We start from the raw sequence: 57,671 nt of genomic DNA, 5'->3' as shown, positions 1-57,671 counted from the left end.
ACAAATAATATTGATAAGCATTATTATTTGCAATAACATAGTGCGCGTTCTTTCTTGAGCGTCACCTTATTCCCGAATATGTATCAGGATACAGCCGCAACTGATTGAATGGGCAGAAATCTTTTTTATATCCATACCGGATAATAAATAAATCTGGGTGGATCCAGCACTTTTATTATTGTCTTTCCAGGTAGGGATAAATCATGTTTGATATTTCTGGCAAAAAAATGCCAAGGAAATTGCCATTTCGGGCAAGCAACACCTCAAAAACCTTATTATTGACCTCCGCACTGATATTCATACCCTCTCTACACGTTTTGGCGGCAACTACTGCGCAAGAAACGGCAGCAACAAAAGAAGATAAATTAGTGGTAGTTGCCAAAGCGGGTAGCGGGCAACAAGATGCGGGTTTTGTCGCCAAAAACAGTTCAACCGGCACAAAAACTGATACTCCGCTGATTCGCACTCCGCAATCTATTTCCGTTATTACCCGCCAGCAAATGCAGGATCAAGGCGCAACTTCTGTTGCTCAAGCATTGCGTTATACCGCTGGTGTGGTACCGGAATATCGCGGTGGCTCTAACATGAATGACGAAGTGATCATCCGTGGTTTCGGCTATGCACCGCGTTTTCTTGATGGCTTGAGCTACAACTCCTTGGGTGGAGCACGGCGTGGTGGTCAGATTGATCCGTGGTTATTGGAGCGGGTGGAAGTGGTTCGTGGCCCGGCATCAGTGCTGTATGGCCAGGTCAATCCGGGGGGTCTGATCAACATGGTCAGCAAGCGCCCAACGGCTGAAAGTATTCACAAAGTACAGGTAGGAGCGGGTAATAATAGCCTGGCGGAAGCCGCTTTTGATTTTGGCGGTGTCTTAGATGATGAAGGGAAAGTTCTCTATCGCCTGAATGGGATTGGCAGAACGCAGGATGATGCGGTGAATACCTACAAGCAGGAACGTTTTGCTATCGCCCCGGCAATAACCTTTATTCCGAATGAAGATACCACCTTTACCTTATTAACCAGCTATCAGAAAGAACCCAAAGCCGGTTCACGTAACTTCTTACCGGCGACCGGCACGGTATTTGGTACCGCTTACGGCAAAATACCTTACGATTTTAACGTCAGTGACCCGTCATTCGATCAATCTGAACGCGAGCAAACCTCAGTGGGTTATGCCCTTGAGCATTACATCAATGACACCTTTAAATTCCGTCAGAACCTGCGTTACAGCTATAACAAGCAAGACTATAAGTATCTGGTCTTTATGGATTTACTGGCTGATAGCCGCACCATGACCCGCCGCCCACAAATTGAGCGCCAGACAACCGCTGAGTTTGCAGTCGATAACCAACTGCAAGCTGATTTCTGGACCGGTCAACTCAACCACACGGTGCTCACCGGATTGGATTACAAACGCACCCGTATTGATAGCCGATTCTATATGGGCACGGTACAGACAAAATATAATCTGGATTGGGTATCACCGGTTTATGGTCTGAATATCAAAGACAGTGACCTGTCACTGAATAGCAGTGATTTGACCAAACTTGATCAGGTTGGGGTGTATTTACAAGATCAAATCGAACTGGATAAGTGGAACTTCCTGCTGTCCGGGCGCTACGACTGGTCACAGTTAAAAACCATGAACCGTAAAACCGTCACGCAAGATCAACAAGACGATCATGCATTTACCGGCCGTGGCGGTGTGTTGTATGCCTTTGATTCTGGTATCTCACCCTATGTTAGCTACAGCACCTCATTTGAGCCAAGTACCGCCAAAGGTGCACCTGGCACCGGTGCATTAGACCCGGTCACGGCACGTCAGGTCGAACTCGGCGTTAAATACCAGCCGCCGGGCAGCAGCACTTTGCTGACCACCGCACTGTATGATTTACGTCAGAAAAACATTAGCCAATACGATCAGGCACTGGCCTATAACGTACCCATTGGCGAAGTTCAGTCTCAGGGGATCGAAACGCAGTTAAACAGTGAGATTAACGATAATATCAACCTTATTGCCGCCTATACCTACACCAAAGGGAAAGTACGTGAAACCAAGACCGCCGCTGAATTAGGCAAAATGCCCGCTCGCACACCTAGCCATTCCGCCTCACTGTGGGGTATGTACAGCTTTGATAAGGGTGTGGTAGATGGATTATCCACCGGTGTTGGCGTGCGCTACATCGGTACCAGTTGGGGTGATGCGAAAAATAGCTTTAAAGTCCCAGCGGTTACGTTATATGACTGGATGATGCGTTATGAACTGGGGCAAGCTTTACCATCAATGAAAGGCACCAGTTTCCAGATCAACGTTAATAACGTATTTAACAAAGAATATGTGGCCAGTTGCGCACAAATGGCGGCTTGTTTCTATGGCAGCGGCCGTGTTGCAACCGCAACCGTCAGTTATTCCTGGTAAATTTTCACTTTCAGTCGCGCCGGTTATATATGCTGGCGCGGTTTTTATCCTAATGCGTTTTTATCCTAACGAATAAGAATTGCTTAAAGAAAAGTAAATATTTGCTCCAACTAATGCCATTCTGGCGGTTATATTAAAAATAAATCTAATAAATTCAGCCTAATAACCTTTCAGTAACCTTTCATTCTATTTAGCGTAACCGGACAAAACCATTCTAAAAACAGTGGGATAATCCTATACTCGCTAACAGCATTATTTAATCGCGCCATATATTCAGGGTAAACATGCCAGCATTTAAAGGAATATCACAGCTTATGCACCGAACGCGCGCCTGTAAAAAGCGCCTGTGCGGCATGCTGCTGATTACCTGCTGGTTTTTTCTGAATACACAACTGGCGATAGCCGGCCATCAGTGTGATATTGCCCCTGCCGACTCGCCGGTCTTTAGCCAGCATCAAGGGCATTTACAATCAGACCCGATGCAACACATGTTGTCGGCGATGGAAATGTCTCATGGTCAGGCGCAAAACTCCCTGTGTGAAAAGCATTGTATTCCTGACTCAGTTCAATCTGACAGCGGGATGCTGGTACTGGCAGCTTTGCCGACCCACACTGAATTAGTGTTGGCGGATGTACAGCAAGCCCCACGCATTCACCGCCTCGACTGGCATATGCCGCCTATTGTCGGGCCACCCACCGAAATCGCGCTCTGCCGATTTAGAGAATAGATCCAGACAGATTTAACCACATTATTCACGCGTCTTGCGTGCTGTGCTTATTTTATGTTTTGGAGCTATTCCTATGAGTACTTTATTTAATGCCGTATCCACCACTGCTACCACTTTAGTTTGCGCTGTTGTTCTTTTCTCTGCCCCGCTGTTGGCCGCCACCCCATCAATGACAGAAAGTATGCCGATGTCCCATCACCACGGGGCAATGATGGCTGATACCACCACGACCAATACCAATGACTATCACTCTGGTGGGCAAATAAAAGCCTGGAATGCCAACAGCGTATCCATCGCCCACAGTGCCATTCCGGCCCTAAACTGGCCACCAATGACGATGTCTTTTGACCTGCCGAATAACCTTGCTGCAACCTCAATCCCGGTAGGTACTCAGGTCATATTTAGCTTCCGCCAGACTGAACAGGGCTATCAGCTCACCGCCATTTCAGCACAACAACCATAAGGCGGGAGCCATCATGAACCACTTATTGAATCACCCACTGCCGGTGCGGCCTCCGGCTGCATTGCGCTTAGGAATAGCCCGCCTGCTGATGGCTGCGGCATTCAGTTTACCCGCCCTGAGCCACGCGGCGGATATCACTCTGGATCAGGCGCTGGTTTCCGCAGAGCGCTACTCTGCCGAGTTATCTGCCAATCAGCATCAGGTTAATGCGCTGGAAAATATGGCCAGTTCTGCCACCCAACTGCCTGATCCCAAATTGAAATTTGGTATAGAAAACCTGCCAGTTGGGGGCAGCAATGCTCGCCGTTTTACCCGCGAGGGCATGACGATGCAGCGGATTGGCATCATGCAGGATTATGTCAGCAGTGATAAACGGCAAAGAAAAGCCGATACCCTCAGTGCCGAAGCGCGTAAAACTGCAGCGGGCAGCGAAACCATCCGTACCCGATTACAAAAGGAAACCGCGCAAGCCTGGCTGGATCTGGCGCTCACCGAGCAAGCCGCGAGTGATGCCAAGGTTTTAGTGCAGGAGAGCGAAAAACAGGTAGCACTACAACGGGCCGGAGTTGCCAGCGGTGGTGCGTTACCTAGCAGTGTGCTGGATGCACGTCTGACCCTGGCGGCGATGCAAGATAGATTAACCACCGCACAACGCGACGTGACTTTGGCGCAGACCCAACTGACCCAGTTAACCGGTATTGAAGTTCAGCACGTCGATGGCCCATTACCCAAGTTCTCCCGCCTGCCAGCGGATATCACCGTATTGCGAGACACCATCAATCAACATCCGGAAATCTTGCTCGCCAGCCGCGAAGCGGAGGTTGCTAAAGCACGTTCGGCGCAATCAGCCATTGCGGCGATACCGGATGTCGGTATTGAAGTTTATTACGCTAAACGCGCAGAAGAGTATGAGGATATGGCTGGAGTGATGGTAACCGTCGATCTGCCGCTATTTCGCTCGCAACGTCAGGATAAAGACTATGCCGCTGATGTCTCGCGCACCATGGAAGCCAACGACCAGCTTACCCTACTGACCCGTGACCATCGGGCGCAGCTCGACACGCTGCTGGCGCAATATCAGGCTACACAGCAGTTATGGCAGCGACAGATTAATGATGTTTTACCACTGCAAAAACAACGTGTTGATTTGATGATGGCACAGTATCAAGCCAATAAAAGCGATTTGAGCAGTGTACTGGAAGCCCGGCGCGCCCTGCTCGATAGCCAACTCAACACCAGCAATGCCGCCAGAGAATTAGCTCGTACCTGGGCTGCTATCCGTTATCTGACCCCGCAGGAGAGCGTGCGATGAAAAAGTATTTTAGCCTGACTTTAGTGGCCGTCGCCGTCATCAGTGGCATCGCGGGTTATCTGCTCGGAAAACCGGCATTACATGCCACATCAACCGTTGCTGCAAGCCCTGAAGTCGCAGCAGAAAACAGCCGCAAAGTGCTGTATTGGTACGATCCAATGTCCCCCGGTCAACGCTTTGATAAACCGGGAAAATCACCGTTTATGGATATGGAACTTGTGCCGCGCTATGCCGGTGAAACCGTGGAAGATGGTGGCGTCACGATCAGCGCCCGCCAACAGCAAAATTTGGGGCTGCGCACCGCGACAGTAGAAATGCGCACACTCAACTATCGCCTTACTGGCTACGGCACCGTGGCAACAGATGAGCGCAGTGTACAAGTCATCGCTGCCCGCGCTAACGGCATTATCGAGCAATTATATGTACGCGCCAATCAGCAGCCAGTGACAAAAAATCAATCCTTGGCGCAGTTATGGGTTCCCGACTGGAGTGCTGCTCAGCAAGAGTATCTGGCTATCCGCAAATTGGGGGACCGTGCATTGACTGCGGCGGCACGCCAGCGGCTACAGCTGCAATTTATGCCAGAAGAGGTGATTCGCAGTGTCGAAAAAAGTGGTCAGCCACAAACTCGGGTGACACTGCGCTCCCCTGCCAATGGCTATGTCAATAAACTGGATATCCGTGCCGGTTCGCAAGTCACAGCAACGCAATCACTGTTTGAGTTAGCCAGCCTCGATCCGGTGTGGATCGTGATGGATTATTCGCAATCGCAAGCCAGTTTAGTCCGGATCGGCAGTGAAGTTACTGCTACTACGGCCAGTTGGCCGGGTGAGTCCTTCCACGGCAAAGTCAGTGAATTATTGCCCAATATGGATCTCGCAACCCGCACTCTGAGAGCGCGTATCACCTTGGAAAACCCACAACAAAAGCTCAAACCGGGTATGTACCTGAATGTGCAATCGACACAAACAGATACGCTTGAACCGGTGCTGGTCATTCCACAGGAAGCCTTATTGATGACGGGCAGCCGCAACACCGTATTACTGGCGGAAGGAAATGGTCACTTTAAGCCGGTTGAAGTCAGTGCCGGGCAAACTCAGGACGGTTGGGTAGAAATCAAATCGGGGCTGAGTCATGGTCAGTTGGTGGTGACCTCTGGGCAGTTCCTGATTGATTCAGAAGCCAGCTTGCAAAGTGCCCTGCCGCAAATGGCTGACACCCCAGAAACCGTGGCGCCAGCCGTTGATAACACCGCACCAGCACCGGTCGATATTTACTCGGTACAAGGGGAGGTCAATGCGATTAATGGCTCAACAATCACGCTTTCGCATGGCCCGATAGCCGCCTTGAAATGGGGCGCGATGACGATGGATTTCCTGCTGCCACCGGGCAAGCTATCAGCGGATATCCACGTTGGTAGTGAAGTCAATTTCACCTTTACCTTGACTGAGCAAGGCGCGCAGATCCGTCAGATCCAACCGGTAAAAACCAATAAGAACATGGATATTCATGGGAGTCACTTATGATTGCCGCCATTATTCGCTGGTCGTTGCGCAACCGGCTGCTGGTGCTGCTGGGCGCAGTAATGATGGCTGCCTGGGGGATTTGGTCACTGCAACAAACCCCACTGGATGCGTTACCAGACTTGTCGGACACGCAAGTGATCATTCGTGTCAGTTACCCTGGTAAAGCCCCACAAGTGGTGGAGGATCAGGTCACTTATCCGCTGACTACCACCATGTTGTCGGTACCCGGAGCTAAAACTGTGCGCGGTTTTTCCATGTTTGGCGATGCCTATATCTATGTTTTATTTGATGATGGTACCGATCCTTACTGGGCGCGTTCAAGGGTACTGGAGTATCTCAGCCAAGTGCAATCCACCCTGCCCGCCGAGGCCAAAGCGGCACTGGGGCCAGACGCCACTGGCGTCGGCTGGATTTATGAATATGCGTTAATTGATAGAACCGGCAAACACAGCCTGGCCGATTTACGCGCATTGCAGGATTGGACACTGAAGTTTGAGTTGAAAACGGTGCCCAATGTGTCGGAAGTTGCCAGTGTCGGCGGCATGGTACGCCAATATCAGGTGATTCTTGATCCGGAAAGGATGCGTGCACTGAATCTATCTCATCAGCAAATCGCCAGTGCCATTGCCGACAGTAATCAGGAAGGCGGCGGCTCAGTGCTGGAAATGGGGGCTGCCGAATATATGGTACGCGCCAGCGGCTACCTGAAAACGCCGGATGATTTTAGAAATATTGTGATTACCGCCCGTGATGGCATTCCTATTTTACTGTCTGATGTTGCCAGCGTGCGCATGGGGCCAGAAATGCGGCGCGGCGTGGCAGAATTGAACGGTGAAGGAGAAGTCGCTGGCGGCATCATTGTGATGCGCTACGGCAAAAATGCCTTAGAAACCATCAACGGCGTGAAAGAGAAGCTACAACAGATTCAGCACAGCTTGCCCGCCGGAGTGGAAATTGTGCCGGTTTATGACCGATCACACCTGATTACTCAGGCCATCGACAGCTTGTCATTTAAGTTGTTGGAAGAGTTTTTAGTGGTCGCGGTTATCTGCTCGCTGTTTTTGTTCCACTTCCGTTCGGCGCTGGTAGCCATCATCACCCTGCCCCTTGGGATCCTTGGTGCCTTTATTGTTATGCACTATCAAGGGGTTAATGCCAATATTATGTCGCTGGGCGGCATCGCCATAGCCATTGGTGCCATGGTGGATGCGGCGATCGTCATGATCGAAAACATGCACAAAGTATTAGAACAATGGCGGCGGGATCACCCCGGTCAAACACCCGTCAGCCAAGATTATTGGCGCATTTCAGAGCAGGCGGCGATTGAAGTCGGCCCGGCTCTGTTTTGCAGTTTATTGATTATCACTTTGTCATTCATTCCGGTCTTTACCCTACAGGCGCAGGAGGGGCGGATGTTTTCCCCACTGGCCTTTACGAAAACCTATGCCATGGCGGTTTCTGCCGGTTTAGCGATAACGTTGGTGCCGGTATTAATGGGGTATTTTATTCGCGGGAAAATTCCTGACGAAAATGTGAATCCGATTAACCGCTGGCTCATCGCCCTTTATCATCCGGTATTGACCGCGGTGCTGACTCGACCCAAAACTACCCTGGCCGTTGCAGGGATGTTATTGCTGGCAACCTTATACCCACTAAGCCGCTTGGGCAGCGAATTTATGCCCGCTTTGGATGAAGGCGATTTGCTGTATATGCCCTCAACCTTACCGGGAATTTCAGTGCGAGAAGCCAGCTATTTGCTGCAACAAACGGATCGTTTAATCAAAACAGTACCCGAAGTGGATACCGTGTTTGGTAAAGCCGGACGTGCAGAAACAGCCACCGATCCCGCGCCACTCACTATGATCGAAACCACCATTCGGTTTAAACCCAAAAATCAATGGCGGCCGGGCATGACCATGGATAAGTTGATCGAGGAACTGGACGCTACGGTCAATGTGCCCGGTATTGCCAATTTGTGGGTGCCACCGATCCGTAATCGGCTGGACATGCTATCTACCGGGATCAAAAGCCCAGTGGGGATCAAAGTGAACGGCAAAAATGTGCAGCAAATTGAGCAGGTGGCACAGCAAATTGAGCAGGTGGTACGTAAAGTGCCGGGCGTAACCTCAGCGCTGTCTGAACGACTGGCCGGTGGCCGCTATGTGGATATCGACATCGATCGCAAACGAGCCGCCCGCTATGGTGTTTCGGTTAAAGAGCTGCAATCGTTGGTGGAAACCGTGATTGGCGGGCAAAACATCGGTGAAACCATTGAAGGCCGCGAGCGCTATCCCATCAATCTGCGTTATCCACGGGAAATTCGTGATTCACTACAGAAATTACGCGACTTACCGGTTGTCACCGCCAGTGGCGGGCAAGTGGCATTATCTGAACTGGCGGATATTAAAGTCACAGAAGGCCCGCCGATGCTGAAAAGTGAAAATGCGCGCTTATCCGATTGGGTTTACGTCGATCTGCGAGGTCGGGATTTAAAATCAGCTGTCACAGATATGCAGCAGGCCGTCGCTCAGCAAGTCAAACTGCCGGAGGGCGTCTCGCTCAGTTGGTCTGGGCAATTTGAATATCTGGAGCGGGCAACAGCGAAACTGAAAATTGTCCTACCGGTTACCTTGACTATCATTTTCGTGCTGCTGTATGTGACTTTCAACAGTGTCCGTGATGCCGCTTTGATTATGGCAACCCTGCCGTTTGCCTTAATTGGTGGGGTCTGGTTGCTCTATGGGCTGGGCTATAACTTTTCAGTTGCTGCCGCAGTCGGCTTTATTGCATTGGCGGGGGTAGCGGCAGAGTTCGGCGTGATCATGGTGCTGTATCTCAATCAGGCAGTGAAAAAACATCAACGGCCCGGCATACTGATGACGGCCAATGAAATGAGTGCAGCCATTCACGAAGGTGCGGTATTACGAGTTCGACCAAAAGCCATGACAGTTGCCACGATTATGGCCGGCTTGTTGCCCATTATGTGGGGAGGTGGCACCGGTTCGGAAGTTATGCAGCGCATCGCCGCCCCGATGATTGGTGGGATGGTAAGCGCGCCATTACTTTCTATGCTGGTTATTCCGGCGGTGTATATGTTGCTACATAAAAAAGACAGTAAACAACACTAAATCTCAAAAATATTACCATAGCCCTGCGTTCTGGTTTGCCGGACTCAGGGCTTTCTTATTGATTCCTCATAACTTCTCAGCCCGTCCAGTACGACGAAAGGTTAAGTTAATCCGGTATGCTCCCGCAGCGGGAGAAACCCCTGCTTTAATCGGCAATACACCGTGATAATTCAAACGAGACGGCCCGCCCCACACCACCACATCGCCTTCGCTCAATAAAACTCTCTGGCATTTAGCCTCACGAGATGCACCACCAAATTGAAATACCGCTGGCAGGCCCAACGAAATGGAGACAATGGGTTGGCGTAAATCCAACTCATCTTTATCTTGATGCAAGGATAACTTAGCCCCCACCTCATAACGATTTATCAAACAGGCATCGGGCTGAAAATCCACAAAACCAACTTGTTGCGCCGCAGCAACCGCCAACGACATAAAACTTTGCGGCATGGCAGGCCAGCGCAATTCTGTTAACGGATCAATCGAGCTGTAGCGGTAACCCCGAACATCGCTGACCCATCCCAACGAACCACAATTACTCATGGCAACCGACATCCGGTAGCCACCTGGGGTAATTAAATGCCGAAAGGGAGCTACAGTGGTAATAGTTATGATCTCAGCCAACAGCGAGGATGCCTGCTCTTGGGCAAAATGATGTAAAACAAAAGCTCCAGGGGCTAACTCTTCGACCCAAGGTTCATTGGGTAACTGAGAAAACAGATCCATGGTCATTATGGCCTCACTATATCTCAAGCAGTTGCATCACTAAGACTGATACAGTCTACTCCAACCCTCGGCTTAACTTAGTGCTATTTCATTCTTCATCTACTTACTATGTCATTATAGGAAAGAGAAATATTATATTTAATATATTGAGATTGAAAAATTGAAGAATTCATTAATAATACAGAAGAGTTGTGTGAAAATCACAATCAAGTGACAAATAGAAAATAATAAACAAATAATAAACCGTGATAATTAATGATAATAAATAGCATATCCATGCTCAATATCTTCTTGTTAATCACAATTACATCATGCAAGAATACGTCGGGTCGTTATTTAAAGACATTTAAGAATTAAAATAAAAATAGACATAAGCAAATTAACAACCATTTAAATCGTAATGACATGGTACAACGACTATTTTCAACGCACACAATATTAAAGAGAAATACTCACTTAGCATAAATCTTATTTACGCAAGGTGAGATGAGATCTTAAAGCGATCAAGATAAATATACACCTTATACAGAATAGGTAGCTGCCAAAATGGAGACAAATGAGATTGTGTTTAAACTAGAAGGAACGGTGCTATTTTCTCCCGCACAACGCTGTTTAAATGGCCCTAATGGTTTAGTCGTCATGTTAACTGAAAATAATCTTAGGTTTTTACAGCTGTTGCTTAACGGAGTCACTGAAAAAGAACAGATTATCAATCAAGTATGGAAAGAACAGCGTGGGGCTGTCAGTGAAAGTAGCTATTATGGGCAACTTTATATGTTGCGTAAGGCATTTATTCAGGTTGGGCTGAAAGAATCCCTTATTCATACTATTCCGCGCAAAGGAGTTCGCTATACCGGTTCAGTAAGCCAGATAACGGTTTACAAAGAGCCGGAAAAACAGCAAGACAATAATGATATACAGCAGATGGCTATTCTCCCTGCCCCCCCTCAGATAGACATCCCTTCTTTACCACCGGAGAGTGTCATTCCACAGACTCTTCAGCCAGCCAGCAAACAGAATTTCTTGCAAAGTTACCGTTGGAAAAAATTGATTTCATTACTCGCTTTTTTTTCTTTTTGCTGGCTCTCATTTCTCTCAGCATTAGTCATTATTATCTTACTCGGTGGTGACAAACCCAATCCTTAATACTTCAGCTAAAATAAATATAATTTATGAAGATCAAATGATGGTAAAAAAAGGATTTTCCACCAGATAAAATATTTAATAGCTACCACTACGAACGAGATGATTATGAAAATATCAATTCGGGTAGTAGCGATACACCTACTCAATTCTTATTTTAAATAACCGGGAAGAATCCCAATACATTTAACAAGGAAAATATATTATGATGAACTTAATCACTAAAGGCTATGTAACCGCGCAAGTTAATGCACAAGAATTTATGCAAGATAAACGTGGCACAGTCATTGAATACGTTATGATCATTGCAGTTGCAGCTTTATTACTGTCCTTAGTGAAAACTGATTTGAAGACTATAGTAGAAACAGCGATGACAGATATAAAAGCACTCGTTAAATAAATATAAATTTACCTCATAAGCACGGTAGCCTGATACTATCGTGCTTACTCATATATCAGGGTAGTATATTGGATATCCTTAACGTATTATTAAATACATTTTTAATATTGCAACTACTGTTCGTCTGCTATAGCGATATCCGTCATCGAACTATTAGCAATAATTTTATTATCACTATCGCTATCAATACAGTGGCCTTAGGTTTGGCTACTCATCAAGCGGTTAATATTATTATTCCCCTCAGTGCATTACTAATTGGCTATATCATATTTTATTTCGATCTTATTGGTGGAGGTGATGTCAAGCTAATCACTGTGTTGTTATTTGCACTAACCACAACGCAGTCGCTGGACTTCATTCTCTACACTGCAATTATGGGCGGCGTAGTAATGATAATAGGTATGCTCGTCAATAGGGAGGATATTAAACAGCACGGAGTTCCTTATGCTGTGGCTATTTCTGCTGGATTTTTATTGTCGTTTATCATCTAAAATAACAAACAGACATTTAAACAAAAAAAGGATATTATAATGAATCGTAAGTTTATTTTATTACTTTCGCTTTTAATTGTCGTAGTTGGCATTATAGGCATTCTGATTAATATCGATAATGATGAAAAAAAACTTTATAACTCATCCGAATTGGATAGTGAAAAAGAAGTCAATATAGCATTGGCACAATCAACCCATGACCTCCCCTCAGGAACAATATTAAGAAGACAAGATTACGCCATAAAAAAACTCTCGGTTAAGGAATCAAGTGAATTAGTTGAAAGTAATATATCGAACAGTACCGACATTAACAGCTACTTATTGAAAGAAAATGTTCTCTCTGGATCTTACCTCACTAAAAACATGCTAATTTCACCTGATAGTGATGAGTTTAATCATCTTATTTTAAAAAAAGGTAATGTTATCTATAAATTTAATTTAAAAAAACAAGATGAGTATTTGCTAGATTCATTAAATATTGGGGATTGGCTTTCATTTCAATTGAGAACCCTTGAGACAGATAAGAGAAAGGGCATGGATAATGGAACCACTATTAATAAAAAAGGTATGAACGATAGACAAAGACAAAGTTACTCACTCAGTAAACTCATCCAAAAAATGGAAATAGTAAGAATAAAAAAGTACTCAGAAAGCGAATTATCAGAAATAAACGGTAAGAATCAAAAGACTGAAGAGACGTTATCTGGTTATATAGAGGTCATTATCAACATGCAGGATCTTGATTTAATCTATCTGGCAGAAGCATCCGGTGACATTATTTTGACACCAAGCATTGACGATGAGAAACATAAATCAAAATACTTACATGATATATTGCCAGAGTTGCGCACAATAAGAGAGTTAAGAGGATGAAAGTAGCCAGAACAAAGTATTTAAACCAGAATATACTGTTTTTTCTATTCATTATTATTTCATGCCAAATAGCAGTAAATAGAGCGAATGCCAAACCAGTTTATTTATCTGTTGGGGAATCCTACATTATTAATACACAAGAGGAAATAGATACTGTTTTTGTTTCTGCTGCGGCTATCGCTGACTATGAGTTAGTGGGTAAAAATAGTATTATTGTTTATGCCAAACAGGAAGGGACGGCAGAGTTTATTCTATTCAATCAGAATAATCAGCCTATTAAAAAATCAGCCGTGTTAGTGAATAATACCATTACCGCCGCGAATAAAAGAATACAAATTGAATATTCTGAAAGTGACATTGAAATTAATAAGATAGGCACCAGCTATATCCTGACAGGAATGGCGGAGTCAGAAGAGGCAAAAGATACTATTGTCAGTATCATTGGCGAAGCCATCGGCAGTAAAAAAACAATAGATACTGATAGCCAATATCTTAATACCCCAGAGTATTATGGGATCATCAATAAAATAAAGCTTATGGGTACTAACCAAGTTAATGTGAAATTGACTATTGCAGAAGTCACCAAAGACTTTAGTGAAAACATTGGAGTAGATTGGAGTACTATAGGGAATTTTTCAGGTTCATTTCAATTGAATAGTTTAAATAATTTCAGCGCAAGGGGTATTAGCGCATTAGTCCATGCCATTAATGATGACTCCATAGCCCGTGTTTTAGCCGAACCTAATCTATCAGTATTATCAGGAGAAAGTGCCTCATTTTTAGTAGGCGGTGAGCTCCCTATGGTTAATACCACGCAAAATAGCACTGTGATTACTTATAAAGAATTTGGCATAAAACTCAATATCGGAGCCAAAGTTAATGAGAAAAAACGCATCCGCATCATGCTGGATGAAGAAGTAAGTAGTATAGATAAAGTGTTTAATATCGATGGAGGAAATGCTTACCCTTCATTCAGGACTCGTAAGGCTGCAACCACCCTGGAACTAGGTGATGGCGAAAGTTTTATTCTAGGGGGTCTGATCAGCAGCTCAGAGCGGGAATCGCTGAAAAAAATCCCATTTATAGGTGATATCCCTATTTTAGGCGCATTCTTCCGCAATGCTGAGACTCGGAAAAACCAAACTGAATTGGTCGTTGTGGCTACCGTGAATTTGGTGCGACCCGTGTCAGAGAAAGAAGTAGAGCTCCCCAATTTCATGCATACCTCAACACTTGAGCGTTTTTTTAACTTTACTCATATCATGGAAGTAAAAAGAGAAAAAATGGCTAAAGAGTTTATACGCAAAGGAGGATTTATAAAATGAAGTTATTAATAATAATCGGTCTTTTATTATTTTCAAATTATATTTATGCAGGAAGAACAATTACCCCCATGGATAATGATCGTACATCAGTATTAGTAGTAAAAAATAAACCAATTATAGAAAATGCTAACAAATGCAAAGATAATAGATTTAAAATTCAATATAAATCTTGCAACTATAATATTAATGATTACCGCACGGATAAAAATAAAAAAATGGGCTGCGCATCAGATATCAATAGAAAAAACTCCAGAGATAATGGTGACATATGCAATTAATCCTCAACAAAGAATTAATCAATAGAAAAGATAATAAAATAAAAAGTAATATTGTGATTGTATCCACTAGAAAATGGGTTATAGAGAAAATATCTGAAAAAATACGACTGGCAGACATTAACGACATTAAAGAAATTGATAAAGATATTTTTAATTTATCGACTATTAATACCCCTGAGAAAACTGTCGGTTTTATTATTGATATCGGTAACAATCAGGACGTTGAAAAAACGTTAAGCTTAATAAAAAGTAATACACCACGAGACTGTTGGTGTGTATTAGTCGGTGATATTGATTCGATTAGTATCGCACAGAAATTTACTGAACGAGGGATTTTATACTTAAACGTGCAATCACAGTCAATTGAGCTGACACAACACTTGCTCAAAGGGATTCCAATTGAATCAGAAAGAAAAGCTTTTTTCATCAGTATATTAGGATGTAAAGGAGGCATTGGTACCACACTCCTTAGTTATCATTTTTCTTGTGAAATAACTCAAATAAAAAAATCCCCCACTTTGTTATTACAGGGTAACCAAGGGTCTCAAGATCTTGATCTTGTTACAGAGAAAAAGATGACATCAGAGATAAATGAATATCATAAAAACATTGATATTATGCTATGCAAAGGAAACGAGTTAAGTGATATTGATATTAAAATTGGTAGAAAGCATAATTATATTGTGTTTGACCAATCTATCCATAATTCACCAAAGGAAAAACTAGCGGGTTACATAGAACACTCTGATTGTATTATTATATTACTCGACAATAGTATGACGTCTGTTCGTGTGGCTAAAGATTTCATTGATATTTATGATCGTTTCAAACGAGATAATAGACAAACCACTCGATTAATAGTTTGTTTAAATGAAAGCAGACCTATAGCAAAAAATATGTTAAATACATCTGACATACAATCTTTATTAGGTCGTAAGATTGACACACAAATACCATATATATCGAAAACAAAAGAGTCATTAGTTGACAAAAATTATTTTGGCAGAAGCAAAGTAAAGATAATTGATTTAGCTAAGAATACATTAGGTATAAATATTCATTTATCAAAAAATGGTAAATCATGGATAAATAAGATAGCAGCATCACTAAAATAAAAAGGGAAAATAAACAGTGAAAGTATCATTGAATACGCAAGAATTAATTAGAGAGAAACTACTAGCCAATATTGATATAGATAAGGTTGAATATCTTGTTGACGATTATAGCAAACTTAGTGAATTACTTTCACAAACACTTGATGATTTATTTAATGATAATGACTATAAGTTAACAACTCAAGATCAGAAAAAAATAATTTCTATGATTGCGGATGAAATTACTGGATTTGGCCCATTAAGAGAACTTATGGAGGATGACTCTATTAGTGATATTATGGTTAATGGCCCCGAAAAAATATTTATTGAACGCTATGGGCTGATCACCTTAACCTCTCGCCGTTTTATTAATAATGCTCAACTGACGGATATTGCCAAACGTTTAATGCAGAGGGCCAATCGGCGTATTGATGAAAGCCGCCCCCTGGCCGATGCACGTTTAATTGATGGTAGTCGCATCAATGTAGCAATAAGCCCTATTACATTGGACGGGACAGTACTTTCGATCCGAAAATTCAGTAGTAACAAACGAAAATTAGAAGACTTGGTCGATATGGGCGCTATGAGCAGTGATATGGCTAATTTTCTGATTATTGCTGCCAGTTGTCGGGTTAATATTATTATCTCTGGAGGAACTGGTTCAGGTAAAACAACATTACTCAATGCACTATCAAAGTATATATCTGAAAATGAAAGGGTGATTACTTTAGAAGATGCAGCAGAACTGAATCTTGAACAACCGCATGTGGTACGGATGGAGACACGACTGGCAGGGTTGGAAAATACCGGACAGATCACAATGCGAGACTTAGTGATTAACTCACTGCGTATGCGCCCTGATCGGATTATTATCGGGGAGTGTCGAGGTGAAGAAACTTTTGAAATGCTTCAGGCAATGAACACCGGCCATAATGGTTCCATGTCAACGCTGCATGCTAATTCCCCCCGAGATGCTGTTGCACGGCTCGAAAGTATGATTATGATGGGCCCGGTTAATATGCCTATATTTACCATTCGTCGTAATATCGCTTCAGCGATCAACCTTATTGTTCAAGTTTCGCGGATGAATGATGGCTCACGAAAATTATGTCACATCAGTGAGATCATGGGAATGGAGGGCGATAATGTTGTATTACAAGATATTTTTTCATTTAAACCCGCTAAAGAACGTGGACAAGAAGGCAAAATTCAAGGGGATTTCGTTAATCATGGCTTACTGAGTCGCTCTTCTGTAAGAATAAATGCCGATATCTATAACTTATCAAATGAATTAAATGGTATTTTTTCTTTGGTGGATAAATGATTTACTACATAATAATATTATCATCAGGTCTACTATTGTTAATATTAAATAACATAAAATGGTTAAAAATAAAAAGATCTGTTATAAAAGAGAAAAGAATAAAGAAAATAAAATCCAACAATGGATACTTTTTTATTGCATTTTCCAAGAGAATACTTAAAGAATGGCTTACTTATTTATCTACAATTCTTAAAGAGAGAAATACATTACACATATTAACCCCGGTAATATACTCAATATGCATTTATGCAGTTAATTACTTTTGGTTTAATTTCAACACTCTTATTATTTTATTTTTTATAATGATAAGTGTTATATACTTTCAATTGAGGTTGTCAAGAAAAAGACATCACACTCTTTTTAAAAAAGATTTTCCTGAAGCTCTGTTGATGATTAACATGGCAGCGAGTAGCGGTGCCAGTATTAATCAAGTATTAGAACGCTGTGGCCAAGAAATTAGTGGTCCATTAGGGAATGAGTTTAGCCTTATTTGCCGTCGACTGAATGTTGGGGAGTCTCCTGAGGCTGTTTTTTATGATTCTTATCAAAGATTTAAACATCCAGAATTCTATTTTCTTATTACTATAACTTTACTTAATCTACAGCAAGGTGGGCAGTTAAGAGAGCTAACCAGCCGTTTATCTGAAGTAATTAATAAAAATAAAACTACCGAGCAAAAAAAAGCGGTAATGACTGCACAAGTACGGATGTCAGTAAATATTATATCCATAATGCCTATTGCATTTTCTTTTTTACTTTATTTTATTGATCCTACTACTATAGAATCCATGTGGAATCACCCTATCGGAAGAATGATATATTACTATATTATCACCAGTGAGATTATTGGAATTATTTCAATAAGGAAAATGCTAGGTAAATCGACATGAAAATATTATTATTTATTATTATATTAGTATTTGGCTGCATCGTTTTCTTTAAAAATAAAAATAAAAACAACAGATTATCGACTTACAATGCAATAAATAACCAGGAAAGGATAAATAGCAAAACAAAAAACACCGAAAAAGAAAACTCAAAAGAAAGTTATATTTACAATACTATAAGACTACCTTTTTTTTTATATAACATTGCCTATTTTAAGTTGATAATCATAATTATATCTCTGGTAGTAACCGTAGTTTTAACAGCACTAAACTTATTCTCAATCAATCCGAAAAATATTCTTATAGTGGGGGTTATTATTCTTATCATGATGTTATACATCCCTAAATATATAGTGAAAAATATTATAACTAGCAGAAATAAATCTTTACTAAAGTCGCTTCCATTCTTTATTGATATAACTGCTGCCTGTGTTCAATCCGGGATGACAATTGACAGTTCTCTGAGTTATACAGCAAAAAAATTTGAACTAATTAATGCAGACTTAAGTTTAATTATGCTAAAAGTAACCCGGAGGGCAGAAATTAATGGTTTAGAAAGTGCTATTAAAGAATTCCATCAGTCTTCTACTGAGCTAGAAATAAGAATGTTTTGTCGTGCACTACAATATAGTATCAGTTTTGGGGCCACTGTTTACGAACAACTGATTAAGTTATCTCAAGATATTAGGGAAATGCAGTTATTGGTCACTGAAGAAAAAATAAGTAAATTAACAGCGAAACTGACCATTCCATTATTCTTATTTATTCTTATTCCATTTATTATATTAGTTATATCACCAAGCGTTTTGGAGCTACTTGCATATGAATAAAAAACTTAACAGCATAATTATTTTTTTAATTTTTACTTTTATTTTAAGTGGTTGTTCCAATAATAATGTTAGTAATAAAGAATTTTATTATCGTGAAAGTATTTTACTTAAAGCCAATAACCATGCTGGTTTAATTACTTTATATCGCAATAAATTAAAAGTAAAAGAAGATGAATCAATTCGACTAAAACTGGCAAATGCTTACTATCTTACTGGTGATAGTAAGTCCTCTTTATATTACTTGCAGCCAATATCCCATAAGGAAAACGCATCAATTTACATGCTACAAGCCAAGAACCTGATCAATAACAATAATAATGACGAGGCTAAAATTGTGGTGAGTAAGTTATTAGCGATTTCACCTAATAATGCAGAAGCCCATAATCTAAATGGCATTATTTTAGCTAATGAGGGTGAAATACATAAATCTGAAATTGCCATTGAAAAATCACGCGCTTTGTTTATTTCTGATGAAATCGCAATGAATAATCTCGCTGTAGTCGCAATGCTTGATGACCGTTACACCGATGCCGTTAGAATATTACTACCAGACTATTTGGCCGGAAAAAGAGGCCGTTTAATGTTACATAATCTGGTGTTCTCACTAGTTCAGTTAGGTGATATCCAATATGCTAAAAAAATAATCGTAGCCGAAAAGATGTCTGACAATCCAGACCAGTTAGTATTAGCCCTGAGCCAAGTTGCCAGCCTGCGTCCAGAGAGTTTGACTCGAGAAATAAAATAATGAGTAAAAATATTATGACTTTTTTTCGCTCAAATAGAGGCTCCATTACGATTGAATTTTCTATATTATTTGTGTTGTTTTTATTTATATTGCTATCAAGTGCTGAGATGGCACGTCTGTTTTATATTTCCTCTAACCTAGATTTGGCTGTCTCAGAAGCAACAAAGGCCGCTAAAAACAAAAGCAAGGATGATAGAACAACTTACAATACAATTGTACGACAAAAACTCATCACTCAAACAGGTGTTTTTGGGGCATTTATAACAAATGAAAATATAATTACTCAAGTTGTCTTCAGTAATAGCATTGATGACATAATAAATGATAGCCTTTTCGATAGTATTGGTAATGATATAGGAAATAATCTTAATGAGATTATTTCCGGCGGGAGACATAATGATGATTCACTGCCACTGGCTAAATACACTGTCATCTATTCATATCAACCTATTTTTTTCCCTATCTCCTCTGTTTTTGCCAATACTCTATTACGACGTGAGGTGATTTTTGTTCAAGAAAATTAATCAAAATGAATTTATTATCAACAATAAAGGGGCTGTAATTCTTGAGCTGGTTTTTATTGTTTCAATTATTGCACTATTTATAAAGTTATTATTATCTATGGCTGCATATCAATCGACCGTGGGTAAATTAGATCGTATTTCATATTCTATTGCTGGAATCGTCCGGGAGCGGGCAAGATTATACGACAATGATAATGTATTGACACAGGCACAGGTTGAAAAATTAAAACAGCTAACGGAAAAAATGCTATTAAATTCAGGTGCGCATTATAATAATATTGCGATAAAAATAGAAACCTTACATTTTAATGATACTGACTCCCCGGACCTAATAGATAAAATTATAGACGAGAGAAATAGTTTGTCACTTAGCGCTGGAACGGTTGCTTGTAACCCCACCCAACCATTGCATGAAATGGATAGCTTATCACCCTATGGGAATACTGGCCGATGGATACCGCTTTATCAGGTGACCTTATGTCTACCGACTATACCTTGGTATAGCACTCTATTTAGCCCCGAAACACCGGCTCCTGCGATCAAATCATCGGCGATTACTATCGGGCGATAACGCATAATTTATATGATAAAGGCTATTTATTTTGACTAATACAGATATCATTCGTAAGTTTAATCGCCTCACCCAGTTTAAGAAAAATGAACATGGCGCTATCCTAGTGTCTTTCATTATTATATTCCCTTTTTTTATTGCACTTACTTTTATAATTTTTGAAGTTTCAATTTTTTTACAAAAAAAAGCCAAACTATCAGATGCTATTGAGCAAGCCACATTAGCGCTAACCGTAGAAAATGATGGAATACCCAATGCGGCTCAACAAACAAAAAACAGGGAATTGGTTTTATCTTATGCTAATGCCTATTTACCCTCTGAGGGGTTTTCAGACCCGATAATTAATATAGATGATAATACCAACTATCTTGGATACAATGCCGCTGTTACTATGACTTATCCTGTCAAATTTTTAGGCCGGAGTCCTCTTACCAACGCCATTAGTAATATACAAACCACAGATAATGGTGAGGCCATAAAAAATAAAACCATAAAAGTCAGTAAGCCGACTGATGTAGTTTTTGTCGCTGACTATTCAGGTTCAATGTTGCAAAGTTTTTCTGATGACGTGAGCATAAAAAATGGCGAACGAATAAATGCCTTAAGATCGGCATTTATAATATTGCATGATGCTATTAAAAATAATAGTAATGTTAATACTATAGGTTTTATCCCTTTCGGATCGGGAACAAAAAGAAAAGTTTCAGAAAATGGAGAAAACAAAGAATATTGCCATCTACCTTTTTCACCAAAGATATATAAGCCTAACGGTGATTATCTGTCAGAAAATGCAGAGGCCACAGAGGACGCTTGGACTTTTTTGGATGTAATCGGCGATCATATTGACTATAAAAAGACAATTATGTCAATTACTGAAAATGTACGAACCATTGATATCCCTATGCATGATATCAAACACAAAGAGATTTGCCTAAGTGGTACAAACTCATACTCACTAGAGAGAGAACAATTTGATTATAGTATAGAAAAGATAATAGAAATGGTTCCATTAGGGGGGACGCTAATAAGCTCAGGGATACTCTCGGCTAATAACATATTTAAGGAGACAGCTGATAATGGCCATAAAAAACTAATGATCATTCTTTCAGATGGTATGGATACCTATAACTCGACAAAGTTACCAAATAAAGGATTTTTTATCAGCAAAACACTTATAGATGAAGGAATGTGTGAGATGATTATAAAGAATGATATTCAAATGGTATTTATTGCCATTGCATATTCACCGGAAAAGAATGTAAATGCACCTGAATATATTAACTGGAAACAATGCGTTGGTGAAGATAATTACTACGAAGCTCATAATGCTCATGAACTGGAGCTTGAACTACAACAAGCCGTTAACGTGTCAGAAACAAGTGAGGTCGGACGTAATACTCCCAAACAATAATCTCCAATCACCAATATCAGGCGCGGTAATAACTACCGCGCCTATTATTGATTATTTCGCGCCACCCGCTTCCATGCCAACTAACCCAACCTTGAGATAACCTGATTTACGCAGTGCATCCATCACACTCATCAGAGTTTCATAATCCACCACTTTATCCGCCTGGAAGAAGATAGTGGTTTCTTTATTAGATTGGGTCACTTTATCCAGCGCTGCCGCCAGCGTCTCACGGTCAACCTGCTGATCGCCGACATAAAGCTGATTATCGGCTTTTACTGTCAGAAAGACCGGTTTCTCTGGCCGCGGCTGAGGTACCGCTGAAGATGCCGGTAAATCCACTTTGATATCAACTGTGGCCAATGGCGCTGCCACCATAAAGATAATCAGCAATACCAGCATGACATCGATGAAAGGTGTCACGTTAATTTCGTGCAGTTCACCGCTTTCATCAAGGTTATCGTTCATCCGCATGGCCATAAATCACCCCGCACGCAATTGATGAGGTTGCTTAGGAGACTTTGCTTCAGCGCTGCTGCTCAAATCAAGATCACGGCTCAGTAGCAATAATACCTGTGCGGCGACATCCCCTACCTGAGCACGGTAAGACCCAATCAAGCGAGCGAAGATATTATAGATAACTACCGCAGGGATTGCGGCCACCAAGCCGAGTGCTGTCGCCAACAATGCTTCTGCAATACCTGGAGCAACAACCGCCAGATTGGTTGTTTGTGAGTGGGCAATACCGATAAAGCTGTTCATGATGCCCCAAACCGTACCAAACAAGCCAACAAACGGAGAAATAGCACCGATGGTTGCCAGGAAACCGTTGCCTTTGCCCATTTGGCGGCTAATGGCAGCCACTCGGCGCTCCAGACGGAAAGCAGTACGTTCTTTAATCCCGTTGTTATCATTCGATTCTGCCGATAGCAGACGCTCATTTTGCGCCTCACGCAGTAACAGGCCGCTGATACTCTCAGAAGAAAAAGCCGCTGCCCGCTCGGATGCAGTATCAAGGTCAGTGACCGCGCCGATAACCTCATGCTCTTGCTGTAAGCGGCGACGTGCACGGAATAACTCGGTACCTTTGGAGAACAAAATAGTCCAGGTCACGATGGATGCCAGTACCAGACCAATCATTACGCCTTTAACCACCACGTCGGCATGTTGATACATGCCCCAAACAGAGAGGTCCATTGCCAGCCCTTGTGGTGCTGGAGCCGTTAGTGGCTGAACCGCTGGCGCGGATGTGGCAGGAGCAACAGTGTCTGCATTAGCAGGAGTTGCCGCGACTGGGGTGATTTCCGGCGCAGGTAGCGGCGTTGATGTTGCCGTTGTTGGTGTTGCAACAGATGCAGCAACTGCACCGCTGTTGCCTGGCGCGGCGAATGCATGACCGGTTAAACCTGCCACCAGCAATAATGCCATCGCGCCTTTCATCATTCGGCCTTGCACGAATGATTTATCTTTAATCTTTTTGCCAGCTGTTTTCACGCTGTGCCTCCACCCAATATACAGATCAATTTAAGGACGAAATCAGCTGCCGATCATATCAAACAAATGGGGGATTGATAGTAATTATCATTAGTATTTGCGCCTATTTTTTGAGAAAAAATAAGAATTGCCCTGATATCAGGGACTACGCAGCATGATAAACGGAGAGGTGATCCTAACTGTAAAGACTGAATGACACGCTATGTAAAAATGAAAAAGGATTAACTGCATAAGGTACGCTCATATTTATTCAGGAATCACCTCACAACAACACCTTAATAAATTTCCTATTTCGCCACTTACACAACATTTTTCCATCGCAAATCTCCAGAAAACAGCGAGTCGCCCTATTGATTTTTTTTCATGGTAAAAGCTGCTCTCACACCACAATCATCATGCTAACGTAAGGGATAAATACATTCCTATAATGAATGCTGACCATAGAATAATGGACACGCTGATAAAAAGGTGGCAACGCGACATGTCTGCAAATAAACCTACGACAGAAAAACTGGAAACAACCTTAGTTAGCGCGGGCAGGAGTAAGAGATATACCCAAGGCTCGGTCAATACCGTTATTCAGCGCGCATCTTCTCTGGTATTCGACTCGGTGAAAGCGAAAAAGCATGCCACGATTAATCGCGGTAATGGTGAGTTATTCTATGGCCGCAGAGGCACGCTAACCCACTTCTCCTTGCAAGAAGCGATGACTGAACTCGAAGGTGGCGCAGGTTGTGTGCTTTATCCTTGTGGTGCCGCGGCTATCAGCAATGCCATTTTATCCTTTGTTTCCACAGGCGATCATATCTTGATGACCGGCTCGGCCTATGAACCGGCGCAAAGTTTTTGCGATAAAATCTTATCGCGCATGAATATTACCACCACTTATTTTGATCCTATGATGGGCTCGGAGATAGCCTCATTAATCACACCGGAAACCAAAGTGGTTTTCCTTGAATCACCCGGTTCCATCACCATGGAAGTGCAAGATATCCCCGCCATAGTGAAAGCTATCCGTGCGGTTGCTCCTGAAATGATTATCATGATGGACAACACATGGGCGGCTGGGGTGCTGTTTAAAGCCTTGGATTTTGATATTGATATCTCCATCCAATCAGGCACTAAATATATTATTGGTCATTCTGATGCCATGCTGGGGATTGCGGTTGCCAATGTGCGTTGTTGGGAGCAACTGCGGGAAGACTCATACCTGATGGGGCAAATGGTGGATGCCGATACCGCTTATCTTGCCAGCCGAGGGTTACGTACCTTAGGTGTGCGCTTAAAGCAGCACGAAAAAAACAGTATTGAAATCGCCAACTGGCTAGCAAAACGCCCGGAAGTTGCTGCGGTTTATCACCCCGCACTACCCGGCTGTAAAGGGCATGAATTCTACCAACGAGATTTTACCGGCTGCAATGGCCTGTTTTCTTTTGAATTAAAAGAAGAGCTAACTCAGCAACAGCTAGAGGCCTATCTCGACCACTTTACCCATTTCAGTATGGCTTTCTCATGGGGTGGATTTGAGTCCTTGATTCTGGGTTATCAGCCCAAGGATATCCGGGCAATCCGCAAATATGAGGGAGAGGGAATCAAAGGCACACTGTTCCGCCTGCACATTGGACTGGAAAATGTACAAGATTTGCAGGACGATTTAACCGCTGGGTTTGAGCGCATCAAAGCTACGCAGTAAAATTTCTGAGTGATAGGGATTAATGCGCGGTGACAATACCTGCGCATTAATCCTCTCTTACACAAATAGTATCAACAGCACGTATATATACCCTCAAAAATTTGGTTATTGAGGATAAGATCAATGTGGACCAGCGCCATTACGGATACACTAGGTAAGACCTCACAACAATATCCTCACACGATAGGCAAACAGGAACAGAAATGGATGTATTACGCGAAATCCTTCATGCCTTATGGCAGCAGGATTTTAGTAAACTTGCCGACCCGAATGTGATTTGGGTTATTTACGGCATACTCTTTACCACCCTCTTTTTAGAAAATGGTTTGCTACCGGCTTCTTTCCTCCCCGGTGATAGCTTGTTGCTATTGGCGGGTGCATTAATTGCCAAGGGTGTCATGGGGTTCTTACCCACCATGATAATTCTGACCGCCGCGGCCAGCCTGGGTTGTTGGCTGAGTTACTTGCAAGGGTTGTGGTTGGGAGATACCAAAGTGGTAAAACGGTGGCTGTTGCAGCTGCCGGTTCATTATCGCCAACGCGCCCATAACCTGTTTGTGCGCCACGGTTTGGCAGCGCTGATTATTGGCCGATTCCTGGCTTTTGTGCGGACTTTATTGCCGACTCTGGCAGGCATTTCCGGCTTAAACAGCACACGTTTTCAGTTCTTTAACTGGCTCAGTGGGCTGCTATGGGTGGGGAGTGTCGTGGGATTGGGCTTTGCACTTAGCCATATTCCGCTGGTTAAGCACTATGAAAATCAAGTCATGACTGCATTGATGATTTTGCCGATTGTCTTGTTACTGGTGGGGTTGGTTGGCACGCTGGTGTTGGTCTGGTGTAAACGTAAAAGTGTGACTGAGTAATCTTTTCCGCTCGAACAGCTAAACGGCGCTCAGTGCGCCGTTTTGTGTAGATATCACCTCAGTTAGTACGCAGTTTGGCAACTTCCTCACTCGGCGTGAGGCCAAAATAGCGTTTAAACTCACGACTAAACTGTGAAGCGCTCTCATATCCCACCTTATTTGCAGCGGTGCTAGCCTTCAGTCCATCGTGCAATATCATCATTCGCGCGCGGTGCAAACGGTAAGATTTCAAGTACTGCAATGGAGAGGTATTAGTCACTGCTTTGAAATTATGATGAAACGCCGAGACGCTCATATTCACATCTGCGGCTAATTGTTCGACATTCAAGTTATCTGCGAACTGATTTTCGATCCGCCGCAATGTCTTGGTGATCTGATTGAAATGACCATGGCGATTAACTAATGCCTGCAATGCCCCGCCACACTGACCACATAACACGTAGTAGATAATTTCTCGCACGATTTGTGGGCCAAGCACTCTGGCATCACGGGGATTAGACATCACATCCAGTAGCCGCTCGGTGGCGCATAGCATCTCTTCAGTCAGTGCCGATGAATTCACGCCAGAGGTATTGCCGAAAGGCTTGTCTAACTCGTCATCACCGATATCTATAATCAAGTCTTGTAACATCTGGCTGTCTATATGAATGGAAATACCAGCCAACGGCACTTCCGGGCTGGCGAAGGTTTCACATTCAAACGGCAACGGTACTGTCAGAATCAGGTAATTCTTCGGATCGTACTGAAACACCTTGCTACCCAGATAGCCCACTTTATGACCCTGAAAAATAATAACCACACTCGGGGTATACATCACTGGCGTGCGCGGTTGATGCACGGTGGAGTACAGAATTTTTACTTTTGGCACCGCGCTGGGGGTTAAACCATTGCCTTGAGCCAAACCTGCAATCATCCCGGCCATCTGTGCCTGGATATCAGTAACCTCAACCATTGCGACCTCGCCTGTTTCTGCTATCTGAAACGATCTGACATAAATTGTGCAATATTTTGCGTGTTTTCTACAGTCTTTTGTAGAAATAGGCAAGAGCAAGGCAGGAATGTGCATTGAGGTATGGCATCAAGTTACCGACAATGGCTATCACTGATACGGCGGCGAATAACTCTTGCGCCATAAGCTAATCTTTTAGTTCTTATTGTTCATTACCCAACTTGTTTATTACCCAACGCTGGAAGACAAATCATGCAAAATTTCACCCTTCATACCCCAACTAAAGTGCTGTTCGGTACTGGCCAAATCGCGCAACTGACTAAAGAAATTCCTGCTGATGCACGTATTTTGATTACCTATGGCGGCGGCAGCATTAAACAAAATGGTGTACTTGACCAGGTTCACCAAGCGCTGAAAGGCTTTGATTTCCTCGAGTTTGGTGGCATTGAGCCGAATCCTACCTATGAAACCCTGATGAAAGCGGTTGAGGTTTGCCGGAAAGAGAAAATTACTTTCCTGCTGGCAGTTGGCGGTGGCTCTGTATTGGATGGCACTAAATTTATCGCCGCAGCCGTCAATTATCCACAAGACCCGTGGCATATTCTGGAAACTACTGGCAGCGATATCAAAGAAGCTCTGCCGATGGGTTCAGTATTGACCTTACCCGCCACAGGCTCCGAAGCTAACAACGGCGCAGTTATCAGCCGCCGTAGCACCGGTGATAAACAGCATTTCTTCTCCGCTCATGTACAGCCGCTATTTGCCGTGCTGGACCCAGAAGTAACTTATACGTTGCCACCGCGTCAGGTCGCCAATGGCGTGGTCGATGCTTTTGTTCACACTATCGAGCAATATCTGACTTACCCGGTCGATGCAAAGGTACAAGATCGCTTTGCTGAAGGCTTGTTGCTAACACTGATTGAAGACGGCCCTAAAGCTTTAAGCGACCCTAAAAATTACAATGTACGTGCCAACATTATGTGGAGCGCGACCATGGCATTAAATGGCCTGATTGGTGCGGGTGTCCCGCAGGACTGGGCGACACACATGCTGGGCCATGAACTGACCGCACGTCACGGGCTGGATCATGCACAAACTTTAGCGGTGGTATTACCGGCTTTGTTGGTGGCGAAGAAACAACAAAAACGCGCCAAACTACTGCAATACGCAGAACGTGTTTGGGGGCTACAGGGTGGTAGTGAAGAACAACGTATTAATGCTGCCATTCAAGCGACCCGTGATTTCTTTGAAAGCATGGGGGTCGCCACTCGTTTGTCCGCTTACAAACTGGATGGCAGTACCATTCCTGATCTCATTAAAAAACTAGAAGAGCATGGTATGACTGCGCTTGGTGAGCACGGTGATATCACTTTAGCCGATAGCAAACGTATCTACGAAGCTGCGGTCTAACAGTCATAGCTTGGCGGAATGTTAAGAGGTTAATAATATGGTTCTTTACAGTCCGCCTTTGAGCTATTTCCAGACAAACTAATAAGTCGAGTCATCACGACTAAACTTAGGTAATCGGCAACAGGCTGATACAGCCCAATCACTACCCCAAGACATCACAGTGGTAGGCTTCCCTGCAACTGTGAATACGAAGGGTACGTATGCTAAGGAGATAAATATGGCGACGCAACCCATTATCAAATTGCACGATGGAAATCTGATGCCACAACTCGGCCTTGGCGTTTGGCAAGCAAGTATTGAAGAAACACAACTTGCTGTCAGCAAGGCGCTGGAGGTCGGCTATCGATCAATCGATACTGCGGCTATTTATAAAAATGAAGAGGGTGTTGGTCAGGCGCTGCAATCAGCACATGTCGCCCGTGATGAGCTATTTATCACCACTAAGCTGTGGAATAGCGACCAGGATAATCCGCAACAAGCTCTGGAAGAGAGCCTGAAAAAACTTCAGCTCGATTATGTGGATCTCTATCTGATCCACTGGCCAGATCCAACACAAGATCGCTATGTCAGTGCCTGGCGCGAGCTGATCGCATTGAAAGAGCAAGGGTTGATCCGCAGTATCGGTGTTTGTAACTTTAATATCCCCCATCTACAGCGGTTAATTGATGAAACTGGCGTTGCGCCTGCCGTCAATCAGATTGAGCTTCACCCCTTACTACAGCAACGGCAAATTCATGCCTGGAATGCCACGCATCATATTGCGACAGAATCCTGGAGCCCGTTGGCCCAAGGCGGCGATGGTGTTTTTGATCAGACAGTTATCCGTCAATTAGCGCAGAAATACAGCAAAACGCCAGCACAGATAGTGATCCGTTGGCATCTGGACAGTGGGTTGATTGTGATTCCGAAATCGGTGACACCTGCGCGTATCAGAGAAAACTTTGAAGTGTTTGATTTTAAATTGCACAAAGATGAACTGACGGCAATTTCGAAGTTGGATAGCGGCAAACGGCTGGGGCCAGACCCGGATGTCTTCGGATCTGACCGCTAGTTTACATGCTTAGTGATGCCTGGCTTTCCCTCTACCTGCACCACCGGCAGGTTTATTCACCGGCGCTCTGTTTGCGCCGGTTTTGTTGCCTGTCGTCTTCGGCGCTGAACTGCCCGTCGTTGTCTGCACCGCTTTGCCCGAAGGCGCTTTACTCGCAGGAATCTTACCTGCTGGAGCCACATTTGTTCGGTTACCCGGCTGACGCTGACGCGTGATCGAGGTGTGCTTGGTCAGCGCTGGCGTATGCTGACGATACGCCCGACGTGCTTCACGTTGTTCTTCCAGCGTAGGTGCAGGAACCAAACATTCACGGCGGCTACCAATCAAATGTTGTAACCCCATATCTTCTAATGCTGTGCGAATCATCGGCCAGTTAGCGGGATCATGATAACGCAGCAATGCCTTGTGCAACCGACGCTGACGATCGCCTTTCGGCACCACAACATCCTCACTCTTGTAGTCCACTTTACTCAGCGGGTTCTTGCCGGTGTAATACATGGTGGTGGAGTTAGCCAACGGTGATGGATAGAAGTTCTGCACTTGATCCAAACGGAAGCGGTTTTTCTTCAACCAAAGCGCCAAATTGACCATATCTTTATCTTCGGTTCCCGGATGAGCCGAGATGAAATACGGAATCAAATATTGCTCTTTACCCGCCTGCTTGGAATAGGTATCAAACAGCTCTTTAAAGCGCTGATAGCTGCCCATTCCCGGTTTCATCATTTTTGAAAGAGGCCCATCTTCAGTGTGCTCCGGGGCTATTTTCAAGTAACCGCCCACATGGTGGCTGGCTAATTCTTTGATATAACGAGGATCTTCTACTGCCAAGTCATAACGAACACCGGAGGCAATCAGGATTTTTTTAATCCCTTTCAAATCGCGCGCTCGCCGATACAGAGAAATGGTCGGCTCATGGTTAGTGTCCATGTGCTGGCATATTTCAGGATAAACGCAGGATGCGCGGCGGCATGTTTGCTCGGCTCGCGGCGACTGGCAACGCAGCATATACATGTTGGCTGTCGGGCCACCCAAATCAGAGATAATGCCGGTAAAACCAGGAACTTTATCGCGAATTTCTTCTATTTCACGAATGATGGAATCTTCAGAGCGGCTCTGGATAATGCGCCCTTCATGTTCGGTAATTGAACAGAACGAGCAACCGCCATAGCAGCCACGCATGATATTAATCGAGAAACGAATCATATCGTAAGCCGGGATCGGCGATTTCCCATAAGAGGGATGCGGCACACGTTGATAAGGCAGGGCAAAAACGCTATCCATTTCTTCGGTGCTAAGCGGGATTGCTGGCGGATTAATCCAGATATAGCGGTCGCCATGTTTTTGCATCAAAGCCCGGGCACAACCGGGGTTGGTTTCATGATGTAAAATCCGCGAGGTGTGGGCATACAGCACTTTGTCTGCTTTCACTTTTTCATAAGAGGGCAGCAAGACATAGGTCTTTTCCCAGGGCTTAGGTTTGGCAGCCCGCACAGTAATAGGCTTGGCTTCTGGCTCGGGAACGCTGTCTGTTGCACAGGGTAAATCATCGCCATAAGGGTTAGGAATCGCTTCGATACGGCCCGGTTTATCCAGCCGGGTAGAATCCACACCACTCCAGCCCGGCAATGCCGTTTTGCGCATCACAACGGTGTTACGGACATCCTGAATATCAGCAATTTTCTCACCTGCCGCCAAGCGGTGTGCGACTTCAACCAGAGGCCGTTCACCATTGCCGTACACCAGCATATCGGCTTTGGCATCGACAATAACCGAGCGGCGCACAGTATCCGACCAATAATCATAATGAGCGATGCGGCGCAAGCTGGCTTCAATACCACCAAGCAAAACCGGCACATGGCTATAAGCTTCTTTACAGCGCTGGCTATACACCAATGTGGCGCGGTCTGGCCGCTTACCACTTTGATTATCCGGCGTATAAGCATCATCATGGCGTAACTTGCGATCAGCGGTATAGCGGTTGATCATCGAATCCATATTGCCCGCCGTGACCCCGAAGAACAGATTTGGCTCCCCCAATCGCATGAAATCGTTTTTATTGGTCCAATCAGGCTGAGCAATGATTCCCACGCGGAAACCCTGAGCTTCCAGCATGCGGCCAATGATAGCCATACCAAAACTGGGGTGGTCAACGTAAGCATCGCCGGTGATAACAATAATGTCGCAGCTATCCCAGCCTAATATGTCCATTTCTGCGCGAGACATCGGTAAAAATGGCGCAGTGCCATAGCATTCAGCCCAATATGGCTGATAAGAAAACAGGTCACGCTCTGGCTGGATCAGGCTGGTACTCATGGCAATACTCTTTGAATTGGGGAAAGTTGAGGTGGTTCGGGTTAAGAAATCATCACCGGGCGGCGATTATACGCATTTATCCATGAAAAGAGGAAGGATATATCTTTTGATAACGTGATTAACGCTATCAGTTAAAACAGGATCACCGGACGATTATTCATCGAAACAATGATCCCATTCTTCTTAACCGAGCGTCGGTGCCGCTTGTGTCACCAACTGACCTGCGGAGCCACGATCGGCCATCTCAAGGCTCTGGCTGTAGAATAGGAATGGAAAATGCTCGGAAGAAACCTGATTGAAGTACACCAGTAACTCCACACTCCCATCAACCCAGACGGTATCTTTCCAGCCACGATCCTCGGCCATCGCCGGTGCACCATTCACATTTTTCACCAGGAACGAGACGCCCTGTATATGGAATGCTTGCGGCATATCTGCGTGTATGGTCCAGCGCTCCCAAGTCCCTTGCTGTGCTTGAGCATCGACCCGGCTCATATCCCAGATAACGCCATTGATTCCCGGCAGATCATCCCCCAGGCGGAACTCTCGGGTACGCACCACACTGCCATCCAGAATCTGATCAGAGAGCAAACGCATTGGCAGGTTATCAGTGACCAACGGCAGCAAGCCGGTCGGTTTTAATGTCAGTACCAAAGTGGAAATTAAAATACTCGATGGCTCAAATAGCCCACGCAATCTGTCCATAATCCCGGCAGACTCCCCCGCCGTGATGGACACTTCACTACCCTGCGACATATCGATAACTACTTCACGCCGCTCACCGGGAGCCAGTGAGAGCTGTTGTACCGCAACTGGCGCAGGCAGGAAACCTTGATCACTGGCTACCACATGCAGTGGGCGGCCGTCACTCAACTGCAAGGTATAGCGGCGGGCATTGGACGCATTGAGTAAACGTAAGCGCACCCAACCACGGGAAACTTCAACAAACGGGCTTTGCACCCCGTTAACCAGCAATGTATCGCCGATAAAGCCGCCTTTGGCTGGCGGGTCGTATTCCGGCACACCAAAGTTATCAAGCCGCTTGTCCTGAATAATAATCGGAAAATCATCAACGCCGTAATGGCTTGGCAATGGCAGCGCTTTGCTGACTTCATCTTCCACCAGCCACATCCCCGCCAGCCCATTATAAACATGGGGTGCCATGCGGTTAGGCGTATTGGCATGATACCAACAAGTTGCAGCGGGTTGGCGTACAGGCAAAACCGGTGACCAGTCGACGCCAGGGGAAATCATGCGTGCCGCCCCCCCCATTAACGTGCCCGGCACCTGTAACCCACTGATCGTCATGGATACCGGCTCAGTCAGACGGTTGCTGTAAATGAGCTTAACATCATCACCGCTGTACACCCGAACGGTCGGCCCCAGATACATCCCGTTGATACCCCATACCGCAGCTTTCTGCCTGCCACTGAATGCCCAATGCGCCCGCTGTAAAGTCAAAAACAGCGGTTGGCCACGACGGGATTCCAGTAAAGGTGGAACAGGTAACGAGGGTTGCTGGGTACTATTAGCCTGTGCCCTCAATGGCAACGAACCCGCGCCAAGCGCTAAGCCCGTAGCCTGAATGAACTGGCGACGACTGAGTGACATATCTTCTCCGTGAAAACCACAATCAAACCTACTGCAAAATTTTGCCTGACTGCGAATAACGCTGAAGGACGGCAAAACGCTCACGACCAGAGTCGTTTAAATAAAAATGGATTCAGGCAAAATAATCAATGCAAAATCAACCTACGGCAAATAACGAATAGATTATTTTTCAGTTGCTGCCTGTTGAGCTATTTCTGCATCAAGTTGCTCAATTTTAGCCAGCATTAAATTGCGGCAATGCTCTGACAACTCGCGCACACGTTCTTTACCATAACCAGTGGTATCAACGGGTGGCATTATTTCTACAATAACTTTGCCATTTGACCAACGGTTTAAGTTGATATTATTGGTGCTGGATACGCAAATTGGCACAATGGGCACCCCAGCGGCGATAGCGGCATGGAAGGCTCCGGTCTTAAACGGCAGCAAACCGCGGCCACGGCTACGCGTCCCTTCAGGGAACATCCAGATAGAAACGTTCTTTTTTTTCACTTGCTCAACGACTTGAGCAATAGTGCCATGCGCTTTGGCGCGATTATCGCGGTCAATTAGCAGGTTGCCAGTCAGCCAATACAATGGGCCAAATAAAGGTATCCACAACAAGCTCTTTTTGCCCACGGTGACAGTACCGGATTGAACCACATTAGACATCGTGACCATATCGTAGTTATTTTGATGATTAGCGATGTAAATGCAGGTACCGTAGTTCGCTGCTTCCGCCGGAATCCGCTGTTCAACGGTAATCCCAAATAACACTGACATCCGGCCAAATAGATGGGCGAACGTGGCGAGGTTACGCGGATTTCGTGGGCGAAACAGGCAATAAATCGAACCAAATACACACACCAGAACACAATATAAAACTGCCAGTACCGTGCGCAAAATTAATAGCATAACAACCTCTTAAACACTTATTTTTATGAAACACTCACTTCTATTAAACACCGGCTCTTAGATTTGTAATCGGCGCTAGTATAGCGGCTTCCTGATAAAACACCGCGCAGATTCCTTACCTAATGATGTTACGCGAAAGCGCGCGAATGATGCGCGCTCCCTGTTACATTAACTGGCTACCTCATGACTCTTCATTATCTGTTGGTGTCGCCCGCTCAGGCGCATCAACATCAACACGGTCAATACGCTGTAGCCCACGAGGCAGTGGTGAACCTTTGCGGCCACGTTCGGCACGGAATTTCTGCAAATCTTCCGGCCGTAAGGTTAGCTTACGTTTACCGAAGTGAAGTGTAATTGACGTTTGCGGAGGTAAGACAAATAGCCATACCAAGCGATCTTTACCCGCCGCCGCATCTGCCGCCGGGATAGAGACGATTTTATTACCTTTACCTTTTGATAATTCAGGTAAATCTGCTACTGGGAACATCAACATACGGCCAGCCGCAGTTATGGATAACAACATGTCATCCGGCCCATAAATCTCTAATGGTGGCAGCGCTTTGGCATTTTCCGGCAAGGTAATCATGGTCTTGCCTGCACGGTTTTTGGCGACCAAATCATTGAAAGTACAGACAAAGCCATAACCGGCATCTGAAGCCATCAATAATTTCTGGTCATCTGCGGCCATGAGTACGTGTTCAATATTGGCTCCTGGCGGCAGAGTCAGCTTGCCGGTCAACGGCTCCCCTTGCCCACGCGCAGATGGCAGGGTCAGTGGATCTAATGCGTAACTGCGACCGGTGGAGTCCATAAACACCACCGGCTGGTTACTCTTACCGCGAGCCGCTGCACGGAAACTGTCCCCAGCTTTATAACTTAATCCACTCGGGTCAATATCATGACCTTTGGCACTGCGCACCCACCCCATTTCTGACAGCACGATGGTCACCGGCTCAGACGGCACAATGTCATGCTCACTCATGGCTTTGGCTTCTTCACGTTCCGTCAGCGGCGAACGGCGATCATCGCCATAGGCGGCTGCATCAGCCTGAATTTCTTTCTTAATCAGGGTATTAAGTTTGCGTTCTGACGCCAACAAAGCTTGTAACTGGTCACGTTCTTTGGCGAGTTCATCTTGCTCACCACGAATCTTCATCTCTTCCAATTTAGCTAAATGGCGGAGTTTCAGTTCGAGGATCGCTTCAGCCTGAGTTTCAGAAATCGCGAAACGCTGCATCAGCAGCGGTTTTGGCTCATCTTCAGTACGGATGATATGAATAACTTCGTCGATATTCAGGAAGGCAATCAATAAGCCTTCTAAAATATGCAGCCGCTTCAGTACTTTTTCCAGGCGATAATTCAACCGGTTACGTACGGTTTGGCGACGGAATACCAACCACTCGGTCAGGATCTCCACCAGCCCTTTCACCGTTGGGCGATGATCCAGGCCGATCATATTCATGTTGATACGATAACTTCTTTCCAGATCCGTGGTGGCGAACAGATGGTTCATCACTTGATCCAGATCGACACGATTGGTACGTGGAACTATTACCAGACGAGTAGGGTTTTCATGGTCAGATTCATCACGTAAATCTTCAACCATTGGCAATTTCTTGGCGCGCATCTGGCTGGCAATCTGTTCCAACACCTTAGCGCCAGAAACCTGGTGCGGTAGTGCAGTGATGACCGCACTGCCGTCTTCTTTTTTCCACAAGGCGCGCATCCGCACCGAGCCACGGCCACTCTGGTAAATCTTACGAATCTCATTACGTGGCGTGATAATTTCCGCTTCAGTCGGGAAATCAGGCCCTTGCACAAACTCCAGCAACTCTTCCAGTGAAGACGTTGGCTTATCAATCAGCGCAAGTACCGCCTGCGCAATTTCTCGCACGTTATGTGGCGGAATATCGGTCGCCATGCCCACAGCAATACCGGTAGTACCATTGAGCAGAATATTGGGCAGGCGTGCAGGTAGCATTTTCGGCTCCTGCATGGTGCCATCAAAGTTCGGCACCCAATCGACAGTTCCCTGCCCCAACTCACCCAACAATACTTCTGCATATTTGGATAAGCGAGATTCGGTGTAACGCATTGCCGCAAAGGATTTAGGGTCATCCGGTGCCCCCCAGTTCCCTTGCCCATCAACCAATGGATAACGGTAAGAGAATGGCTGTGCCATCAGTACCATGGCTTCATAACACGCGCTGTCACCATGTGGGTGATATTTACCCAGCACGTCACCCACGGTACGGGCTGATTTTTTGAATTTAGCGCTATTGTTCAGCCCCAGTTCGGACATTGCGTAGATAATGCGCCGTTGCACCGGCTTCAAACCATCGCCAATAAACGGCAACGCCCGATCCATGATGACGTACATGGAATAGTTCAGATAGGCGTTTTCAGTAAAGGTGTGCAGCGGTAAGCGTTCTGCACCGTCATGAGTCAAATCACTCATTACTCAATTATCCTCAGACTCTGGAGGCGATCACTGTCAGTCAGCAGATCGGCACCGCAAGTTCATTGTCAATTTCTGCCCGCGATAGTACCTCATCTGCGGGGTTACTGTCACAACCCACAGAATCAATGTCGTGTCGGCTGATGCGCAATTTTGCAGCTAAAACGCTGCAATCCAGGTGCTTTATTGCTTATTAAGCAACAGTGTTATGCATTGTTGTCTATTTTTCTCTGGTAAAGAAACCATTAGCATACTCAGTATTCCGGGTTAGGCAGTTTCAAGCCCCTATTATTTAAATGAGTTATAGCTTTAAAAAGGTATATCAATGAGTAACGTACTAATTATTAACGCAATGAAAGAATTTGCGCACTCCAAAGGGGCGCTCAATCTGACTCTCACTAATGTCGCTGCCGAGTTTCTTCAGGAAAATGGCCATCAGGTTAAAATCACCACGGTTGACCAAAGCTATGATATTGAAAGTGAAATTGAAAACTATCTGTGGGCCGATACAGTCATTTATCAAATGCCGGGTTGGTGGATGGGCGAGCCTTGGATATTGAAAAAATACATTGATGAAGTCTTTACCTATGGTCATGGCAAACTGTACCAAAGTGATGGACGTACTCGCTCCGATGCCACTAAGGGCTATGGTTCTGGTGGCTTAATTCAGGGTAAAACCTATATGCTTTCAGTGACCTGGAATGCACCACTTGAAGCGTTTACTGATCCGAATCAGTTCTTCGAAGGGGTCGGTGTTGATGGTGTTTACTTGCATTTCCATAAAGCAAACCAGTTCCTTGGCATGAAGCCATTACCAACATTTATGTGTAACGATGTGATTAAACAACCCGATATTGAAGGTGACATTAGCCGTTATCGTCAGCATTTGGCCGAAAACTTTAAGCGTCAGGCTATTTGATATCACAGCATCACACCTAAGTTGGAGTCGCTATGATTACCGTTTTTGCAGAAATAAAGGTCAAACCGGGCCGTCGCCGGGCGGTATTGAACGCCATTGAAAAACTGATACCTGCCGTGCTGGCAGAGGAAGGTTGTGGCGGCTACGTGCCGATGATTGACGTACCCACCCAGCTTGACTGGCAAAAGAATTCGCCAGACTCAATTTTCATGCTGGAGAAGTGGCAAAGTGTTCACCATCTGGAATTACATTTACAGATGGAACACATGCATCAACATCGTGAAGTGATTAAAGACGATGTACTGGATGTGAATATTCACATCCTTGATAACGCTTAATCAACCGATCCCCAAAGTAATTGAAGTTGCAGGTAGGCGGCAAGCAAACGCATCCCGATGAGCTTACTCAAGTAAGTGATTCGGGTAAGTGAGAGTGGCCAACACCCCTGCGCTTTAAGAACGAAGGGGATCTTTTAACCAATGACTGCCCTGCAACTTGATCTGCTCACTCACATAATCCAGAAAACAGGTAATCCGCGCTGCAAGCTGTGTATTGCGATAATAAACCGCGTTAATCGGCTGCCAGGTTTCCAGAATTTGATCTGCCATGACCTCAACTAAACGCCCCGTCAGCTGATCTTCTCGGGTCATAAAATCAGAGAGTTCGACGATCCCTTCGCCCTGTAAAGCCAACAAGCGCAGTGTTTCACCACTGGAAGCGGCCAAATTAGGGGTGATTGATGTGCGCCCACCGGGCAAATGAGGTAGCGACCACTGATTAAGGAATTCAGGCTGAGTGAAGCCGAGCAGACTGTGATTTGCCAAGTCATCAATGGTGTGAGGGGTGCCGTGGCGTTGCAGATAATCAGGGCTGGCGAGGATACGCACCCGACTCGCTCCCAGCAGACGTGCATGGATGGTCGAATCGCGCAACGCACCAATACGAATCGCAATATCAGTGCGTTGTTCTAGTAAATCGATATTCAGGTCATCGGTATTCAGTTCAAGAATGATTTGTGGATATAACGCGCGAAAACCGCTGATCATCGGCACAATCACATGCTGCATAAAAGGAGCTGCCGCATTCACCCGCAACCGCCCGGCAGGTTTTAGCCGCCGTAGCGCAATCTGCTCTTCAGCATCATCAACCGCACCGAGGATCTGCCGTGCATGAGTGAGAAACAACTCCCCCTCTTCCGTCAATTCCAAGCGCCGAGTGGTGCGGCGCAGCAAGGTGGTCGCCAGCTTCTGTTCCAGCCGACTTAATGCCCGGCTGATGCCTGATGTGGTTTGGCTGCGCTGTTCCGCAGCCGCCGTAATAGAGCCGCAGTCGACGACCGAGGTAAACGCCTGCAACTCTTCTAAGGTGACCTTCATCGATCAGACCTCAATCTCGGCGGTATCCCCTTTCTCTTGTAGCCAATTGCGGCGATCTTCTGAGCGTTTCTTCGCCAATAGCATATCCATCATCGCCATTGTTTTATCAATATCGTCATCACCAATGGTCAATTGCACCAAGCGACGAGTATTGGGATCAAGCGTTGTTTCGCGTAACTGCAACGGGTTCATTTCACCCAACCCTTTAAAGCGCTGCACATTCGGCTTGCCACGTTTGCGTTTTAGTTGCTCCAATACACCAGCTTTCTCTTCTTCATCCAGCGCATAAAACACTTCTTTGCCTAAATCGATGCGGTATAACGGCGGCATGGCCACATACACATGCCCATTGCGAACCAGGGCACGGAAGTGGCGTACAAACAGCGCGCACAACAAGGTGGCGATATGCAAACCATCGGAATCCGCATCCGCGAGGATACAAATTTTGCCGTAGCGCAGTTGGCTCAAATCTTCGCTGTCGGGATCAATACCGATCGCAACTGAGATATCATGGACTTCCTGCGAGGCCAGAACTTCATCGGAAGACACTTCCCAGGTATTCAGGATCTTCCCTTTCAGCGGCATGATCGCCTGATATTCGCGGTCACGTGCTTGCTTGGCAGAACCACCCGCGGAATCCCCTTCCACCAGAAACAGTTCGGTCATGCTTAAATCTTGCGAAGTACAGTCGGCCAGTTTGCCGGGCAGTGCCGGGCCGCTGGTCAGTTTCTTACGCACCACTTTCTTGGCCGCACGCATGCGGCGCTGGGCACTGGAAATAGCCAACTCAGCTAACTGTTCAGCCGCTTGTACGTTCTGATTCAGCCATAAGCTGAATGCATCTTTTACTACGCCGGACACAAAGGCCGCGCACTGACGTGAGGAAAGTCGCTCTTTCGTCTGGCCGGCAAACTGTGGATCTTGCATTTTAACTGACAACACATAGGCGCAGCGTTCCCAGATATCATCTGCCGATAGTTTGACGCCACGTGGCAGAATATTGCGGTATTCACAAAATTCGCGCATCGCATCAAGCAAACCCTGACGTAAGCCATTAACGTGAGTACCGCCCTGCATGGTTGGGATCAAGTTGACGTAACTTTCAGTCAGCAACTCGCCGCCTTCCGGTAACCATAACAGCGCCCAATCAATCGCTTCGGTATCCCCGGCAAAAGAGCCGACAAACGGCACTTCTGGCAAGGTAATCAAGCCGTTAACCGCTTCCATTAGATAATCGGTTAAACCATCAGCATAACACCAGCGCTGCTCGGTATTATTGACCTGATCTTTAAAGACGATTTCTACGCCAGGACACAGTACCGCTTTCGCTTTAAGCAAATGAGATAAGCGAGATACAGAGAAACGCGGGCTATCGAAGAAAGAAACATCGGGCCAGAAATGTACGCTGGTACCGGTATTGCGCTTGCCGCATGTACCAATAACCTGTAGTTCCTGCACTTTGTCGCCATTTTCAAAGGCAATGCTGTAGATTTGGCTATCGCGGCGTACTGTCACTTCTACACGCTTGGATAAGGCATTCACAACTGAAATACCTACACCATGCAAACCACCAGAGAACTGATAGTTTTTATTCGAGAATTTGCCGCCTGCATGTAGACGACACAAAATCAGTTCAACCGCAGGAACACCTTCTTCAGGATGGATATCAACCGGCATCCCACGGCCATCATCAATTACTTCCAGTGATTGATCGGCGTGCAGGATGACATCAATGCGACGGGCATGGCCTGCCAGCGCCTCATCGACGCTGTTATCAATCACCTCTTGACCAAGGTGGTTTGGTCGCGTGGTGTCCGTATACATTCCCGGACGACGACGCACTGGTTCTAAACCGCTGAGTACTTCAATGGCATCAGCGTTATAGCTGGATTCAGTCATGGTTTGATTAATATTCGGCTAATGGTTGGAAGGCTAGCGGTGATATGCCCGACAGGCCATAACGGCCTGCGGTACTCTACCCGCTGTATTGGGTGATGCTTAAACCGCCAGATATCAAGCGGTCGCTAGCCCTAAAAAAGTCACAATCGGGGAGAAATAATGATCAAAACCGACAAAGGCATGATTCCCACCTGATTCTACTGTTTGCCGACAAGAGGTGTAATAGGCAACCGCTTGACGGTAATCGAGGACTTCATCCCCGGTTTGCTGCAATAACCAGAGTAAATCCGGTGATTCCAACTTTTCAATCTGCATGGCTTTCAGATCGTAAATATGCCGAGACTCTAACACATATTTTTGCCCGGTGTAGGGGTTCTGATTTTCGCCCAGGTAATCACCGAGCAGCTCAAATGGCCGGACTGCCGGGTTAACCACTACTGCGGGAATACTGAAGCGCTGGGAAAGCCAGGTCGCAAAATAGCCACCAAGAGAAGAGCCAACAATACCCATGGATTGCCCAGCTTTATCCATTACGATGCTTTCCAGCATTTCTGCTGCCTCCGCCGGATAAGGCGGTAATTGCGGTATCAGCATCTCAATATGAGGGTGGTGTTGCTGCAACCAACTTTTGAATGTCGTTGCTTTGACCGAGTCGGGCGAGCCATTAAAGCCGTGAATATATAGAAGAGTACTCATCAATAACCATCCGAGTCCATGTCCGGGCAGAACTCATCACTGGCTAATCGACGAACTTCAGTTTCAAGTCTTCCATCAGGCAGTAAGTCGAGGTAGCGCCATCCCGGTGCCACGGTATCAAGTGTAAAATTAGTACAGTGCGGTTTGAACTGCACGCAAGTAGAAGGGCTAGCCAACAAGCGCTTACCATACCAATCGAGATCCAAATCCTGATGGATATGGCCACACAATAAGGTGGTCACACGCGGATAGCGGGTCAATACTGCCGCTAGCATATGCGCATTACGCAAGCTGTGCTGATCAAGCCAGGTGCAGCCTGAAGGCATGGGATGATGGTGCAATAATATCAGTGTATAGCGTTCTGGATGTGCCATCAGGCAGCGCTCCATCCACTCCAACTGATACTCACTCAATTCACCATAAGGAACACCAAATACCTGACTGTCCAATAATAGAATTTGCCAGTTATCCCCCACCAGAACATGCTTTGAAGGGGCGATACCAGCACTGGCTAAGGCGTCCACCATAGCCGGTTGGAAATCATGATTACCAGGAAGCCAGACACAGGGCGCTGGCAAACGGGAGATACCCTTAGCAAAATTTTGATAAGCGGCAACGGAATGATCCTGAGCCAAATCACCTGTTGCAACAATAAGATCAAAGGGGTGCTGCTCAGCAATAATCGCATCCAGCACAGCGCGATAACTGCGAGAAGTATTTACACCCAGCAAGGTCTCATGTTCCCCCGCAAAGAGGTGGGTATCTGTTATTTGTAAAATTCTAACCCTGGCCCCACTCGCCATAGGCAGTTTAAACAGGCTTTCCAAATGGTGTCCTTGTTTTTGCACCCTTCCCAACCAGATTCATTACATACCTTCATATCTGTAGGTCAGGTTATAAGTCTGTCTAACAAACCGGAACTGCCACCGCTCCATGCGCCAAGCAATAGCGCAACCAGTCAGCAAGAAACTGGTTAATTTGATGCTTTTCGTCCCGCTGATGCAACTTTTTATTCGGATAATCATAACTTGCTTTGAAGCGGAAGATCTGCTGACTGGCACACACTTCCGCGACCATAGCATCATGATAAAGCCGTACCACCATAGAGGGTAGACTCCAGTATCTGACTGCGGGCTCGATTTGGACAATCTCAACAACAGAAGTGTAGCGGGTCGATTCAATAATTGTCAGTTGATAACTGGCGCCATTAACCTGATAAGCCACACTTTCGCCCACTTCGTCGACTCGCGGTATCAAACGACGTAATTGGGCGAAGTTAGTTTCGCATACCCGCATCATCTCAGGGAAATCAGGTGTGTAGCGCTTGCTCATTATTATCTCTCTTTTTATCTACTTATCTATACTCTAAATAATTCGAGTTGCAGGAAGGCGGCAAGCGAGATAATCCCGATGAGCTTACTGTAGTAAGTGATTCGGGTTATTGAGTAAAGCCAACGCACATGCAGCTTGAAGTATGACGAGTATATTTATGACTGCCATTCTGCTCTTAGCGATTGATGGTGCAACGCCAGCCATTGTAATGCAATGATTGAGGCTGCGTTATCAATTACACCTTCTTCAACCCAACGATAAGCTTGCTCGCGGCTGACAACATGCACCCTGATATCTTCATTTTCATCGGCCAGCCCATGAATCCCACTCGCGGTTGTCGCATCAACTTCCCCGACCATAATGGACAAACGTTCACTGGTACCACCCGGGCTGGCTAAGTAACTCAGTACAGGTTTACAGCGGCCAATGTGAATTCCCGCTTCTTCCTCAGCCTCGCGCCGCGCGACTTCCTCAACGGTTTCGCCCTCTTCAATCATCCCTGCAACCATTTCTAATAACCAAGGTGATGGGCTGCTGTCAATGGCGGCAATGCGTAACTGTTCAACCAGTACCACTTCATCACGCAGCGGATCGTAAGGTAATAGTACAGCGGCGTGACCGCGCTCAAAAATCTCGCGTTTAACTTCTCCACTCATTTCGCCATTAAACAAACGATGACGAAATCGGTATAAATTCAGTGAAAAAAAGCCCTTATACAGTGACTCTCGTGCAATAATTTCCACATCGTTTTTATCGAAAGTCACCGGTGAGGGTTGTTGTGATGACATATACTTCTCTCCTGATGTCAGTATCAAACCTAAATTGTACTTTTTGATGACAGCCAAACGACACAGGCTACACCCTAAATAATTCGAGTTGCCAGAAGGCGGCAATTGAGCGAACCCCCATGAGCTTACATAAGTAAGTGACTGGGGTGAACGAAAGCAGCCAACGCACACGCAGCTCGAAGTATGACGGGTATACAGGATTTTAAAATAGCAGGCATAGAGTTAGCTGATAGAAATGATTTTGATAAAGATTATTTGACAAAGATGGCCGATACAGATTAGTTGTCTGAATACTCATTTAGCTTTGTGTTAGATTTAAGTAAATTAAGGCAGGATGGCACAATCAGCCACCTTATCCCATTGGCAGACTCTGATAGAATCGGCAACAATTCGTCTATCGACAGCTACCATAGTAATATTGCCGCACAACTGCTGCACAACAAGGACTGCAAATGAAGAAACTGCTCCCCCTTCTTATCGGGCTGAGTCTGGCTGGTTTCAGTAGCATGAGCCAGGCAGAGAACTTGCTGCAAGTTTATAAGCAAGCCAGGGATAGTAACCCGGATTTACGCAAATCAGCGGCTGACCGCGATGCTGCATATGAAAAAATTAATGAAGCTCGCAGCCCGCTGTTACCACAGTTAGGTTTAGGTGCGGGTTACACCCATACCAATGGCTTCCGTGATGCTTCTGATAACCCGGATAGCAATGCCACGTCAGGCTCACTGCAACTAACGCAAACTATTTTCGACATGTCCAAATGGCGCGTTCTGACGTTACAAGAGAAAGCCGCCGGTATTCAGGATGTGACGTTCCAAACCAATGAACAAGCGCTGATTCTGAACACGGCAACCGCCTACTTCAATGTCCTTAGAGCCATTGATAGTCTGTCTTATACCGAAGCGCAGAAACAATCCGTTTATCGCCAGTTAGACCAAACAACCCAGCGCTTTAATGTCGGTTTAGTGGCTATTACCGATGTGCAAAATGCCCGCGCTAGCTACGATACCGTGTTAGCAGACGAAGTTACGGCGCGTAATAACCTCGATAATGCGCTGGAAAACTTGCGCCAAATTACCGGTGTTTACTACCCAGAACTGGCATCACTCAATGTTTCTCGTTTAAAAACTGAACGCCCGCAAGCCGTCACTAACCTGCTGAAAGAAGCTGAAAAACGTAACCTTTCATTGCTTTCTGCCCGTTTGAGTCAAGATTTGGCACGTGAGCAAATTAAGTCAGCAGAAACGGGCTATATGCCAACCATCGATTTGACGGCATCAACTTCAGTCACCAATACTCGTTACAGCGGCGGCACACCAAGCACTCAGCAACTGAATAGCGATGCGGGTCAGAACAAAATTGGCGTGCAATTGAGCTTACCGCTGTACAGCGGTGGTGCGACGAATTCTGCCGTGAAACAGGCACAATACAACTTCGTTGGTGCCAGCGAGCAGTTGGAAAGCGCACACCGTAGTGTGGTGCAAACCGTACGTTCCTCATTCAACAATATCTCAGCCTCCATCAGCAGCATCAAGGCTTATGAGCAGGTGGTTATTTCTAACCAAAGCTCATTAGACGCTATGGAAGCGGGTTATCAGGTGGGTACTCGTACTATTCTGGATGTATTGACTGCAACGACTAACTTGTATCAATCCAAACAGCAACTCGCGGATGCGCGTTATAACTACTTGATCAATCAGTTAAATATCAAGTCTGCTCTGGGCACGTTGAATATGAACGACTTGATGGCGCTGAACGGTGTGCTGGATAAACCCGTCCCGACATCGGCCACCAGCCTGGCACCGGATAACGCCGACCAAAATGCTTATGCTGATGGTACCAGCACACAGGCTGCACCGCGTGTCACCACGGTTAGCCAACCGACGACCGCAGCGCCAGCCGTTGCACGTAACGGCAACCCATTCCGTAACTGATTTTTACGCGATTGGACTCACCGGGCATAGCACCAAGCCGTGCCCGGTTTATTTTTCTTTACGCCCTCTTTTGGCTCCCCCAGCATTTTTCGGTAATGAAAAAAGCGAAGTTACTCGCAGCATTTCGTATAGCTTTGTAAAGTCTGCCGCTCATCAGCCCTCGCGCTTTAATTTCATACACATTTCCCCTATTCTTAGGACACTTACTGGGAAAGGGCATTGAACGCCCGGAAATGAGACAAATAAAGATGAAACGGACTCAAAACATCAATCAAGAGACTTTCCGTAAATCCTGGCGCAGCTATCGCCTGGCGCCAGTAGCTTTAGCTATCAGTGCCGTATTTATGCTGGCTGGCTGCGAAAAAACCGATGAAACCGTCTCTTTGTACCAAAATGCTGATGATTGCTCAGCGGCAAATCCGTCCAAGAGCGCGGAATGTACCACTGCTTACAACACGGCTTTGCAGGAAGCAGCTAAAACTGCGCCCAAGTATGCAACTCGTGAAGATTGTGTGGCTGAATTCGGTGAATCACAGTGTACTCAAGCTCCTGCACAAGCAGGTATGGTACCAACATCTTCGTCATCTTCTGAAACAACTGCTGCTGCACCACAGCAAAGCGGTAGCATGTGGATGCCACTGATGGCGGGTTATATGATGGGCCGAATGATGGGCGGCGGTGCAAGTCAGCCGTTGTTTACCTCTAAAGCACCGAATAGCCCGGCTAACGGCAAGTTTGTCGATGCAACTGGCAAAAACTTTGGTTCAGCCACCACTGGCCGTACTATGACAGTGCCAAGAACGGCGATGGCTCCGAAGCCAGCGGTGACCAATACCATCACCCGTGGCGGTTTTGGTGATTCAGTAGCTAAACAGTCTTCGATGCAACGCAGTGCGGCAACATCATCCAAAACCAGCACGCGCAGCATGGGTGGCTAAGGTCTGATTAATGAAACGTTTAGCGATTAGCGAACGCCCGGACTGGCGCGAAAAAGCCACTGAATTTGGTTTCCGTTTCCACACCATGTATGGCGAACCGTACTGGTGTGAAGATGCATATTACCAATTCACACTCGCACAAATTGAAGAGCTAGAAGATACCACCGCAGAGTTGCATCAGATGTGTCTGCAAGTGGTTGAGAAAGTAGTTAATAGCGATCAACTGATGGCAAAATTCCGCATTCCAAAACATTGCTGGGATTTTGTTCGTAGCTCATGGAAAACCAATCAGCCTTCACTCTATTCGCGTCTTGATCTGGCCTATGACGGTGTAAATCCAGCTAAATTGCTGGAAAACAATGCTGACACCCCAACTTCATTGTATGAGGCGGCTTTTTTCCAATGGCTGTGGTTGGAAGATCAGATCAATGCGGGCAATCTGGACTCAGAGTCTGATCAGTTCAACAGCATGCAAGAGAAACTGATTGAGCGTTTTGCTGATTTACGTGATAACCACGGTTTTAGTTTGCTGCATCTGGCTTGCTGCCAGGACAGCGAAGAAGATCGTGGGACTGTGCAGTATCTGCAAGATTGCGCATTAGAAGCCGGTTTGCCAACTGAATTCATGTTTATGGAAGAAATTGGCTTAGGGGAAAAAGGGCAATTTACCGATCTGGATAATCAGGTTATCAGTAATTTGTTCAAGCTCTATCCGTGGGAATTTATGTTCCGCGAAATGTTCTCCACCAAACTGGAAGATGCAGGTGTACGCTGGCTGGAACCGGCCTGGAAGAGCATTATCTCCAATAAAGCCTTGCTGCCACTGCTGTGGGAAATGTTCCCAAATCATCCTAATCTGTTGCCTGCATATTTTGCTGAAGATGATCATCCAGCCATGGATCATTATGTCACCAAGCCGTTATTCTCGCGGGAAGGTGCCAATATTCAGATAGTGGAAAACGGCAAAGAAGTGGCGCGAGTTGATGGGCCATATGGTGAGGAGGGCATGATTGTGCAGCAATTCCATCCTTTACCTAAGTTTGGTGACAGCTACACGTTGATTGGTAGCTGGTTGGTTAACGATCAACCATGCGGTATTGGCTTGCGTGAAGACCGCGAATTGATCACCCAAGATCTGTCACGTTTTTACCCACATATCATTTTAGGTTAAGACTACACACCATACCGTGAGCCAAGGGTTTACCGCACCTACGGGCGCTCCGACGGCTCACGCCGTTACGGCCCCAACGGCACGTTTCCCCTTGGTTCAGTTTTATCAGTAAATACCCAAAGTCATTGGCGTTACAGCTAGGCAGCAAGTGAATGAATCCCGATGAGCTGACTCAGGTCAGTGATTCGGGTGAAAGAACGCAGCTAACAACGCTGTAGCCGTCAAGGGCGAAGGGTATTAGCCTAGCTGCACCGACAACATACTAAGCGACCCCATCTCAATTCCATCGGTCGGAATCGAAATCGGCTCTTTACCATCCCAGCTCCCCAACACATACAGTAATGGCAGATAATGCTCTGGTGACGGATTAGACAACGCCGCCCCTTCATGTTGCATAAAGTTAACCAATGGGTGGTTATCACCTTGATAACTCAAATTATCCCGTACAAATTGGTTGAAAGATTCTGCCCACGGATACGGACTACTTTCCCCCTGCCATCTCACCATTCGCAGGTTATGTACCACGTTGCCGCTAGCGACAATCATCACGCCCTGCTCACGTAGTACAGCCAGCTTACGACCTAATTCATAGTGATACTCTGCCGGTTGGGTGCCATCGATACTCAATTGCACTACCGGAATATCCGCATCAGGATACATCTTAATCAACACTCCCCAGCTGCCGTGGTCCAAACCCCATTCACTGGTATCAGCTTGCACCGCAATAGGTGCCAGTAGTTGCTGAATCTGGGTTGCCAACTCTGGCGAACCAGGAGCCGGATATTGCGTATCAAACAACGCCTGTGGGAAGCCACCAAAATCATGAATCGTCCGAGGTTTCTCCATAGCGGTCACCGCGGTGCCACGGGTATACCAGTGAGCGGAAATAGCCAAAATCGCCTTTGGACGCGGTAATGTCTCACCCAACGCACGCCATGCCTGAGTGTGACTGTTTTCTTCCAGCACGTTCATCGGGCTACCGTGGCCGAGAAACAGTGCAGGCATACGAGAGGTGTTCATAGATAATCCTTACTGTTAAGAAAAAGTGTGGTGCTAAAATCATAAACAGTACATTACGCGCTTTTTTTTCATTACACAGCCGGATAACAGTGATGAAGATATTCAATAAATTTGAAGAGGAAAAATCGTGGGGAAATATCAAGGATAGAGTGTGAAGGTACTAAATAACCGGGCAGCGATCTATTCAATAGAATAATGGCAACCCGGTGTGTAAACCACGTTATCAATAGGCAATATCAGGTGATATTGCCATCAGGAATTAGCTGGCTTTTTTTTCTTGAGACTGGCGGTACTCAGCCAAATCATCAATAGTCACGACTGGCATATCATGCAATTTGGCAAACTCAATCACTTCTGGTGCATGCGCCATGCTACCGTCATCATTGGTCAGTTCGCACAAAACGCCCGCTGGTTTGTAGCCTGCCAGGGTAGCCAAATCGATGGAAGCTTCAGTATGACCACGGCGAGATAATACACCACCCGGTTGACCGCGCAGTGGGAATACATGACCCGGACGATTAAGGTCAGTAGGTTTCGCGTTATCAGCAATTGCCGCACGGATAGTAGTCAAACGGTCAGCCGCAGAAACCCCAGTTGTCACACCTTTAGCCGCTTCGATTGTTACGGTAAATGCAGTTTGGAACTGGCTGGAGTTGTTGGCTACCATCATTGGTAAATCAAGCTGTTGGCGGCGTTCATCAGTGATACACAGACACACAATGCCACTGCCGTGGCGGATAGTCAGTGCCATTTGCTCTACAGTCATTGCTTCAGCAGCAAAAACCATATCGCCTTCGTTTTCACGACTTTCGTCATCCAACACCATAACACCACGGCCATTACGCAGAGCGTCAATAGCACGTTCTACACGCTCAACAGGCGTGCCGAAATCTGATAGAAGGGTCTGATTCATGGTAAAAAACCTCATTAAAATTATGGATTACCAGAATCAGGGCGGTCTTGAGGAGTAAATGGCCACTTTTATATCAATAACAGCATATATCAATAGAAATAGCCGAAATAACGCAAGCGAGCTATAAGCTCGGCAGATACCGTTACTCTCTCCCATCCGGACTATAACCGTCGGCTCCGGAATTACACCGGATCTGCTGACCTCTACCCTGCTCTCTTTGATAAGAGAAACAACGTGAGCGCTCGCGGGCTTTTGCACCACGACATGATATGCCGCAACACAATTTACCGCCGGTGGGGACTTGCACCCCGCCCTGAGAATAAGCCCTATGACTATAGCGCTATTGATTCGTCGGAGCAATTACCAAAATGGTGATTGAGGAGGTTTATACATTCGGCATCAAGCATTACACTAGTAGGAGTAACTTCACATCTAATTAGGGAAATACCATGATTGACCCGAAAAAAATTGAACAAATCGCCCGCCAGGTGCATGAATCTATGCCGAAAGGTATTCGCGAATTCGGGGACGACGTCGAAAAGAAAATTCGGATGGTGCTGCAATCGCAGTTAACCCGCCTGGATTTGGTTAATCGTGAAGAGTTCGACGTGCAAACTCAAGTACTGCTGCGTACCAGAGAAAAGCTGGCGTTGTTGGAACAACGTATGGGCGAACTGGAGGCCAGGTTCAACAGTGCTCCGGCCACTGTTGAAGCAACGGCCACTATTGATGATAAAACCGGCGAATAATCTAAGCCGCTTATTACGATTGGGGCGCCATCTGGCGCCCTTTTTAGTGCTGTATTATGGCTCCACGCGACTTCGACATTAGCATCCACAACAGCGTAAACATCAGTAAAGCATATAAGCTCTTCCAACCAATCATCACCAGTAATACACAACACAGAATACTACCAATCACCGACATCACCCGCGAGCGCCCAGTTAACAAGCGAATTCCAGCCAGCATGCACAGCAAATAAATTAGTACAAAAATACCGTTGGCATACACAATCAGCAGATCTAATGGCAGAGACAGCCAGTAGGTCAGCAAAGTAAACAGCAGGCAACTGCCGACCACTGCCGTCAGTGCATTCACCGGTGTTTGCCCGACAGACAGCTGTGCCAACTTGCTCTGTGGGCGTACCTGCGCCTGCGACCACACCATGCGAGCAAAACTCTGGGTGTAGATATTCACACTGGCAAAACAAGCTAAATAACCAATAATACAAGCAATCCATAGCGCATGCTCACCGAACAGTTGCACCACAATTCCAGGCAAGGAGGCTGCTGCGGCTTGCTGTTCACCATAGGCATGGAAATGCAGCACCGCCACAGTACATCCCCAATAGACCGCTCCCGCGACCAATAGCCCAACCATCAGGGCGCGCGGAAAATCACGTTCTGGGTGACGGAATTCTGTCGCCAGATGTGCGAAAGCTTCCAGCCCGACAAAGCACCAGAACATCACTGCCAGCGCACTGAACATATTCGACGGGATAATATCTTGTGGTGCGGGCCAAGGAATTTGTGATAGCTGAATGTCACCCTGCCACCAAATAGCCACCACCAGCGCGATGACCAACAAGGCAATCAATGTTTGCACATTGGCACTAGAGCCAGCACTGCGGGTTCCCAGCAACCAAATAACCAGCAAAGTGACCAGTTGTACCATCAATAATCCGCTATCACTCCAACCAAAAGTGGCTTGCCAGAAACCAGCCGCAATTTGGAGTGCGGCGGGTAAACCGACCGGAATGACGGACAAAAATAGCCAACCGGTGACTTTGCCAAGCTTCGGGCCGAATGCCATAGTGACAAAGTGAGCCGCGCCACCGGCACTGGGAAAGTGGCGGCCTAAAGCAGCAAAGGCGATAGCAATCGGGAAAACCAGCACAATCAATACCGGCCAGGCCCATAAACTATCTTCACCAGCCAGCATTGCCGCCAGTGCAGGCACAGCAAAAACACCGGTTCCCAACAGTGAAGTGGACAATAGCCCGACTCCCTGGGCCAGACTCAACTCCTGTTTTAGTCCATTCATTCTCTTTAATACCCAAAGTCATTGATGTTGCAGGTAGGCGGCAAGCAAACGCGTCCCGATGAGCTTACTCAAGTAAGTGATTCGGGTAAGTGAGCGCAGCTAACACCCCCGCAACCTCAAGGACGAAGGGTATTTAGCCTCGGCCATTCTTGATGGACTGAATAATATTGGTGGTAGAAACACCATCCTCAAAATTCAGCACTTTCACTTCCCCACCAGCGGCCCATACCTCTGCACTACCGGCAATTTCGTCAGGTTTATAATCCCCGCCCTTCACCAGTAAATCCGGCAAAATATCGGCAATTAAGCGCTGCGGGGTATCTTCTTCAAATGGCACCACCCAATCCACCGCTTCCAGCGCACCCAATACAATCATGCGCTGATCCAATGGGTTCACTGGGCGTTTCTCACCTTTCAACCGTTTGGTAGAGGCATCGCTGTTCACTGCCACTATCAGGCGGTCACCCAGCTTGCGGGCATTGGCTAAGTAAGAGACATGACCGGCATGAAGGATGTCAAAGATGCCGTTAGTCATGACGACTTTTTCACCACGCTGGCGGGCCTGAGCCACCGCTTTTTTCAGTTGCTGCTCGTCCATCACGCCGAAACCAGTTTCAGCACGACCACGAATTGCATTTTCCAGCTCAATCGGGGAAACAGTAGATGTCCCCAATTTACCGACCACCACACCGGCTGCGGCATTAGCCAGGAAACATGACTCTTCAAGCGTATTTCCAGCCGCTAATGCAGCCGCCAGCACACCAATGACCGTGTCACCAGCACCGGTCACATCAAACACTTCTTGTGCCTGAGTCGGTAAATGTAGTGGAGGTTTGCCCGGCTGGAGCAAGGTCATCCCTTGCTCAGAGCGGGTTACCAGCAAAGCGGAAAGCTCAAAGTCAGCTACCAGCTTCATGCCACGGCTCACCAACTCTTCTTCGTTTTTGCAATGCCCCACCACCGCTTCAAACTCGGATAGATTTGGTGTCAGTAGCGTTGCGCCACGATATCGTTCGAAATCGCTGCCTTTGGGATCGATAAGCACCGGGACTTTTGCTTTTCGCGCCAGTTGGATCATCGTCTGCACACTGTTCAGTGCACCTTTGGCATAGTCGGACAGCACCAGAGCACCAATCTGTGGCAGCGCTTGTTGAATGCGCTCAAAGATAGGTTGAGGGTCAACACCATCAAAACCTTCTTCGAAATCCAGGCGAATAAGTTGCTGATTACGGGAAAGTACCCGCAACTTGGTGATAGTTGGGTGAGTGGGCACCGAGACAAAATCACAACGCACCTGCACTTCGTTTAGCTTGCTGGTCAGTGCGCGTGCGGCGTCATCAATACCCGTTAACCCGACTAACCGGGAGATAGCGCCAAGGGAGGCGATGTTCATCGCGACGTTTGCAGCGCCGCCGGGGCGTTCTTCGATGGTATCGACTTTGACAACCGGCACCGGTGCTTCTGGTGAAATGCGGCTGGTTGGGCCATACCAATAACGGTCTAACATGACATCACCAACGACTAATACACCGGCGCGGCGAAAATCAGGCAGCGTGACTTTCATACGTTAGCCCCCCAAAGTGAGCTGTTATTAACCCCGAAAACACACATCTCTTCGCTCCAATTTTTTGTTTGTTATACTCTAAATAATTCGAGTTGCAGGAAGGCGGCAAGCGAGTGAATCCCGATGAGTTGACGCTAGTCAATGATTCGGGTGATTGAGCGCGGCCAACGCACATGCAGCTTGAAGTATGACGAATATATATGGTGCCGGATAATATCACAGACACCTTGTATACCATTAATAACTGGAATCTATACGCCCGAAGGCGCTGCAACCAACCATTTATGCCAACTGGCGGCCACTTGTTCTCTTTCTGCGGCAAAACAATCAGCAGAGACCTTGCTTGATTGCTCCTGCAATGCCAGATGATGAATCTCATCACGCATGGTGACATAAGCGCGAGTCAATGCTGCCGCTTCCGCCTCCGGCATAATGTCGTAATTAGCCATTAGCTCGAAAATTCGCACATTATCAGACCAACGGGTCAAGCGCGGTTCGGTGGCAGCATAACGCAGCACCAAATATTGAGCGATAAACTCAATATCGGTGATTCCCCCCTCATCGGCTTTGATATCAAAGATATCACGCTGTTTACTGCCTAAATGATTGCGCATCTTCTCGCGCATTTCGCGAACTTCCTGCTGTAATTGCGAGCCTTCGCGCGGGCGACAAAGAATTTGCTGGCGAATAGTGTCAAACTTTTGCTGCAATTCAGGGCAACCATAGACAATGCGTGCGCGTACCAGCGCCTGATGCTCCCACGTCCAGGCTTCATTTTGCTGATAGTCAGCAAAGGCCTCGATGGTACTCACCAACATCCCCGCTTCACCGGATGGTCTTAGCCGCGCATCAACTTCATACAAAATACCTGACGAGGTGCGAGTGCTGAATAAGTGCATCACGCGTTGCGCCAAACGCAAATAGAACTGGCGGCCATCAATACTACGCTCACCGTCTGTCATCACATCCAGCGGACAATCAAGCAGGAACACCAAGTCCAAATCTGAACTGTAACCCAGCTCCCAGCCCCCCAATTTGCCATAACCAATCACAGCAAAACCACGACCTTCGCGCTGTTGCAAATGACTTGGCTGACCATAACGGGCCACCATTTGGTTCCATGCTTGTTGGATAACCGCATCAATCATGGCTTCTGCCAGATAAGTTAAGTGATCACTCACTTTCATTACTGGTAGCGCCTCGGTGATATCTCCAGCGGCAATCCGCAATTGTTGCGCCTGCTTAAACTGACGTAACGCCTCCAGTTGTTGCTCCTCATCATCGGGCGGCACCCGTAACAAGTATTGACGCAATTCATCACGGTAGGCGCTGGGTTCCAAAGGTTGATAGAGCGATTGCGGATCAAGCAATTCGTCCAATAACAGTGGGTAACGGGCGAGCTGGCTGGCGACCATCGGGGAGGCAGAACATAAGCGAATAACATGTTTCAGTGCCGCGTGGTATTCCACCAGCAATTCCAGATAGGTGGTACGAGTCACAATACTTAACAACAGTTGAATCAGTCGGCTAAGAGCAACATTAGCATCTGGGCGTGGGCAGACTTCAGCGAACAGGCGTGGCATCAGTTGATCCAGCACCTCGCGGCCACGCGGGCCAATGGTGCGTTTATCCACATCATGACGAAAATGATTAATTGTGACCAATAATTGGCTGCACGCTGCTTCATCTAAATGTGGTGTCAGTGGCGCTAAATCACTCTCTTCCAAGACATCTTGCCACAAACTTTTATACAAACCGTGGCTGGGATCTTCGCCAATATCGGGGGCATCGTCGCCAATCAGATCATCAAATACCAAACGCACCGCTTGCATATGCTGTTCTAGCGCAGCATTCATCGCCGCCCAGTCCACATAGCCCATACCACAAGCTAACCGGGCTTGGTTCAAGCTATCACTGGGCAAAGTCTGAGTTTGCTCGTCGGCAATGGCTTGCAGTAGGTTTTCCAAACGGCGTAAAAATAGATAGCTACCACTGAGATCCGCCACCTGTTGTTCCGGCAATAACCCCAACTCGGCCACGGCCTGTAAGGTCGGCAGCAAAGCACGCTCTTGTAGACGCGGTTCACGGCCCCCCCGAATCAACTGAAATACCTGGGTAATGAACTCGATTTCACGAATGCCACCCGCGCCCAGTTTGATATTGTCTTTCAGGCCGCGCCGGCGAACTTCACGGGCGATCATCCCTTTCATATTACGCAGCGACTGAATCACACTGAAATCGATATAGCGGCGGAAAACGAAGGGGCGTAAAGTTTGGCGCAGTTCCTTGCTATAATGGTCTTCCGCTCCGCCCATCAGGCGAGCTTTCACCATAGCGTAGCGCTCCCAGTCGCGCCCTTGCTCTTGGTAATAATCTTCCAGTGCAGCAAAGCTCAACACCAGCGGGCCACTATCGCCAAATGGGCGCAGGCGCATATCTACCCGATAGACAAAGCCATCTATCGTTTGCTGGTCTAATGCCTTAATCAGCCGTTGGCCCAGACGAGTAAAGAACTGGGCATTATCCAACTGACGCCGCCCCCCGTGGGTCTGGCCGCTTTCTGGATAAGCAAAGATCAAGTCGATATCCGACGAGAAATTCAGCTCGCCGCCACCTAATTTCCCCATACCTAAAATGAGTAAAGGCTGCGGCACACCTTCACTGTTACAGGGCGTACCGAACTCACGACAGCACGCCTGATATAACCAGTCGCGTGCGGCAATAATCAGGCTTTCGGCCAACCAACTTAGCTGTTGCAGGGTATCCGTCGTGGTGCTGGTTTCCAGTGCCTGCGACCAGGCGATACGCACCATAATTCGGCGGCGAAATAGTCGCAATGCTGCTAGCAGCGCGGCTTCGTCTTGCACCTCGGCCAGTGCCTGACTGAGCCATTGTTGATAAAATTGCCACTCCTGCGGTTGCGGCGGCTGCTGATGCAGCTCATCCAACCAATCAGGGTGAATCAGTAACATGTCACTGACAAAATCACTCAATACCAATACTGCGATATCTTCTTCACGTAAGCTCAGTGGAGCCGGTAACTCATAAAAGCGCTGCTGTATATTCTGCGCCTGAATCTGTAATTCTGAAGGGAGTGGCAACATATCATTCCTCAAGCGGCAATCGATTAACGCACAGCCCCATTCAACCAGAACGCGGGCTGAGATAACGCTTCTTTACGGGCGGTATCACGCCAGTGACCCTGCCGCTCCATAATGGCCTGCTGTAAACCAAACCAACCATCAATGTATGGATGCCATTCACTTTGTGGATAGAAACCGGAGAGTAACTGGAAAGACATAATCTGCCGGTTTAAACGCGGAAGTTGTGCCAGATAGCCATCATCATCCAGATTGTGGCCAAAGGCCTCTTTTAGGTCAGCAGCACTGCGGCTCAGCATGATGTCGCAGAAGCGTTTGAACGACCCCTCAAACTTGGTTCGCGCTTTATCATCCATAAACGGCCGCCAGCCGGCAGTCACCAGCCACGATGTGAGCGCCAACTTACATTTCAGATAATCGGTGCTATAGCAAATGAGCTCGGCCTTGGCATTTTTCGGCTCTAACTGGGGTTCCAACGCAATTAATGCCGCACGTAATTCAGTGCTGGCTTTGCGTGGCACCAACCCACCAAAAATAGCCAATGTTTGGCGAATCATCCCTAAAGCTTCAATAATCATTGGCTTGGCCGCGGTCTCACCACGTAACCATAATTCCTCATGATACTGCCAGTGGTCCAACGCCATTTCCAGCCCGGCAACCATGCCTTGCTCGACGGTAGATTTCGGCGCAGGTTGTAACACTAACAACGGGCGCAATTCATGTGGTGGCTGACCTTGTGCTAAATGATAGCCACGCGCCGCTTTACTCAAGTTCCCCTGCCGTAAACCACCGATTTGTGCCAGTTCAGTCGCCAGTGCCAGTAAATCGGTCTGATTGCCTTTCTTGAGTTCCAATTCAATTTCACTTAATGGCTCTGACAACTCACCTGCACTAATAGTACCCTGGTCAAGAGCAAGCTCTATCTCGCTCTCACCGTAAGTAATTGCCCACTTCTCACGGGTAAAATCGGTACGGAATAATGGCTGTAACTCGGCTTGTAGCGCGTCAACCGCCCACCCTTCTGGCCAAATATCAGCGGGGA

50 protein-coding genes and 1 riboswitch (1 of these 51 only partly in view) are annotated in these 57,671 nt (G+C 46.2%); of the genes, 30 read left to right on the top strand and 20 right to left on the bottom strand.

Annotated features, from left to right (window positions below):
* The first annotated feature begins 203 nt into the window (after positions 1-203).
* The 6 genes from QSV56_RS14580 to QSV56_RS14555 all read left to right on the top strand — a co-directional run bounded on the left by QSV56_RS14580 (position 204) and on the right by QSV56_RS14555 (position 9,577).
* Positions 204-2,420 (top strand): TonB-dependent siderophore receptor, encoded by a 2,217-nt coding sequence (locus QSV56_RS14580; RefSeq protein WP_301212927.1) that lies wholly within the window; start codon positions 204-206, stop codon positions 2,418-2,420.
* Positions 2,421-2,734: 314 nt separating this feature from the next.
* Positions 2,735-3,148, top strand: coding sequence for a hypothetical protein (locus QSV56_RS14575; protein ID WP_019079085.1), 414 nt, complete (start codon positions 2,735-2,737; stop codon positions 3,146-3,148).
* 73 nt (positions 3,149-3,221) lie between these two features.
* Positions 3,222-3,611 carry a copper-binding protein gene (locus QSV56_RS14570; RefSeq protein ID WP_301212924.1) on the top strand — a complete coding sequence of 130 codons (390 nt, stop codon included), beginning with the start codon at positions 3,222-3,224 and terminating at the stop codon, positions 3,609-3,611.
* Between the two features lie 13 nt (positions 3,612-3,624).
* The gene (locus tag QSV56_RS14565) at positions 3,625-4,923 is read left to right on the top strand and encodes a TolC family protein (protein WP_301212922.1); all 1,299 of its coding nucleotides are present in this window, start codon (positions 3,625-3,627) and stop codon (positions 4,921-4,923) included.
* Positions 4,920-6,449 carry an efflux RND transporter periplasmic adaptor subunit gene (locus QSV56_RS14560; RefSeq protein WP_301212920.1) on the top strand — a complete coding sequence of 510 codons (1,530 nt, stop codon included), beginning with the start codon at positions 4,920-4,922 and terminating at the stop codon, positions 6,447-6,449. The genes QSV56_RS14565 and QSV56_RS14560 overlap by 4 nt, the downstream gene beginning before the upstream one ends.
* Positions 6,446-9,577, top strand: coding sequence for an efflux RND transporter permease subunit (locus QSV56_RS14555; protein ID WP_046694542.1), 3,132 nt, complete (start codon positions 6,446-6,448; stop codon positions 9,575-9,577). Before QSV56_RS14560 ends, QSV56_RS14555 begins: the two co-directional genes overlap by 4 nt.
* 66 nt (positions 9,578-9,643) lie before the next feature.
* On the opposite strand, the gene alkB is transcribed toward QSV56_RS14555, so the two are convergent.
* Positions 9,644-10,309, bottom strand: a complete 666-nt coding sequence (alkB, locus tag QSV56_RS14550; RefSeq protein WP_050328628.1) for a DNA oxidative demethylase AlkB — start codon at positions 10,307-10,309, stop codon at positions 9,644-9,646.
* A gap of 540 nt (positions 10,310-10,849) precedes the next feature.
* Here alkB and QSV56_RS14545 point away from each other — a divergent pair.
* From QSV56_RS14545 to QSV56_RS14480, 14 genes are all read left to right on the top strand, one after another.
* A complete protein-coding gene (locus QSV56_RS14545) occupies positions 10,850-11,449 on the top strand; it encodes a hypothetical protein (RefSeq protein WP_061111366.1) in 600 nt (199 codons plus the stop codon).
* A gap of 202 nt (positions 11,450-11,651) precedes the next feature.
* The gene (locus tag QSV56_RS14540) at positions 11,652-11,846 is read left to right on the top strand and encodes a hypothetical protein (protein WP_046050228.1); all 195 of its coding nucleotides are present in this window, start codon (positions 11,652-11,654) and stop codon (positions 11,844-11,846) included.
* Positions 11,847-11,914: 68 nt separating this feature from the next.
* On the top strand, positions 11,915-12,337 hold the full coding sequence (locus tag QSV56_RS14535; protein WP_019079093.1) for a prepilin peptidase: 423 nt from the start codon (positions 11,915-11,917) through the stop codon (positions 12,335-12,337).
* 39 nt (positions 12,338-12,376) lie between these two features.
* Positions 12,377-13,210 (top strand): hypothetical protein, encoded by an 834-nt coding sequence (locus QSV56_RS14530; protein ID WP_019082340.1) that lies wholly within the window; start codon positions 12,377-12,379, stop codon positions 13,208-13,210.
* Positions 13,207-14,535 carry a pilus assembly protein N-terminal domain-containing protein gene (locus tag QSV56_RS14525; RefSeq protein WP_046050227.1) on the top strand — a complete coding sequence of 443 codons (1,329 nt, stop codon included), beginning with the start codon at positions 13,207-13,209 and terminating at the stop codon, positions 14,533-14,535. Before QSV56_RS14530 ends, QSV56_RS14525 begins: the two co-directional genes overlap by 4 nt.
* Positions 14,532-14,813 carry a hypothetical protein gene (locus QSV56_RS14520; protein ID WP_019079095.1) on the top strand — a complete coding sequence of 94 codons (282 nt, stop codon included), beginning with the start codon at positions 14,532-14,534 and terminating at the stop codon, positions 14,811-14,813. The genes QSV56_RS14525 and QSV56_RS14520 overlap by 4 nt, the downstream gene beginning before the upstream one ends.
* Positions 14,804-15,928, top strand: a complete 1,125-nt coding sequence (locus QSV56_RS14515; protein ID WP_046050226.1) for a pilus assembly protein CpaE — start codon at positions 14,804-14,806, stop codon at positions 15,926-15,928. The genes QSV56_RS14520 and QSV56_RS14515 overlap by 10 nt, the downstream gene beginning before the upstream one ends.
* Before the next feature lie 16 nt (positions 15,929-15,944).
* Complete coding sequence (locus tag QSV56_RS14510; RefSeq protein WP_019079097.1) at positions 15,945-17,231, top strand: CpaF family protein; 1,287 nt, start codon at positions 15,945-15,947, stop codon at positions 17,229-17,231.
* Positions 17,228-18,121, top strand: coding sequence for a type II secretion system F family protein (locus QSV56_RS14505; RefSeq protein WP_046050225.1), 894 nt, complete (start codon positions 17,228-17,230; stop codon positions 18,119-18,121). The genes QSV56_RS14510 and QSV56_RS14505 overlap by 4 nt, the downstream gene beginning before the upstream one ends.
* Complete coding sequence (locus QSV56_RS14500; RefSeq protein ID WP_050870114.1) at positions 18,118-18,948, top strand: type II secretion system F family protein; 831 nt, start codon at positions 18,118-18,120, stop codon at positions 18,946-18,948. Before QSV56_RS14505 ends, QSV56_RS14500 begins: the two co-directional genes overlap by 4 nt.
* Complete coding sequence (locus QSV56_RS14495) at positions 18,941-19,693, top strand: tetratricopeptide repeat protein (RefSeq protein WP_046050223.1); 753 nt, start codon at positions 18,941-18,943, stop codon at positions 19,691-19,693. Before QSV56_RS14500 ends, QSV56_RS14495 begins: the two co-directional genes overlap by 8 nt.
* Complete coding sequence (locus tag QSV56_RS14490) at positions 19,693-20,217, top strand: TadE/TadG family type IV pilus assembly protein (RefSeq protein WP_301212908.1); 525 nt, start codon at positions 19,693-19,695, stop codon at positions 20,215-20,217. Before QSV56_RS14495 ends, QSV56_RS14490 begins: the two co-directional genes overlap by 1 nt.
* Positions 20,201-20,788 carry a tight adherence pilus pseudopilin TadF gene (tadF, locus tag QSV56_RS14485; protein ID WP_046050222.1) on the top strand — a complete coding sequence of 196 codons (588 nt, stop codon included), beginning with the start codon at positions 20,201-20,203 and terminating at the stop codon, positions 20,786-20,788. The genes QSV56_RS14490 and tadF overlap by 17 nt, the downstream gene beginning before the upstream one ends.
* 31 nt (positions 20,789-20,819) lie before the next feature.
* The gene (locus QSV56_RS14480) at positions 20,820-22,199 is read left to right on the top strand and encodes a pilus assembly protein (protein WP_080342169.1); all 1,380 of its coding nucleotides are present in this window, start codon (positions 20,820-20,822) and stop codon (positions 22,197-22,199) included.
* Positions 22,200-22,250: 51 nt separating this feature from the next.
* On the opposite strand, the gene exbD is transcribed toward QSV56_RS14480, so the two are convergent.
* Together exbD and exbB are read right to left on the bottom strand one after the other, a co-directional pair.
* On the bottom strand, positions 22,251-22,676 hold the full coding sequence (gene exbD, locus QSV56_RS14475) for a TonB system transport protein ExbD (protein WP_019079103.1): 426 nt from the start codon (positions 22,674-22,676) through the stop codon (positions 22,251-22,253).
* A gap of 3 nt (positions 22,677-22,679) precedes the next feature.
* Positions 22,680-23,690 carry a tol-pal system-associated acyl-CoA thioesterase gene (exbB, locus tag QSV56_RS14470; RefSeq protein ID WP_074007075.1) on the bottom strand — a complete coding sequence of 337 codons (1,011 nt, stop codon included), beginning with the start codon at positions 23,688-23,690 and terminating at the stop codon, positions 22,680-22,682.
* Positions 23,691-24,171: 481 nt separating this feature from the next.
* Between exbB and metC the strand changes: the two genes are divergently transcribed.
* Both metC and QSV56_RS14460 read left to right on the top strand, forming a co-directional pair.
* The gene (gene metC / locus QSV56_RS14465; protein ID WP_301212902.1) at positions 24,172-25,383 is read left to right on the top strand and encodes a cystathionine beta-lyase; all 1,212 of its coding nucleotides are present in this window, start codon (positions 24,172-24,174) and stop codon (positions 25,381-25,383) included.
* Positions 25,384-25,586: 203 nt separating this feature from the next.
* Positions 25,587-26,249 carry a DedA family protein gene (locus tag QSV56_RS14460; protein WP_005160739.1) on the top strand — a complete coding sequence of 221 codons (663 nt, stop codon included), beginning with the start codon at positions 25,587-25,589 and terminating at the stop codon, positions 26,247-26,249.
* A 58-nt stretch (positions 26,250-26,307) separates the two neighbouring features.
* On the opposite strand, the gene QSV56_RS14455 is transcribed toward QSV56_RS14460, so the two are convergent.
* Positions 26,308-27,201 carry an AraC family transcriptional regulator gene (locus QSV56_RS14455; RefSeq protein WP_019082333.1) on the bottom strand — a complete coding sequence of 298 codons (894 nt, stop codon included), beginning with the start codon at positions 27,199-27,201 and terminating at the stop codon, positions 26,308-26,310.
* 249 nt (positions 27,202-27,450) lie between these two features.
* On the opposite strand from QSV56_RS14455, the gene yqhD reads away from it, so the two are divergent.
* On the top strand, positions 27,451-28,608 hold the full coding sequence (yqhD, locus tag QSV56_RS14450) for an alcohol dehydrogenase (protein ID WP_046050218.1): 1,158 nt from the start codon (positions 27,451-27,453) through the stop codon (positions 28,606-28,608).
* A gap of 217 nt (positions 28,609-28,825) precedes the next feature.
* Positions 28,826-29,659 carry a 2,5-didehydrogluconate reductase DkgA gene (dkgA, locus tag QSV56_RS14445; RefSeq protein WP_019079107.1) on the top strand — a complete coding sequence of 278 codons (834 nt, stop codon included), beginning with the start codon at positions 28,826-28,828 and terminating at the stop codon, positions 29,657-29,659.
* A 9-nt stretch (positions 29,660-29,668) separates the two neighbouring features.
* Here the strand turns inward: dkgA and QSV56_RS14440 are convergent, their stop codons facing one another.
* The 4 genes from QSV56_RS14440 to parC all read right to left on the bottom strand — a co-directional run bounded on the left by QSV56_RS14440 (position 29,669) and on the right by parC (position 36,935).
* Positions 29,669-31,972 (bottom strand): YgiQ family radical SAM protein, encoded by a 2,304-nt coding sequence (locus tag QSV56_RS14440; protein ID WP_046694538.1) that lies wholly within the window; start codon positions 31,970-31,972, stop codon positions 29,669-29,671.
* Between the two features lie 183 nt (positions 31,973-32,155).
* Positions 32,156-33,583, bottom strand: coding sequence for a cell division protein FtsP (gene ftsP / locus QSV56_RS14435; protein WP_019079109.1), 1,428 nt, complete (start codon positions 33,581-33,583; stop codon positions 32,156-32,158).
* Between the two features lie 162 nt (positions 33,584-33,745).
* Positions 33,746-34,477 carry a 1-acylglycerol-3-phosphate O-acyltransferase gene (locus tag QSV56_RS14430; RefSeq protein ID WP_019079110.1) on the bottom strand — a complete coding sequence of 244 codons (732 nt, stop codon included), beginning with the start codon at positions 34,475-34,477 and terminating at the stop codon, positions 33,746-33,748.
* Between the two features lie 181 nt (positions 34,478-34,658).
* Entirely contained in the window at positions 34,659-36,935 is a 2,277-nt protein-coding gene (gene parC / locus QSV56_RS14425) for a DNA topoisomerase IV subunit A (RefSeq protein WP_019079111.1), read from the bottom strand.
* A gap of 325 nt (positions 36,936-37,260) precedes the next feature.
* Between parC and QSV56_RS14420 the strand changes: the two genes are divergently transcribed.
* Together QSV56_RS14420 and QSV56_RS14415 are read left to right on the top strand one after the other, a co-directional pair.
* Positions 37,261-37,854, top strand: a complete 594-nt coding sequence (locus QSV56_RS14420) for an NAD(P)H-dependent oxidoreductase (RefSeq protein ID WP_050130255.1) — start codon at positions 37,261-37,263, stop codon at positions 37,852-37,854.
* Positions 37,855-37,886: 32 nt separating this feature from the next.
* Positions 37,887-38,192, top strand: a complete 306-nt coding sequence (locus tag QSV56_RS14415; protein WP_046050214.1) for a putative quinol monooxygenase — start codon at positions 37,887-37,889, stop codon at positions 38,190-38,192.
* Positions 38,193-38,306: 114 nt separating this feature from the next.
* On the opposite strand, the gene QSV56_RS14410 is transcribed toward QSV56_RS14415, so the two are convergent.
* From QSV56_RS14410 to nudF, 6 genes are all read right to left on the bottom strand, one after another.
* Positions 38,307-39,230 carry a LysR family transcriptional regulator gene (locus QSV56_RS14410; protein WP_019079113.1) on the bottom strand — a complete coding sequence of 308 codons (924 nt, stop codon included), beginning with the start codon at positions 39,228-39,230 and terminating at the stop codon, positions 38,307-38,309.
* Positions 39,231-39,233: 3 nt separating this feature from the next.
* Complete coding sequence (gene parE, locus QSV56_RS14405) at positions 39,234-41,129, bottom strand: DNA topoisomerase IV subunit B (RefSeq protein ID WP_019079114.1); 1,896 nt, start codon at positions 41,127-41,129, stop codon at positions 39,234-39,236.
* Positions 41,130-41,243: 114 nt separating this feature from the next.
* Positions 41,244-41,825 (bottom strand): esterase YqiA, encoded by a 582-nt coding sequence (yqiA, locus tag QSV56_RS14400; RefSeq protein ID WP_050130252.1) that lies wholly within the window; start codon positions 41,823-41,825, stop codon positions 41,244-41,246.
* A complete protein-coding gene (gene cpdA, locus QSV56_RS14395) occupies positions 41,825-42,652 on the bottom strand; it encodes a 3',5'-cyclic-AMP phosphodiesterase (RefSeq protein WP_046050212.1) in 828 nt (275 codons plus the stop codon). Before cpdA ends, yqiA begins: the two co-directional genes overlap by 1 nt.
* 79 nt (positions 42,653-42,731) lie before the next feature.
* On the bottom strand, positions 42,732-43,157 hold the full coding sequence (locus QSV56_RS14390; RefSeq protein WP_019079117.1) for a DUF1249 family protein: 426 nt from the start codon (positions 43,155-43,157) through the stop codon (positions 42,732-42,734).
* Between the two features lie 155 nt (positions 43,158-43,312).
* On the bottom strand, positions 43,313-43,945 hold the full coding sequence (nudF, locus tag QSV56_RS14385; RefSeq protein WP_301212889.1) for an ADP-ribose diphosphatase: 633 nt from the start codon (positions 43,943-43,945) through the stop codon (positions 43,313-43,315).
* Between the two features lie 452 nt (positions 43,946-44,397).
* Between nudF and tolC the strand changes: the two genes are divergently transcribed.
* The 3 genes from tolC to QSV56_RS14370 all read left to right on the top strand — a co-directional run bounded on the left by tolC (position 44,398) and on the right by QSV56_RS14370 (position 47,988).
* Positions 44,398-45,879, top strand: coding sequence for an outer membrane channel protein TolC (gene tolC / locus QSV56_RS14380; RefSeq protein ID WP_301212886.1), 1,482 nt, complete (start codon positions 44,398-44,400; stop codon positions 45,877-45,879).
* Between the two features lie 248 nt (positions 45,880-46,127).
* Entirely contained in the window at positions 46,128-46,817 is a 690-nt protein-coding gene (locus QSV56_RS14375) for a DUF1190 family protein (RefSeq protein WP_019079121.1), read from the top strand.
* A gap of 10 nt (positions 46,818-46,827) precedes the next feature.
* Positions 46,828-47,988 (top strand): glutathionylspermidine synthase family protein, encoded by a 1,161-nt coding sequence (locus QSV56_RS14370; protein ID WP_005160795.1) that lies wholly within the window; start codon positions 46,828-46,830, stop codon positions 47,986-47,988.
* Positions 47,989-48,225: 237 nt separating this feature from the next.
* On the opposite strand, the gene ygiD is transcribed toward QSV56_RS14370, so the two are convergent.
* Together ygiD and ribB are read right to left on the bottom strand one after the other, a co-directional pair.
* A complete protein-coding gene (gene ygiD, locus QSV56_RS14365; protein WP_019082326.1) occupies positions 48,226-49,008 on the bottom strand; it encodes a 4,5-DOPA dioxygenase extradiol in 783 nt (260 codons plus the stop codon).
* Between the two features lie 259 nt (positions 49,009-49,267).
* Positions 49,268-49,921 (bottom strand): 3,4-dihydroxy-2-butanone-4-phosphate synthase, encoded by a 654-nt coding sequence (ribB, locus tag QSV56_RS14360; protein ID WP_011817217.1) that lies wholly within the window; start codon positions 49,919-49,921, stop codon positions 49,268-49,270.
* A 140-nt stretch (positions 49,922-50,061) separates the two neighbouring features.
* Positions 50,062-50,246, bottom strand: a riboswitch (FMN riboswitch).
* Positions 50,247-50,370: 124 nt separating this feature from the next.
* Between ribB and QSV56_RS14355 the strand changes: the two genes are divergently transcribed.
* Complete coding sequence (locus QSV56_RS14355; protein WP_019079123.1) at positions 50,371-50,670, top strand: accessory factor UbiK family protein; 300 nt, start codon at positions 50,371-50,373, stop codon at positions 50,668-50,670.
* A gap of 43 nt (positions 50,671-50,713) precedes the next feature.
* On the opposite strand, the gene yjeH is transcribed toward QSV56_RS14355, so the two are convergent.
* From yjeH to QSV56_RS14335, 4 genes are all read right to left on the bottom strand, one after another.
* The gene (gene yjeH / locus QSV56_RS14350) at positions 50,714-51,964 is read right to left on the bottom strand and encodes an L-methionine/branched-chain amino acid transporter (RefSeq protein WP_046050211.1); all 1,251 of its coding nucleotides are present in this window, start codon (positions 51,962-51,964) and stop codon (positions 50,714-50,716) included.
* A 133-nt stretch (positions 51,965-52,097) separates the two neighbouring features.
* Entirely contained in the window at positions 52,098-53,528 is a 1,431-nt protein-coding gene (gene hldE / locus QSV56_RS14345) for a bifunctional D-glycero-beta-D-manno-heptose-7-phosphate kinase/D-glycero-beta-D-manno-heptose 1-phosphate adenylyltransferase HldE (protein WP_019082324.1), read from the bottom strand.
* Positions 53,529-53,779: 251 nt separating this feature from the next.
* A complete protein-coding gene (gene glnE, locus QSV56_RS14340; RefSeq protein WP_046050210.1) occupies positions 53,780-56,632 on the bottom strand; it encodes a bifunctional [glutamate--ammonia ligase]-adenylyl-L-tyrosine phosphorylase/[glutamate--ammonia-ligase] adenylyltransferase in 2,853 nt (950 codons plus the stop codon).
* A 23-nt stretch (positions 56,633-56,655) separates the two neighbouring features.
* Positions 56,656-57,671, bottom strand: partial view of an inorganic triphosphatase gene (locus QSV56_RS14335; RefSeq protein WP_046695649.1) — the 3' portion only. Its footprint extends 292 nt past the window's final position; 1,016 of the gene's 1,308 nt are visible here — the last part of the coding sequence; the start codon falls outside the window, past its right edge — the gene reads right to left on this strand; the stop codon is at positions 56,656-56,658.

The organism is Yersinia sp. 22-579 (assembly GCF_030433455.1).
In the GTDB taxonomy this organism is placed as follows: Bacteria; Pseudomonadota; Gammaproteobacteria; order Enterobacterales; family Enterobacteriaceae; genus Yersinia; species Yersinia enterocolitica.
This window is presented reverse-complemented; position numbering and strand designations above follow the sequence as displayed.

Excerpts from the sequence above, each read along its gene's own strand:
- QSV56_RS14580 (WP_301212927.1), top strand. The coding sequence starts at position 204 with ATGTTTGATATTTCTGGCAAAAAAATGCCAAGGAAATTGCCATTTCGG.
- QSV56_RS14575 (WP_019079085.1), top strand. The coding sequence starts at position 2,735 with ATGCACCGAACGCGCGCCTGTAAAAAGCGCCTGTGCGGCATGCTGCTG.
- QSV56_RS14570 (WP_301212924.1), top strand. The coding sequence starts at position 3,222 with ATGAGTACTTTATTTAATGCCGTATCCACCACTGCTACCACTTTAGTT.
- QSV56_RS14565 (WP_301212922.1), top strand. The coding sequence starts at position 3,625 with ATGAACCACTTATTGAATCACCCACTGCCGGTGCGGCCTCCGGCTGCA.
- QSV56_RS14560 (WP_301212920.1), top strand. The coding sequence starts at position 4,920 with ATGAAAAAGTATTTTAGCCTGACTTTAGTGGCCGTCGCCGTCATCAGT.
- QSV56_RS14555 (WP_046694542.1), top strand. The coding sequence starts at position 6,446 with ATGATTGCCGCCATTATTCGCTGGTCGTTGCGCAACCGGCTGCTGGTG.
- alkB (WP_050328628.1), bottom strand. The coding sequence starts at position 10,309 with ATGACCATGGATCTGTTTTCTCAGTTACCCAATGAACCTTGGGTCGAA.
- QSV56_RS14545 (WP_061111366.1), top strand. The coding sequence starts at position 10,850 with ATGGAGACAAATGAGATTGTGTTTAAACTAGAAGGAACGGTGCTATTT.
- QSV56_RS14540 (WP_046050228.1), top strand. The coding sequence starts at position 11,652 with ATGATGAACTTAATCACTAAAGGCTATGTAACCGCGCAAGTTAATGCA.
- QSV56_RS14530 (WP_019082340.1), top strand. The coding sequence starts at position 12,377 with ATGAATCGTAAGTTTATTTTATTACTTTCGCTTTTAATTGTCGTAGTT.
- QSV56_RS14525 (WP_046050227.1), top strand. The coding sequence starts at position 13,207 with ATGAAAGTAGCCAGAACAAAGTATTTAAACCAGAATATACTGTTTTTT.
- QSV56_RS14520 (WP_019079095.1), top strand. The coding sequence starts at position 14,532 with ATGAAGTTATTAATAATAATCGGTCTTTTATTATTTTCAAATTATATT.
- QSV56_RS14515 (WP_046050226.1), top strand. The coding sequence starts at position 14,804 with ATGCAATTAATCCTCAACAAAGAATTAATCAATAGAAAAGATAATAAA.
- QSV56_RS14505 (WP_046050225.1), top strand. The coding sequence starts at position 17,228 with ATGATTTACTACATAATAATATTATCATCAGGTCTACTATTGTTAATA.
- QSV56_RS14500 (WP_050870114.1), top strand. The coding sequence starts at position 18,118 with ATGAAAATATTATTATTTATTATTATATTAGTATTTGGCTGCATCGTT.
- QSV56_RS14495 (WP_046050223.1), top strand. The coding sequence starts at position 18,941 with ATGAATAAAAAACTTAACAGCATAATTATTTTTTTAATTTTTACTTTT.
- QSV56_RS14490 (WP_301212908.1), top strand. The coding sequence starts at position 19,693 with ATGAGTAAAAATATTATGACTTTTTTTCGCTCAAATAGAGGCTCCATT.
- exbD (WP_019079103.1), bottom strand. The coding sequence starts at position 22,676 with ATGGCCATGCGGATGAACGATAACCTTGATGAAAGCGGTGAACTGCAC.
- metC (WP_301212902.1), top strand. The coding sequence starts at position 24,172 with ATGTCTGCAAATAAACCTACGACAGAAAAACTGGAAACAACCTTAGTT.
- QSV56_RS14460 (WP_005160739.1), top strand. The coding sequence starts at position 25,587 with ATGGATGTATTACGCGAAATCCTTCATGCCTTATGGCAGCAGGATTTT.
- QSV56_RS14455 (WP_019082333.1), bottom strand. The coding sequence starts at position 27,201 with ATGGTTGAGGTTACTGATATCCAGGCACAGATGGCCGGGATGATTGCA.
- yqhD (WP_046050218.1), top strand. The coding sequence starts at position 27,451 with ATGCAAAATTTCACCCTTCATACCCCAACTAAAGTGCTGTTCGGTACT.
- dkgA (WP_019079107.1), top strand. The coding sequence starts at position 28,826 with ATGGCGACGCAACCCATTATCAAATTGCACGATGGAAATCTGATGCCA.
- QSV56_RS14440 (WP_046694538.1), bottom strand. The coding sequence starts at position 31,972 with ATGAGTACCAGCCTGATCCAGCCAGAGCGTGACCTGTTTTCTTATCAG.
- ftsP (WP_019079109.1), bottom strand. The coding sequence starts at position 33,583 with ATGTCACTCAGTCGTCGCCAGTTCATTCAGGCTACGGGCTTAGCGCTT.
- QSV56_RS14430 (WP_019079110.1), bottom strand. The coding sequence starts at position 34,477 with ATGCTATTAATTTTGCGCACGGTACTGGCAGTTTTATATTGTGTTCTG.
- parC (WP_019079111.1), bottom strand. The coding sequence starts at position 36,935 with ATGAGTGATTTGACTCATGACGGTGCAGAACGCTTACCGCTGCACACC.
- QSV56_RS14420 (WP_050130255.1), top strand. The coding sequence starts at position 37,261 with ATGAGTAACGTACTAATTATTAACGCAATGAAAGAATTTGCGCACTCC.
- QSV56_RS14415 (WP_046050214.1), top strand. The coding sequence starts at position 37,887 with ATGATTACCGTTTTTGCAGAAATAAAGGTCAAACCGGGCCGTCGCCGG.
- QSV56_RS14410 (WP_019079113.1), bottom strand. The coding sequence starts at position 39,230 with ATGAAGGTCACCTTAGAAGAGTTGCAGGCGTTTACCTCGGTCGTCGAC.
- parE (WP_019079114.1), bottom strand. The coding sequence starts at position 41,129 with ATGACTGAATCCAGCTATAACGCTGATGCCATTGAAGTACTCAGCGGT.
- yqiA (WP_050130252.1), bottom strand. The coding sequence starts at position 41,825 with ATGAGTACTCTTCTATATATTCACGGCTTTAATGGCTCGCCCGACTCG.
- QSV56_RS14390 (WP_019079117.1), bottom strand. The coding sequence starts at position 43,157 with ATGAGCAAGCGCTACACACCTGATTTCCCTGAGATGATGCGGGTATGC.
- nudF (WP_301212889.1), bottom strand. The coding sequence starts at position 43,945 with ATGTCATCACAACAACCCTCACCGGTGACTTTCGATAAAAACGATGTG.
- tolC (WP_301212886.1), top strand. The coding sequence starts at position 44,398 with ATGAAGAAACTGCTCCCCCTTCTTATCGGGCTGAGTCTGGCTGGTTTC.
- QSV56_RS14375 (WP_019079121.1), top strand. The coding sequence starts at position 46,128 with ATGAAACGGACTCAAAACATCAATCAAGAGACTTTCCGTAAATCCTGG.
- QSV56_RS14370 (WP_005160795.1), top strand. The coding sequence starts at position 46,828 with ATGAAACGTTTAGCGATTAGCGAACGCCCGGACTGGCGCGAAAAAGCC.
- ygiD (WP_019082326.1), bottom strand. The coding sequence starts at position 49,008 with ATGAACACCTCTCGTATGCCTGCACTGTTTCTCGGCCACGGTAGCCCG.
- ribB (WP_011817217.1), bottom strand. The coding sequence starts at position 49,921 with ATGAATCAGACCCTTCTATCAGATTTCGGCACGCCTGTTGAGCGTGTA.
- QSV56_RS14355 (WP_019079123.1), top strand. The coding sequence starts at position 50,371 with ATGATTGACCCGAAAAAAATTGAACAAATCGCCCGCCAGGTGCATGAA.
- yjeH (WP_046050211.1), bottom strand. The coding sequence starts at position 51,964 with ATGAATGGACTAAAACAGGAGTTGAGTCTGGCCCAGGGAGTCGGGCTA.
- hldE (WP_019082324.1), bottom strand. The coding sequence starts at position 53,528 with ATGAAAGTCACGCTGCCTGATTTTCGCCGCGCCGGTGTATTAGTCGTT.
- glnE (WP_046050210.1), bottom strand. The coding sequence starts at position 56,632 with ATGTTGCCACTCCCTTCAGAATTACAGATTCAGGCGCAGAATATACAG.